Source organism: Ruminococcus sp. 1001136sp1 (assembly GCF_039841815.1).
GTDB classification, from domain to species: domain Bacteria; phylum Bacillota; class Clostridia; order Lachnospirales; family Lachnospiraceae; genus Blautia_A; species Blautia_A faecis.
The window spans coordinates 1-57,671 of the sequence record NZ_JBDPGY010000003.1 but is presented as its reverse complement, the minus strand read 5'-3'; the positions used below and the strand labels follow the sequence as shown (position 1 = coordinate 57,671).

51 protein-coding genes and 1 tRNA gene (1 of these 52 running past the window's edge) are annotated in these 57,671 nt (G+C 44.9%); 15 read left to right on the top strand and 37 right to left on the bottom strand.

The genetic code is table 11. The features are described from left to right. Both tyrS and ABHC48_RS03675 read right to left on the bottom strand, forming a co-directional pair. Window positions 1–895, bottom strand: the 5' portion of a protein-coding gene (gene tyrS, locus ABHC48_RS03680; protein WP_148461974.1) for a tyrosine--tRNA ligase. 335 nt of this gene lie to the left of the window's left edge; 895 of the gene's 1,230 nt are visible here — the first part of the coding sequence; it begins with the start codon at window positions 893–895; its stop codon lies off the left edge, out of view. A 597-nt stretch (window positions 896–1,492) separates the two neighbouring features. Further along, window positions 1,493–2,866 (bottom strand): cell wall hydrolase, encoded by a 1,374-nt coding sequence (locus ABHC48_RS03675; protein ID WP_195699227.1) that lies wholly within the window; start codon window positions 2,864–2,866, stop codon window positions 1,493–1,495. Window positions 2,867–3,240: 374 nt separating this feature from the next. On the opposite strand from ABHC48_RS03675, the gene ABHC48_RS03670 reads away from it, so the two are divergent. Further along, a complete protein-coding gene (locus tag ABHC48_RS03670) occupies window positions 3,241–3,531 on the top strand; it encodes a hypothetical protein (protein WP_118578021.1) in 291 nt (96 codons plus the stop codon). 174 nt (window positions 3,532–3,705) lie between these two features. Here the strand turns inward: ABHC48_RS03670 and ABHC48_RS03665 are convergent, their stop codons facing one another. Continuing rightward, window positions 3,706–3,864 (bottom strand): hypothetical protein, encoded by a 159-nt coding sequence (locus ABHC48_RS03665; RefSeq protein WP_173717738.1) that lies wholly within the window; start codon window positions 3,862–3,864, stop codon window positions 3,706–3,708. Between the two features lie 186 nt (window positions 3,865–4,050). Here ABHC48_RS03665 and ABHC48_RS03660 point away from each other — a divergent pair, with 186 nt between their 5' ends. Further along, window positions 4,051–4,416 (top strand): hypothetical protein, encoded by a 366-nt coding sequence (locus ABHC48_RS03660; protein ID WP_118578020.1) that lies wholly within the window; start codon window positions 4,051–4,053, stop codon window positions 4,414–4,416. 75 nt (window positions 4,417–4,491) lie between these two features. Next, on the top strand, window positions 4,492–4,764 hold the full coding sequence (locus ABHC48_RS03655) for a hypothetical protein (RefSeq protein ID WP_195699228.1): 273 nt from the start codon (window positions 4,492–4,494) through the stop codon (window positions 4,762–4,764). A gap of 24 nt (window positions 4,765–4,788) precedes the next feature. Here the strand turns inward: ABHC48_RS03655 and ABHC48_RS03650 are convergent, their stop codons facing one another. The 7 genes from ABHC48_RS03650 to ABHC48_RS03620 form a co-directional block, all read right to left on the bottom strand. Then, window positions 4,789–6,051 carry a competence/damage-inducible protein A gene (locus ABHC48_RS03650; RefSeq protein WP_195699229.1) on the bottom strand — a complete coding sequence of 421 codons (1,263 nt, stop codon included), beginning with the start codon at window positions 6,049–6,051 and terminating at the stop codon, window positions 4,789–4,791. 127 nt (window positions 6,052–6,178) lie between these two features. After that, window positions 6,179–6,718: a CDP-diacylglycerol--glycerol-3-phosphate 3-phosphatidyltransferase gene (pgsA, locus tag ABHC48_RS03645; RefSeq protein WP_195699230.1), complete on the bottom strand. Its 540-nt coding sequence runs from the start codon at window positions 6,716–6,718 to the stop codon at window positions 6,179–6,181. Beyond that, window positions 6,702–8,039 (bottom strand): 30S ribosomal protein S12 methylthiotransferase RimO, encoded by a 1,338-nt coding sequence (rimO, locus tag ABHC48_RS03640; protein WP_118578016.1) that lies wholly within the window; start codon window positions 8,037–8,039, stop codon window positions 6,702–6,704. Before rimO ends, pgsA begins: the two co-directional genes overlap by 17 nt. Before the next feature lies 1 nt (window position 8,040). Then, window positions 8,041–8,385 carry a DNA-directed RNA polymerase subunit omega gene (rpoZ, locus tag ABHC48_RS03635; RefSeq protein ID WP_118578015.1) on the bottom strand — a complete coding sequence of 115 codons (345 nt, stop codon included), beginning with the start codon at window positions 8,383–8,385 and terminating at the stop codon, window positions 8,041–8,043. Between the two features lie 135 nt (window positions 8,386–8,520). Further along, entirely contained in the window at window positions 8,521–9,147 is a 627-nt protein-coding gene (gene gmk, locus ABHC48_RS03630) for a guanylate kinase (protein ID WP_173772474.1), read from the bottom strand. Further along, window positions 9,140–9,406 carry an extracellular matrix/biofilm biosynthesis regulator RemA family protein gene (locus ABHC48_RS03625; protein ID WP_118578014.1) on the bottom strand — a complete coding sequence of 89 codons (267 nt, stop codon included), beginning with the start codon at window positions 9,404–9,406 and terminating at the stop codon, window positions 9,140–9,142. The genes gmk and ABHC48_RS03625 overlap by 8 nt, the downstream gene beginning before the upstream one ends. Window positions 9,407–9,617: 211 nt before the next feature. Next, entirely contained in the window at window positions 9,618–10,496 is an 879-nt protein-coding gene (locus ABHC48_RS03620) for a YicC/YloC family endoribonuclease (protein ID WP_148461967.1), read from the bottom strand. A 253-nt stretch (window positions 10,497–10,749) separates the two neighbouring features. Here ABHC48_RS03620 and ABHC48_RS03615 point away from each other — a divergent pair, with 253 nt between their 5' ends. Both ABHC48_RS03615 and ABHC48_RS03610 read left to right on the top strand, forming a co-directional pair. Next, window positions 10,750–12,498 carry an NFACT RNA binding domain-containing protein gene (locus tag ABHC48_RS03615; protein WP_195699231.1) on the top strand — a complete coding sequence of 583 codons (1,749 nt, stop codon included), beginning with the start codon at window positions 10,750–10,752 and terminating at the stop codon, window positions 12,496–12,498. Between the two features lie 138 nt (window positions 12,499–12,636). Continuing rightward, window positions 12,637–14,193, top strand: coding sequence for an ABC-F family ATP-binding cassette domain-containing protein (locus tag ABHC48_RS03610; RefSeq protein ID WP_195699232.1), 1,557 nt, complete (start codon window positions 12,637–12,639; stop codon window positions 14,191–14,193). Between the two features lie 169 nt (window positions 14,194–14,362). On the opposite strand, the gene ABHC48_RS03605 is transcribed toward ABHC48_RS03610, so the two are convergent. Next, the gene (locus ABHC48_RS03605; protein WP_195699233.1) at window positions 14,363–15,421 is read right to left on the bottom strand and encodes a fibronectin type III domain-containing protein; all 1,059 of its coding nucleotides are present in this window, start codon (window positions 15,419–15,421) and stop codon (window positions 14,363–14,365) included. 85 nt (window positions 15,422–15,506) lie between these two features. Next, a complete protein-coding gene (locus ABHC48_RS03600) occupies window positions 15,507–17,597 on the bottom strand; it encodes an elongation factor G (RefSeq protein ID WP_118578841.1) in 2,091 nt (696 codons plus the stop codon). Between the two features lie 210 nt (window positions 17,598–17,807). Here ABHC48_RS03600 and ABHC48_RS03595 point away from each other — a divergent pair, with 210 nt between their 5' ends. The 3 genes from ABHC48_RS03595 (at window position 17,808) to ABHC48_RS03585 (ending at window position 21,800) form a co-directional block, all read left to right on the top strand. After that, window positions 17,808–18,917: a prephenate dehydrogenase gene (locus ABHC48_RS03595; RefSeq protein ID WP_173717731.1), complete on the top strand. Its 1,110-nt coding sequence runs from the start codon at window positions 17,808–17,810 to the stop codon at window positions 18,915–18,917. A 174-nt stretch (window positions 18,918–19,091) separates the two neighbouring features. Beyond that, entirely contained in the window at window positions 19,092–20,366 is a 1,275-nt protein-coding gene (aroA, locus tag ABHC48_RS03590) for a 3-phosphoshikimate 1-carboxyvinyltransferase (RefSeq protein WP_187564788.1), read from the top strand. Between the two features lie 444 nt (window positions 20,367–20,810). Then, entirely contained in the window at window positions 20,811–21,800 is a 990-nt protein-coding gene (locus ABHC48_RS03585; protein WP_118578845.1) for a 2-hydroxyacid dehydrogenase, read from the top strand. Between the two features lie 847 nt (window positions 21,801–22,647). Here ABHC48_RS03585 and ABHC48_RS03580 read toward each other — a convergent pair. Then, window positions 22,648–23,481 (bottom strand): deoxyribonuclease IV, encoded by an 834-nt coding sequence (locus tag ABHC48_RS03580; RefSeq protein ID WP_195699234.1) that lies wholly within the window; start codon window positions 23,479–23,481, stop codon window positions 22,648–22,650. A gap of 369 nt (window positions 23,482–23,850) precedes the next feature. Between ABHC48_RS03580 and ABHC48_RS03575 the strand changes: the two genes are divergently transcribed. Further along, window positions 23,851–25,224, top strand: a complete 1,374-nt coding sequence (locus ABHC48_RS03575) for a sodium-dependent transporter (RefSeq protein ID WP_118578847.1) — start codon at window positions 23,851–23,853, stop codon at window positions 25,222–25,224. 147 nt (window positions 25,225–25,371) lie between these two features. Beyond that, complete coding sequence (locus tag ABHC48_RS03570; RefSeq protein ID WP_195699235.1) at window positions 25,372–26,625, top strand: CapA family protein; 1,254 nt, start codon at window positions 25,372–25,374, stop codon at window positions 26,623–26,625. A gap of 54 nt (window positions 26,626–26,679) precedes the next feature. Here the strand turns inward: ABHC48_RS03570 and queA are convergent, their stop codons facing one another. The 13 genes from queA to plsX form a co-directional block, all read right to left on the bottom strand. Continuing rightward, a complete protein-coding gene (gene queA, locus ABHC48_RS03565; RefSeq protein ID WP_118578849.1) occupies window positions 26,680–27,705 on the bottom strand; it encodes a tRNA preQ1(34) S-adenosylmethionine ribosyltransferase-isomerase QueA in 1,026 nt (341 codons plus the stop codon). Further along, entirely contained in the window at window positions 27,692–28,456 is a 765-nt protein-coding gene (trmD, locus tag ABHC48_RS03560; RefSeq protein WP_195699236.1) for a tRNA (guanosine(37)-N1)-methyltransferase TrmD, read from the bottom strand. The genes queA and trmD overlap by 14 nt, the downstream gene beginning before the upstream one ends. Then, window positions 28,457–28,960: a ribosome maturation factor RimM gene (gene rimM / locus ABHC48_RS03555; RefSeq protein WP_173771382.1), complete on the bottom strand. Its 504-nt coding sequence runs from the start codon at window positions 28,958–28,960 to the stop codon at window positions 28,457–28,459. Window positions 28,961–29,064: 104 nt separating this feature from the next. Continuing rightward, on the bottom strand, window positions 29,065–29,295 hold the full coding sequence (locus ABHC48_RS03550; protein WP_021926512.1) for a KH domain-containing protein: 231 nt from the start codon (window positions 29,293–29,295) through the stop codon (window positions 29,065–29,067). Between the two features lie 159 nt (window positions 29,296–29,454). Continuing rightward, window positions 29,455–29,700, bottom strand: a complete 246-nt coding sequence (gene rpsP / locus ABHC48_RS03545; protein WP_117852013.1) for a 30S ribosomal protein S16 — start codon at window positions 29,698–29,700, stop codon at window positions 29,455–29,457. Window positions 29,701–29,754: 54 nt separating this feature from the next. After that, window positions 29,755–31,107: a signal recognition particle protein gene (ffh, locus tag ABHC48_RS03540; RefSeq protein WP_187566484.1), complete on the bottom strand. Its 1,353-nt coding sequence runs from the start codon at window positions 31,105–31,107 to the stop codon at window positions 29,755–29,757. Between the two features lie 3 nt (window positions 31,108–31,110). Then, window positions 31,111–31,434, bottom strand: a complete 324-nt coding sequence (gene ylxM / locus ABHC48_RS03535; protein ID WP_118578857.1) for a YlxM family DNA-binding protein — start codon at window positions 31,432–31,434, stop codon at window positions 31,111–31,113. A gap of 434 nt (window positions 31,435–31,868) precedes the next feature. Further along, complete coding sequence (trpS, locus tag ABHC48_RS03530; protein ID WP_173771378.1) at window positions 31,869–32,930, bottom strand: tryptophan--tRNA ligase; 1,062 nt, start codon at window positions 32,928–32,930, stop codon at window positions 31,869–31,871. A gap of 203 nt (window positions 32,931–33,133) precedes the next feature. After that, the gene (ilvA, locus tag ABHC48_RS03525; protein ID WP_118578861.1) at window positions 33,134–34,345 is read right to left on the bottom strand and encodes a threonine ammonia-lyase; all 1,212 of its coding nucleotides are present in this window, start codon (window positions 34,343–34,345) and stop codon (window positions 33,134–33,136) included. A 29-nt stretch (window positions 34,346–34,374) separates the two neighbouring features. After that, window positions 34,375–35,316, bottom strand: coding sequence for a signal recognition particle-docking protein FtsY (ftsY, locus tag ABHC48_RS03520; protein ID WP_173717145.1), 942 nt, complete (start codon window positions 35,314–35,316; stop codon window positions 34,375–34,377). Between the two features lie 14 nt (window positions 35,317–35,330). Then, complete coding sequence (smc, locus tag ABHC48_RS03515; RefSeq protein WP_195699237.1) at window positions 35,331–38,891, bottom strand: chromosome segregation protein SMC; 3,561 nt, start codon at window positions 38,889–38,891, stop codon at window positions 35,331–35,333. An 18-nt stretch (window positions 38,892–38,909) separates the two neighbouring features. Beyond that, window positions 38,910–39,593, bottom strand: coding sequence for a ribonuclease III (gene rnc / locus ABHC48_RS03510; RefSeq protein ID WP_118578867.1), 684 nt, complete (start codon window positions 39,591–39,593; stop codon window positions 38,910–38,912). 79 nt (window positions 39,594–39,672) lie between these two features. Continuing rightward, the gene (gene plsX / locus ABHC48_RS03505; RefSeq protein WP_118578869.1) at window positions 39,673–40,698 is read right to left on the bottom strand and encodes a phosphate acyltransferase PlsX; all 1,026 of its coding nucleotides are present in this window, start codon (window positions 40,696–40,698) and stop codon (window positions 39,673–39,675) included. Between the two features lie 261 nt (window positions 40,699–40,959). On the opposite strand from plsX, the gene ABHC48_RS03500 reads away from it, so the two are divergent. Next, window positions 40,960–41,056: transfer RNA gene (locus tag ABHC48_RS03500), tRNA-Sec, on the top strand. Between the two features lie 33 nt (window positions 41,057–41,089). On the opposite strand, the gene selB is transcribed toward ABHC48_RS03500, so the two are convergent. From selB to ABHC48_RS03485, 3 genes are all read right to left on the bottom strand, one after another. Then, complete coding sequence (gene selB, locus ABHC48_RS03495) at window positions 41,090–42,730, bottom strand: selenocysteine-specific translation elongation factor (RefSeq protein WP_195699238.1); 1,641 nt, start codon at window positions 42,728–42,730, stop codon at window positions 41,090–41,092. A gap of 129 nt (window positions 42,731–42,859) precedes the next feature. Beyond that, the gene (gene glmS / locus ABHC48_RS03490; protein ID WP_195477889.1) at window positions 42,860–44,698 is read right to left on the bottom strand and encodes a glutamine--fructose-6-phosphate transaminase (isomerizing); all 1,839 of its coding nucleotides are present in this window, start codon (window positions 44,696–44,698) and stop codon (window positions 42,860–42,862) included. Window positions 44,699–44,722: 24 nt separating this feature from the next. Next, window positions 44,723–46,105, bottom strand: a complete 1,383-nt coding sequence (locus ABHC48_RS03485) for an exopolysaccharide biosynthesis polyprenyl glycosylphosphotransferase (RefSeq protein WP_173717140.1) — start codon at window positions 46,103–46,105, stop codon at window positions 44,723–44,725. Window positions 46,106–46,820: 715 nt separating this feature from the next. On the opposite strand from ABHC48_RS03485, the gene ABHC48_RS03480 reads away from it, so the two are divergent. The 4 genes from ABHC48_RS03480 (at window position 46,821) to ABHC48_RS03465 (ending at window position 50,140) form a co-directional block, all read left to right on the top strand. After that, window positions 46,821–47,831: an LCP family protein gene (locus ABHC48_RS03480; protein WP_195477890.1), complete on the top strand. Its 1,011-nt coding sequence runs from the start codon at window positions 46,821–46,823 to the stop codon at window positions 47,829–47,831. A 75-nt stretch (window positions 47,832–47,906) separates the two neighbouring features. Further along, the gene (locus ABHC48_RS03475; RefSeq protein ID WP_173717718.1) at window positions 47,907–48,656 is read left to right on the top strand and encodes a Wzz/FepE/Etk N-terminal domain-containing protein; all 750 of its coding nucleotides are present in this window, start codon (window positions 47,907–47,909) and stop codon (window positions 48,654–48,656) included. Next, complete coding sequence (locus tag ABHC48_RS03470; protein ID WP_173717717.1) at window positions 48,656–49,423, top strand: CpsD/CapB family tyrosine-protein kinase; 768 nt, start codon at window positions 48,656–48,658, stop codon at window positions 49,421–49,423. The genes ABHC48_RS03475 and ABHC48_RS03470 overlap by 1 nt, the downstream gene beginning before the upstream one ends. A gap of 123 nt (window positions 49,424–49,546) precedes the next feature. Then, window positions 49,547–50,140, top strand: a complete 594-nt coding sequence (locus tag ABHC48_RS03465) for a hypothetical protein (protein WP_173717137.1) — start codon at window positions 49,547–49,549, stop codon at window positions 50,138–50,140. Between the two features lie 85 nt (window positions 50,141–50,225). Here ABHC48_RS03465 and ABHC48_RS03460 read toward each other — a convergent pair whose 3' ends face one another. The 8 genes from ABHC48_RS03460 to glmS (ABHC48_RS03425) form a co-directional block, all read right to left on the bottom strand. Then, the gene (locus tag ABHC48_RS03460) at window positions 50,226–50,603 is read right to left on the bottom strand and encodes a hypothetical protein (RefSeq protein WP_195699239.1); all 378 of its coding nucleotides are present in this window, start codon (window positions 50,601–50,603) and stop codon (window positions 50,226–50,228) included. Between the two features lie 158 nt (window positions 50,604–50,761). Beyond that, entirely contained in the window at window positions 50,762–50,947 is a 186-nt protein-coding gene (locus ABHC48_RS03455) for a hypothetical protein (RefSeq protein ID WP_195699240.1), read from the bottom strand. A gap of 238 nt (window positions 50,948–51,185) precedes the next feature. Continuing rightward, the gene (locus tag ABHC48_RS03450; protein WP_334285535.1) at window positions 51,186–52,472 is read right to left on the bottom strand and encodes an AAA family ATPase; all 1,287 of its coding nucleotides are present in this window, start codon (window positions 52,470–52,472) and stop codon (window positions 51,186–51,188) included. A 137-nt stretch (window positions 52,473–52,609) separates the two neighbouring features. Further along, on the bottom strand, window positions 52,610–53,611 hold the full coding sequence (locus ABHC48_RS03445) for an Rpn family recombination-promoting nuclease/putative transposase (protein WP_148463702.1): 1,002 nt from the start codon (window positions 53,609–53,611) through the stop codon (window positions 52,610–52,612). A gap of 174 nt (window positions 53,612–53,785) precedes the next feature. Next, on the bottom strand, window positions 53,786–54,019 hold the full coding sequence (locus ABHC48_RS03440) for a hypothetical protein (protein ID WP_195699241.1): 234 nt from the start codon (window positions 54,017–54,019) through the stop codon (window positions 53,786–53,788). Between the two features lie 129 nt (window positions 54,020–54,148). Continuing rightward, on the bottom strand, window positions 54,149–54,841 hold the full coding sequence (locus ABHC48_RS03435; RefSeq protein WP_148463701.1) for a hypothetical protein: 693 nt from the start codon (window positions 54,839–54,841) through the stop codon (window positions 54,149–54,151). 214 nt (window positions 54,842–55,055) lie between these two features. Further along, window positions 55,056–56,444: a phosphoglucosamine mutase gene (gene glmM, locus ABHC48_RS03430; RefSeq protein WP_148463700.1), complete on the bottom strand. Its 1,389-nt coding sequence runs from the start codon at window positions 56,442–56,444 to the stop codon at window positions 55,056–55,058. Window positions 56,445–56,525: 81 nt separating this feature from the next. Then, window positions 56,526–57,671: glutamine--fructose-6-phosphate transaminase (isomerizing) (gene glmS / locus ABHC48_RS03425; protein ID WP_195699242.1), on the bottom strand; the 1,146-nt coding region annotated here is incomplete at its 5' end.

The following is a 57,671-nucleotide window of genomic DNA, read 5'->3' as shown; positions in this document are numbered from 1 at the left end:
CGGTAAGCTGGAATGCAAGGATCTCTTTTGCTTTGTTCAGCTGGCTGCCTTCCCATTTCTCCATCTCCTGGATTTCTTCCAGCGGAAGGAAGGTAAGAAGCTTCATGCATTTAATAACATCTGCGTCGTCCACATTTCTCCAGTACTGGTAGAAATCGAATGGAGATGTCTTATTTGGATCCAGCCAGACAGCACCAGACTGTGTTTTACCCATTTTCTTACCTTCTGAGTTAAGAAGAAGGGTGATTGTCATAGCATATGCGTCTTTTCCAAGCTTACGGCGAATCAGCTCAGTACCGCCAAGCATGTTGCTCCACTGGTCATCGCCACCGAACTGCATATTGCAGCCGTATTTCTGGTACAGCATATAGAAGTCATAGCTCTGCATGATCATGTAGTTAAATTCCAGGAAGCTTAAGCCTCTTTCCATACGCTGTTTGTAGCACTCTGCTGTAAGCATACGGTTAACAGAAAAGTGAGCTCCAACCTCACGTAAAAGCTCCACATAATTCAGGTTCATCAGCCATTCTGCATTGTTTACCATAAGTGCCTTTCCATCAGAAAAGTCGATGAAACGCTCCATCTGTTTCTTGAAACAGTCAATGTTATGCTGGATGGTCTCTTTTGTCAGCATCTGGCGCATGTCGGTTCTTCCGGATGGGTCACCGATCATACCGGTTCCGCCGCCAAGAAGGGCGATCGGTCTGTTTCCTGCCATCTGAAGACGTTTCATCAGGCAAAGTGCCATGAAATGTCCTACATGAAGGCTGTCTGCGGTTGGGTCAAATCCAATATAGAAAGTTGCCTTTCCGTTATTTACCATTTCTTTGATTTCATCTTCGTCTGTTACCTGGGCGATCAGGCCTCTGGCTTTCAGTTCTTCCCAAACTGTCATTTTATTTTCCTCCTGTAAAATAGAAATGTGAGCTGCTTATTCTCTCTTTACGAAAAAGCCGCTGCAGATATAAAAAGCCCGGTTCTCATGTCCCTTTAGGACGAGAACCGGGTCCCGCGTTACCACCTAAATTTACAGAAAGCTCGCACTTTCTGCCTCGATAAGTGACCATACTGAAAAATTCTTCCAGACGATTATCCCCACAGACAATACTGTCCAAAAATAAATATCTTCGAATACTCTTCAGAATTATCACCCCGGCATGATAACGTATGCCACTCCGTCACAGCCTACTGGATTTCTGCAATCAATCACAAGCGCCTGTCCGCTGCTGTCTCTGCCACTTCAAAACCGTTCGGTGCAAAGCTCCGGGATGTATTCACAATGGATCTCTGCACGCGCCTCTCACCATCCGGCAGCTCTCTGTGTGCTCTTTCCAAAGCTACTTGTTCCCTTCAAAGCCTTTCTCATTTAATACTTGCAAGTATACAAAGGCTGTCTGTTTTTGTCAAGGATTTTAGCTTTATATTTTAGCAACTCACCGCGGTAAAATTTACTATTATCATTTATACTGTTTCTACATCTGTATAGCTACCTTTATACCCAGTCCACAAAAAATGTATGATCCTTGTATGTCTCATATACAACCTTTTCAAAATTCAATGGCTGCTTCCAGAAAGCAGAAGTCATCATAAAATACTTATAATTAAAATCCTTGGCCTTGATTCCGCTTACTGTACGCGGTGTACCATTCAGCACATAAGCATTAAAACTGTCAAGTGCCTGCTGGGCAGCTTCATAAGCGCTTGCACGGTCAATAAACTGACCATTCAGACGTTTCAGCAGCTGGTTGTTTGTCACGACTGAATACTGGGGGAAGGTAGTTCCCTGGTAAAGCACATAACGGACACTGGACGGAAACTCCTTGTCCAGAGTTCTGTTCAAAAGGCAGAGAGCAACTGCCTTCATACCTGCAATTCCCTGGTCTCCTGCCTCAGCCTCGCAGACAGCTGCCAGAATATCAAGATCAGACTTGGTTCCATCTGCAACTCCCGGATGACTCTTAAGCTCCTTCATAATAGTAAAATTGCGGCCACGTTTCTCATCATACCAGGTAAAGGTAATACTGCTGTCATTGTCATCCTTTCCTGAATCCTGTTTCTCGGAAGCAACACCATTGGAATCAAACGCGTATGTCTTTCCTCCAATGGAAGCTGTAGTGTTTACGTACATCACGCCTGTTGTTCCAAAGTAGTAGCTGTTTCCATCCAGACTCAGCCAGCCGGTCTGCGCTTTGCCGTCTGTGGTACTAAAATAATACCGCTTGCTTCCAACCTTGCCAAAGCCTTTCTGATAACGGACTCCGCTGGTCTTGGAAAAATAATAGATATTTCCATCTACAGTCTTAAGTCCGGTATACATAATACCTGTGCTGGTATTAAAATAGCGGGTATATCCCTTAGAATCCGTGAACCAGCCGGTAAGCATCTGACCATTGCTCTTGAAATAACGTTTCTCTTTCTTAGCTGTGGTCTGCCAGCCCTTTACCATAGCGCCGGTTCCGCTGGTAAAATAATATTTCTTACCCTTTAAGGTCAGCCAGCCGCGGACAAGCTTACCATTGGAAGGTCTGAAATAACGGGTTACGGTTCCGCTCTTCAGAAAACCGGTGGCCATCACACCTTTTCCCTTGGTAAAATACCGGATGTTTCTGCCCTTACTGTCTTTTTGCCAGCCTTTTAACTGTACGCCTGTTTTTTTATTAAAATAGTATTTCTTGCCTTTCAGAGTCAGCCAGCCTTTCTGCTTGGCTCCGCTGGCTGTTATGTAGTAGGTCTTGCCGTTTATAGTCTTAAATCCGGCTTTCGCAGCCTGAACATCCCTTGTCATCAGAAAAACCGTACATAATGTGGCAATCACAAGCAGCACCAGAGCCAGACTTTGCTTTCTGTTTCTCTCTTCTTTTATCATAGCATTTTCCTCTCTTTGACCTGACTAATTCCGAAGCTTTCCCACCTCTGCTTTTCACAAACAGTTACTGTTTACTCCGTGACCAGTAACACGCTTCGCGATGCACAGAAATCATGCATTCGCATGATTTCGCGCTGAGATTCTCGGGTTTTCTGTGAACTTTGTTCACAAAAAACAGCGTTTGCTTCGCAGACTTAATTCTTAACAAATCAATCCTTGTTTTATATATTTTATGTCGAATTCTTTTCAAAGATTACAGAAATATTACGTTTCAGTTTATTATAGCCAAATTTCTCTTTTCTGTCAACTGCTTTGTCACACACCCCCTGTCCCCTCCATATGATGAACTGTAAACATTTTCTGGAGGTAACAGCATGAGTGATTTAGCTGCTACAAACTGTGGCTGCGGCGAGGAAAGATCCGGTTGCGGATGTGGTAACTGCGGTTGTAATAATGGCTGCGGATGTGACAATGGATGTGGGCTTTCCTTTGGGAACGGCTCCTGTGGATGCAATATTCTCTGGATCATCATTCTTCTTTGCGCATGCGGCGGCAACGGTATTGGCTGCAACAACAGCTGTGGCAACGGAAATGGTGACTGCTGCTGGATCATAATCATCCTTCTGCTTCTCTGCGGTGGATGGGGGAATGGCTGCGGCTGCTGATCTGAGTTTCCCACATATGAAAAAGGGCTGTCTTCTCAGTCCTTTTCAAAAAAATCGGGACAGCGGGAATTTTCCCCTGTCCCCTTTTTCAGGCATATTCTAAAAGCATTCTTACGTTTCCTTGTTTCTTTTTCAACCACGCTCTGGGTAGAAACTCTCTCCTGCAAATTGTCTTTAATCCCCGGTATGGTTTGCGGACTGCCTTCTTTCTTCTGACTGCTCCACACACCTGCCATTTCCTTCCTGTTTTCCTTGCTTCTTTCGCACACATTCCAGATCCAGCTCGTATATGGCATTTCCATCTATAATAAGCTTTTCATTTTCTCTTCTCATAACTTTCCCTCCTGACTTTGCGGGAAATTCATACATCCCCCTGCTATAGAATATGTTACAGATGTCAGAGCGTGTTTGAAAAATGCTTTCTGCAGAATGTGCGTCACAATTTGCAGAAGATTTCACCGTTTTCAAACCGTCGTCATATTTTAATAACAACAACATAGATATAGAAAAGGGATTTTTATGGATCAGGAATATATTGCCCAGACAGCTCTGGATCAGATGGTGGGAACTGACCAGGGACAGCTGTTAAAAGCTCTCATCCCCTATTTTCCACCCAGGCAGCAACAGTTTCTGTCCGTTTTTGCAAAAGCCAGGGAACTTTCCAATACAGTCGCTCTTTTTACAAAGCCGTCAGAAGCCATGCAGATACAGGCTGCAGCAGCCCCTGCCCAGCCTCTTGAAGTCATAAACGACCTGCGCCGCTACTGTTTTGGAGATATACGAAAGACTCTGGATCAGATCACCAATATGATGACCATGGCAGAAATGCTGAGGATGATGAATGAACCATCTCCAGAAGATAATTGCGAAGAAGAACGACAGTAAAAACAGAAAAATTTCATTCAAAACGGACATGTCGCCAATTGGCAGCATTACTATATAAGAAAGGAATGATTCCATATGGATGACAACTGGCAGGATAATCCAAAGCTTGCAGGTATCGACAAAAACAAGCTTGACATGCTCCAGCAGATGGCCCGGCAAGGAGCCGGAAAATCTCCCTCTGATCTGCTGCCATTTATTATGAATGCAGCTTTCCAGGGGAGAAATGCCGGTCTGAACTTTAACAGTAATGAGATCAATACCATCATTGAGGTTTTGAAAATGGGAAAAAGCCCCCGGGAACGTGCAAAGCTTGATAAAGTGGTAAACCTGATGAAGATGATGAAGTAAAACATTTTCTGCGATTAAGAAAGCTTACTTCTCAACTTCTCCCATCATGCACTCGCGAAGCAACACCAGTGCACTAGCAACAGCCTGCTGACGGATTTTGGTCCTGTTTCCGGTAAAATGATATTCCCGGGTAACCGTATGTCCATTGCAGCAGCAACCCATAAACACGGTTCCAACAGGAGTCTCACTGGTTCCGCCATCCGGACCTGCAAGGCCGGTAACAGAAAGACAGATATCAGCTCCTGAAGCTGTGCAGCCGCCCTTTGCCATCTGTCTGGCACATTTTGCAGAAACAGCTCCTACTGTTTTCAACGTGGATTTCTTCACCCCAAGGCATTCTCTCTTGGCACGGTTGCTGTAAGTAACAAATCCATGGGTAAACACCTGGGAAGCACCTGGAACATTTACAATGCGGGCAGCAATGGCACCACCTGTACAGGATTCTGCAAGAGACAGAGTTAATTTTTTCTCCTTCAGCAGATCCACAACAGATTCTTCCAGCGTTTTGTCCGCATCCAGGGCAAATACATTTTTGCCGAATCGCTTTTGAAGTTCCTTTACTACAGGTTTGATCAGCTTCTTGCAGGATTTCTCATCCTCACCCTTGGCTGTAATACGGAGATGAACCTCTCCTGTCTTTGCATATGGGGCAAGAGTTGGATTTGTCTGGGCCTCGATCATATCCTGGATATCGGCAGCCACCTGGCTCTCACCGATTCCACAGATCTTCACAACCTGGGAGCAGATGATCTCCGGCTGTTTCTTGCGAAGATATGAGAAAACAGACTCCTCAAACATAGGGATCAGCTCGTTAGGCGGTCCCGGAAGAAGAATGGCAGTCTTGCCATTTTTCTCAAGGATCAGACCAGGTGCTGTACCGTTGTGGTTATCAAGCACAATAGCGCCTTCCGGAACCTGCGCCTGCTTATAATTATTGGAGGTCACACGTCTGTCCGGATGATTCTTCTTATATTCCTTCATATAACGCTCAATACGCTTACGGGAATGAGGATCTTCAGAAAGAGGAAGTCCCATTACCTCAGCACATACTTCCTTAGTCAGATCATCCTCAGTTGGTCCGAGACCTCCTGAAAGAATTACCACGTCAGATCTGTCAAGGGCAGATGCAATCACAGCTTTCATTCGGTCGCGATTATCTCCCACAACAGACTCATAATAAACAGAAAGTCCCAGCTGGGCACATTTCTCAGAAAGATATGCGCTGTTGGTGTTTACAATATTTCCCAGCAAAATCTCAGTTCCTACAGCTACAAGTTCTGCAATCATATATATACCTCTTTTCCAGAGCATGTTTGAAATCAGCCAACATCTCTGCTCACAAAGATGCTGGCTGATTTACATTCAGATATTCTCACTCTCTGCACGCAAAAACGTTTCGCGGGCAGCAGCTATTTTATTCCTGCATGGAAATTACATTCTTATTCTGCACAATATAAGTGATCAGAGAGATCACCGTCAGAGCAAGTGATGCCCATACAAAAATCTGTGTCAGTATTTCAAAAACTCCCCCAAAGTTCAGGATCAGAAGAATGATCATGACCATCTGGGATGCAGTTTTAAATTTGCCCCAGTAGTTTGCAGCGATGACAACGCCGTTCTCGGCAGCGATCAGTCTGAAGCCACTGATAATAAATTCTCTTGCAATGATAATGATCACGAACCATGCCGGCAGGCGGTCAAGCTCGATCATGCAGATCAGTGCAGAACAAACAAGAAGCTTGTCAGCAAGAGGATCCATGAATTTACCAAAATTGGTAACCAGATTATTCTTGCGGGCAAGATGACCGTCAAACCAGTCCGTAATACTTGCCACTACAAAAATAGCAAGGCAGATATAGCGGTTGGCATCTCCGCCCCAGCCAGTCAGAATAAATAATACAAAAAACGGTACCAGGATCATTCTGGCAATAGTCAGTTTATTCGGTGTATTCATCTTCCAGCTCTCCTATCAAATCGTACTCCAGAGCTCCGGTAACCCGGACTCTCGCAAAATCTCCTGTCATGAGAAGTTCGCCGGTCTGTACAAAAATATATCCATCGACCTTCGGCGCATCTCCGTAAGTACGTCCAATGTACGCACTCTCTCCAGATACTTTGCCCTCGATCATAACAGTCAGCACCTGACCAACGCGGCTCTCACCCTTTTCAAGAGAAATTTCCTGCTGAAGTTCCATGATCTCATCGCGTCTGGCTTCCTTGACCTCCTCCGGAATCTGATCTTCCATAGTGGCTGCCGGGGTATCCTCCTCAGCAGAGTATGGGAAAACACCAAGGCGGTCAAACTCGATCTCATCCACAAACTCCATCAGTTCTTCGTGGTCTTCCTGTGTCTCTCCAGGAAAACCACTGATCAAGGTTGTACGAAGGAAAATATCCGGGATCTCCCGGCGCAGCCTGCCAATAATATCCACCAGCTCCTGCTTGGTGGTACGGCGGCCCATGCGTTTCAGCACACGGTCACTTGCATGCTGGATCGGAAGATCCAGATAATGACAGATCTTCTTCTCTTCCTTCATAGTCTGAATCAGCTCATCATAAATCTCTTCCGGGTAACAGTACAAAATACGGATCCAGCGGATTCCCTTTATTTTGCAAAGCTCCTTTAAAAGGACATGAAGAGATTTCTTTCCATAGATGTCCTTACCATATACAGTAGTCTCCTGGGCAACCAGAATCAGCTCTTTCACCCCTTTTTCAGCAAGAGACCGGGCTTCTTTTACGAGCTGCTCCATAGGCACGCTTCTGTAGCCGCCCCGGAGTCTTGGGATAATACAGTAGGTACAATGCTTGTCACAGCCTTCTGCAATTTTCAGATATGCAAAATGTCCACCTGTGGTCAACATACGCTTACCGGAAATATCCGGAAGAAAATCAATGCTCTTGTACTCTTCAAAGTGTCTGCCTGCCTGGGCTTCCTTTACAGCCTTGCTGATATCGCCGTAAGAGGTTGTACCAAGAATAGCATCCACTTCAGGTATTTCCTCTGAAATTTCTTTCTTGTAACGCTGTGCCATGCAGCCGGTAACGATCAGCACCTTGCAGGTACCTGCCTTTTTCTTCTCTGCCATTTCAAGAATGGTATTTACACTTTCTTCTTTGGCATCACCGATAAAACAGCAGGTATTGACAATAATGACCTCTGCTTCGTCCTCATCATCAACGATCTCATGTCCGTCTGCAGCAAGCATTCCAAGCATTTCCTCAGAATCTACCAGATTCTTATCACATCCAAGGGAAATGAACAGTAATTTCATATTATTCTGCACTCTCCTCAGACTCAGCAGGATCAACTGCAGCTGCAGGTTCTTCAGCAGCAATCTCCTCTGCAGAATGTCCTGCGATCTCTGCTAAATCCTCTTCCTCATGTTTACCTGGAAGGATCTTAACCTTTCCGTGATATAACTCGTCAATTGCGATAGAAAGAGGTTTCTTGCCTTTAACATTATCTGCCAACGGCTTTGCACCGCCGATCAGCTGACGCGCACGCTTGCTTGTAGCAAGAATCAGGGAATAACGGCTGTTGAGCACCATGCTCTCATCGTCGTCCTCATTGTTGGTATTGATTGCTTCGATTAACTCAGAATAAGATGGATGGATCATATATATACTCCTTTCAAAAATTGTGATTATTGTTATAATTTTTATAAAGATTCGCAGCTTCAAGCTGTATTTTCGTGAATAAAGTTGCAAATCGATATTTCATTTTATGGCAGTTTCATCTGCTCTTTATTTGGATTATTCTTCCACAAACTTTGCTGCCTGTGCCTGGATCTCATGGATAAAACCAAGGTTTCGCCTCATGGCGAAATGTTCGCTCTGAATAATATTATGAAGCCTGTCTACAGCATCCTCCAGCTGGTCATTCACCAGCAGATAGTCGTACTCGTCAACTCCTTCTGCCTCCTGTGCAGCTCTTGCAAGACGCTGGTGGATCACTTCCGCAGTCTCAGTGCCTCTTCCAACAAGACGCTCTTTCAGTTCCTCCATGGAGGGCGCTGTTACAAATACCAGCACAGCTTCCGGGAATTTCTTCTTGATCTTGCGGGCTCCCTGAATCTCGATCTCCAGGATCACATCCCGGCCTGCTGACAACTGCTCCTCCACATAAGCCTTAGGTGTGCCGTAGTAATTCTCCACGTACCGGGCATATTCGATCAGCTGATCCTGACGGATCATTTCCTCAAATTCTTCTTTTGTGCGGAAAAAGTATTCTCTTCCGTCTTCTTCCCCTGGTCTGGGGTTTCTTGTGGTGGCAGATACAGACAATGCGTAATTGTCGTACTTCGCCATCAGGCTTTTCATAATGGTGCCTTTTCCTGCTCCGGAAAATCCGGAAACAACTGCCAAAACTCCTCTACTCATGGCCCTCTCCCTTATTTTCTATAACTTCTGCAAATCTGCGGGCGATCGTGTCCGGCTGGATCGCAGATAATATCAGAATGTGGTCTGAAGTAACGATCACGGACTTGGTCTTTCTTCCCTGAGTGGCATCCACAAGGGAATTGGAACCTTTCACACTCTGAACCATTCGTTTCACCGGAGCGGCATCCGGGTTTACCACAGCTACGATTTTCTGGGAATTCACCACATTGCCGAATCCGATATTGATTAATTTTGCCATGTTTTCACCCTTCTGTCAATAAGGAAAGCTTACGTCTTTAATTCTCTAGTACATCGCTTCGTAAATAACTATACCAATCACGTAGGATGTGGATTCGAGTGTGCAGGTATAAAAACGCAGGCGTAGCGGGCTACGCCGAGGCTTTTATACCTGTGCAATCGGATTCACAGACAAGTGAGTGGTATAGTTATTTCGAAAACGATGTACTAGGTTACTCCACATTCTGAACCTGTTCTCTGATCTTCTCAATCTCTGTCTTCAGATCAATCGCTATATTGGAAATAATCAGATCACTTGATTTCGACAAAATGGTATTTGCCTCACGGTTCATCTCCTGTGCCATAAAATCGAGCTTGCGTCCGATGCCTTCCTTCTCCTCCAGCATCTTCTTCATTCCCTGGATATGGCTGTGGAGACGAACAGTCTCCTCATCGTTGCAGATCTTGTCGGAGAACAGGACAACTTCTGCTGCAATACGGGAATCTTCGATCTGAGAATCCTCCAGAAGCTCATGAACCTTGGCTTCCAGCTTCTCTCTGTAAGAATCCACAACCTCCGGAGAGCGGGCTTCTACCTGACTTACCTTCTCATCAAGAGCATCCAGCTTGGCGATCAGGTCGTTCTTCAGATTCTCTCCCTCTCTTGCACGGGACTGGGCAAATTTCTCGCAGGCCTCACGAAGCGGTGCTTCCAGAACTGCCCATAATGCGTCCTCATCTACAGACTGCTCCTCCATAGTCAGCACGTCCGGATAACGGGAAAGAGCTCCTGCCTTCACATCGTTCTCAAGGCCAAATTCCTCTGCCATCTGACGGATATATGCAAGATATTCTCCTGCAAGCTCCTTATTATACTTCAGTGCGCCACAGCTTAAGGTGTAGTCCTCATATGTGATAAACACATCCACTTTACCACGCTGCATATAGGTCTTCATAAGATTCCGGATCGCGCCCTCAAGGAAAACCAGCTTCCTTGGCATTTTGATACTCAGATCCAGATATCTGTGATTGACGGATTTTAACTCAACGGTGATTTTCCGCTCTTTTGTAATCACCTCGGCCCTTCCAAAGCCGGTCATACTTTTTATCATAGTAATCTCTTTCTTTATTTTTATTCCGAATACTGTCTGAAAAGAGTACCATTCCGCATAACAGAATCGTCTCTGATATTCAAGCAATAACTTTACGCATGCTACTGATCACAGCTGCCTACGCATACAGATTTATTATAGTTCATTCTAAAACCCTAGTCAAATCCTTTTTTTGCTGTTATAATAAAGTCTGCATGTTACAGATTACTGGTCACGGAACGATCGGTAACCTGTCAGCAGAAAGGAGTTTTTTATGGCTTTTGACGGAATTACCATTGCTGCAATGGTTTCTGAATTAAATAAAAATCTCTCCGGGGGACGCATTAACAAAATTGCCCAGCCGGAAAGTGACGAACTGCTGATCACCGGAAAAGGTGCAAATGGTCAGAAGCGTCTGCTTCTCTCCGCCAGCGCCTCCCTGCCTCTGATCTATTTTACAGGCAAAAACCGGATCAGCCCTTTGACTGCACCTAATTTTTGCATGCTTCTCCGCAAGCACATCGGAAGCGCCAGGATCACTGCGATACGCCAGCCTGGTCTGGAGCGTGTTGTAGAATTTGAGCTGGAGCACCTGAACGAACTTGGTGATGTATGCCATAAGGTTCTCATTATGGAACTGATGGGAAAGCACAGCAACATTATCTTCTGTGATGATAATAATATGATCCTGGATAGTATCAAACACGTATCCTGCAACGTAAGTTCTGTACGTGAAGTTCTGCCAGGACGTCCTTATTTCATCCCCCACACTCAGGACAAGCTGGATCCTCTTACCATTTCCAGAGAGGATTTCATGGAAAAAGTATGCGGCAGATCCAATGCTGTCTCCAAAGCTCTCTATCAGACGCTTACCGGTTTCAGCCCGGTAATGGCTCAGGAACTTTGCTATCGCGCTTCCATTGATGGAAATGACGATGTCCAGACATTAGATGGGAATACCAGAGAGCAGCTTTATACAGAATTCACCCGTTTAATGGGACAGATCCGTGAGGAAGAATTTACCCCGGTTATTGTTTTCAAAGGGGACGAGCCGGTTGAATACGGTGTTCTTCCTTTTTCCCAATATGGAGAAGGCTTCACCACCCGTACCTTTGAATCTGTGTCAGAGATGCTGGAAACCTATTATGCCTCCCGCGACGTGATCACCCGTATCCGTCAGAAATCTGCGGATCTCCGAAAGATCGTCCAGACTGCCCTTGACCGCAACCGCAAAAAATTAAGCCTTCAGCAGAAGCAGATGAAAGACACTGAGAAAAAGGACAAATACAAGGTTTACGGCGAATTGATCAACACCTACGGCTACGGTCTGGAAGAAGGCTGTAAATCCTTTAAGGCTGTGAACTATTATAATGGAGAAGAAATCACCATTCCTCTTGATCCTACCCTGACCCCCCAGGAGAATTCCAAGAAGTATTTCGATCGTTACGGCAAGCTGAAGCGTACCCAGGAAGCTCTGGAGGTTCAGATTGCAGATACCACCAGCGAGATCGAACATCTGGAATCCATCTCCAATGCCCTGGACATTGCCGCTGAGGAGAGCGACCTTTCCCAGATCAAGGAAGAGCTTATGGAATACGGCTATGTGAAGCGCCACTACGGAAATAAAAAAGGTGCCAAAATGCAGGTGAAATCCAAACCCTTCCATTATGTTTCCAGTGATGGCTACGATATTTATGTAGGAAAAAACAACTACCAGAATGATGAGCTGACCTTTAAATTTGCCACAGGAAATGACTGGTGGTTCCATGCCAAAAAGATGCCGGGCTCCCATGTTGTGGTAAAGACAAAAGACGGCACACTTCCGGACCGCACCTTTGAAGAAGCAGGAAATCTTGCAGCCTTTTATTCCAAGGGACGCACTGCACCAAAGGTAGAGATTGATTATCTCCAGAAAAAGAATGTGAAAAAGCCGGCTGGAGCCAAACCGGGATTTGTAGTTTATTATACAAACTATTCTCTGATGGCTTCACCAGATATTGCAGGAATCCAGCAGTTATCCTGATTGTAACAGTTTTTCCCTCTTTGCATTTTGCATACAGCTCTGAATTTGCAAAACGGCTGCTCTGCAAACCGCAAGCTGCTATCTATATACACCGGAGCCTGTTTCAAACACGCTCTGATTTAAGAACAGGAGTTATCTATGAGTATTTTAAATGTTGAACACCTTACCCACGGCTTTGGTGACAGAGCCATTTTCCATGATGTTTCCTTCCGCCTTTTAAAAGGAGAACATATTGGCCTGGTAGGCGCCAACGGAGAGGGAAAATCCACCTTCTTCAATATTGTAACTGATAAACTGATGCCAGATGAGGGCAGGATCCAGTGGGCAAAAAATGTCCGTGTAGGTTATCTGGACCAGCATTCTGTCCTCGCTCCTGGCATGACTATCCGCGACGTGCTGAAATCTGCTTTTTCCTGGCTTTTTGAACTGGAAGAACGAATGAATACTATCTGCGATTCCCTTGGCGAAGCCTCCCCGGAAGAAATGGAAGCTCTTATGGAGGAACTGGGAACTATCCAGGATACCCTGACCATGCACGACTTCTACGTAATTGATTCCAAGGTAGAAGAGGTTGCCCGGGCACTTGGTCTTCTGGATCTTGGACTTGACCGTGATGTCACAGATCTCAGCGGCGGGCAGCGTACTAAGGTGCTCCTTGCCAAGCTGCTTCTGGAGAAACCAGATATTCTTCTTCTGGATGAGCCCACCAACTATCTGGATGAAGAGCACATTGCATGGCTGAAACGCTATCTTCAGGAATATGAGAATGCTTTTATCCTTATTTCCCATGATATTCCGTTTCTCAATGATGTGATCAATATCGTTTATCATATGGAAAATCAGGAGCTGAACCGTTATGTAGGCGATTATAACCACTTCCTGGAAGTCTATGAAGTGAAAAAAGCTCAGTTAGAGGCGGCTTATCGCCGCCAGCAGCAGGAAATCAGCGAACTGAAGGATTTCGTTGCCAGAAACAAGGCCCGGGTTTCCACCAGAAATATGGCAATGTCCCGCCAGAAAAAGCTAGACAAAATGGACGTGATCGAACTGGCTGCCGAGAAACCAAAACCGGAGTTTCATTTCAAACAGGGACGCACCCCAGGCAAATACATCTTCGAGACAAAGGATCTTGTGATCGGATATAACGAACCCCTTTCCCGCCCTCTCACCCTTTCCATGGAAAGAGGCCAGAAAATCGCGCTTGTAGGTGCCAACGGAATTGGAAAAACCACACTTCTGAAAAGTATTCTTGGTCTGATCCCATCATTAAAGGGAACCAGGGAATTAGGGGACAATCTGCAGATCGGATATTTTGAGCAGGAAGTAAAAGGTGACAACAAAACCACCTGTATTGATGAGATCTGGGCAGAATTCCCGTCTTATACCCAGTATGAAGTACGCTCCGCACTTGCAAAATGTGGTCTCACCACCAAGCATATTGAGAGTCAGGTCCGTGTGCTTTCCGGCGGTGAGCAGGCCAAGGTCCGCCTTTGCAAGCTGGTAAACAAAGAGACAAATGTCCTTCTTCTTGACGAGCCTACCAACCACCTGGATGTGGATGCAAAAGAGGCTCTGAAGGAGGCACTAAAGGAATACCGCGGAAGTGTGCTTCTCATCTGCCATGAGCCGGAATTTTATCAGGATGTGGTTTCACAGGTGTGGGACTGCAGTAAATGGACAACTAAGATCCTGTAAATGCTATACTAAGATTATTATTTTATAAGCAAAACAGCATCCAGACAGAATATATTTTTTATACTTCTGTCTGAATGCTGTTTTTATTTCCTTTACTAAACAGACGTGTCACCTGTCGGCGGCATCACCATATATGAAGGATTTATGCATTCTGTTACATTTCAATCTATCAGTTCACAAACTGAATGATTCCGGATACCTGCTCGTATGCACTATCCCAGTCCTGACCACTTGCCAGTCCTTTTACTTTTCCCTTGATTGTTACTCGCTTGGAAGCCGCATATCCGGAAGCATCTGCCTTGATTCCCTTATTGGTTGTGAAGTCATGCGTACGCCAGATCTTATCTGCATAATATTTGCCGTCAGCCTTCAATTCAATATTGCTGAATGTGGCATTTACAGAATCTCCGTTTAATCTTGCAGAACCCTCTACGCGAAGATAGACAGTTGTGTTTGCAAGACTGCTGTTTTTAACTGTTTTGGCAAGTTTGCCGTTGATGTAGCAGCTGCAGGTTCCGTCTTTTTTCACAGTCAGCATTACATGGTAAGTCTTATCTCTGGCCGCTTCCTGAACCCAGATATAGTTCTGACCGCCTGCACCATTGTGGGCTACATTCTCGATCATGAACCATGCCTTACCTGTATAGGGAGCTCTTGCATGCTTGTCATACTGGATACCAAAGCTTACTGCAGAGGTCGCCGTGCAGGCAACCAGCTTCGCATGGTAACCGGAACCGGAACCAGAAAGTACCATATCCGTTTCAATGGTATATTCGGAAGCTGTATTTGCAACAGTGGAACCTGTTGCCGTGGTATTTCCGCCGGCAGTATCCGGTTTCGTTGTGGTTGGCACCTCATAAACAATTTTCAGTCCTTTTTTGTTATAGGAACTTACTTTCTTTCCTTTGTAGGCTTTTACTGTGTAGCAGTATGTAGTTCCACTCTTCACTTTTTTATCTGTGTAAGATGTTTTGGAACCGCCTTTCACAGTTTTGATTTTTTTCCAGGAACTATTTTCTGTCTTACGCATAACATAGTAGCCGGAAGCGCCTTTACTCTTTTTCCAGGTAATTTTAACACTTTTGTTTACACGTACCACCTTGGAAAGCTTCGGTGCTTTTAATGCTGCTGCCTGAACCGCCTCTGCTTTTCCAAATGAATAAACCGGAAATACAAGCATAAAAGCAAGTAAAAACAGCATAATCTTTTTGATTCCTTTTCTGTTCATAATATTCCTCCTTCTTTCCTCATATGAACTTCCATCATAAAAGACGGAGAACTTCTTCAAGAAATTCTCCGTCTCATTATACTACTTATTCATCAGCAGCGTCAACCTTACTTGCCCTTGCTTCGATCTCTTTCTGCTGGATATCACCAGGAGCCTGCTCATAGCGGGCAAACTCGTAGGAGAAGTCACCACTTCCACCAGTCATGGAACGAAGATCTGTGGAATATCCATAAATCTCAAGAAGAGGAACGTCAGCTTCAATAATGGTATTTCCGTTATGATCCGGATTCATTCCAAGAACACGGCCGCGGCGCTTATTCAGATCGCCCATAACGTCACCTGTATATTTATCCGGAACTGTAACCTTCATGGAAACGATTGGCTCTAACAGTACCGGAGAAGCATCCATGAAGCCTTTCTTGAATGCAAGGATGGTAGCCATCTTAAACGCCATCTCTGAGGAATCTACCGGATGATAAGATCCATCATAAAGAGTAGCCTTTACACCAACTACCGGATATGCTGCAAGAGGTCCTTTCTGAACACATTCCTGAAGGCCCTTCTCGACTGCCGGGAAGTAGTTCTTCGGAACTGCACCACCAACAACAACCTGCTCAAATACGTATGGAGTCTCCATATCGCCAGACGGCTCAAAACGCATCTTAACATGTCCATACTGTCCATGTCCGCCGGACTGTTTCTTATGTTTGCCTTCTACGTCAGAATTCTTGCGGATGGTCTCACGGAATGGAACCTTCGGTTTGGAAAGCTCTACATCAACTTTATAACGCTCTTTCAGCATGCTGACAATAACATCAAGATGCTGATCGCCCATACCATAGATCAGACTCTGACGGTTAGCACCATCGTTCTCAACACGAACAGTCCTGTCTTCGCTCATGATCTTGGCAAGAGCCTGGGAAATCTTATCCTCATCGCCCTTGTTCACAGCCTTAAATCTCTTATAGGTATAAGGTGTGGAAAGAATTGCTTTCGGATAAAGAACCGGATTCGCCTTGGTGGCAAGGCTGTCACCAGTCTGAACACTGACTAATTTGGCAATTGCACCGATATCACCTGCATGGAGCTCTGGAACTTCGATAGGCTTGGAACCCTGAAGAACATATAATTTGTTAAGACGCTCTTCTGTGCCTTTCTCAACATTGAGAAGGGTATCATCAGATTTGATAACACCGGAGCAAACCTTGATCAGGGAATACTTGCCAAGGAATGGATCCACGATGGATTTCCATACATATGCTGATTTTGCTTTGGCGAAATCGTAATTTGCTTCAAAAATCTCGTTGGTCTTCTGGGAAATACCGTTGCAGGAACGTTTGTCCGGGCTTGGGAAATATCCGCAGATGTCGTCCAGAAGGTTGGATACGCCGCGAAGATTGATCGGGGATCCCATGCATACCGGAACAATGCTTGCATCCTGTACATTGGCGGCAAGTGCTGCGGAAACTTCTGTAACGGAGAACTCGTCTCCCTCAAAATAACGATCCATGAATTCCTCGCTGGTCTCTGCTACAGATTCCATCAGGATATCATGATACTTCTCAAGGTACTCATCCAGATAAGAAGGAATCTCGCACTCTTCCTTCTGTCCCTTGTCGATATATTTTCTTCCGGCCTGCTTCACAACGTTAACATATCCCACGAACTTGCCATCCTCACGGATCGGGAAATGCAGCGGGGCAATCTTCTTGCCATAAAGCTCAGTAAGCTGATCTACTACCTTACGGTAACTTACATCGTCCACGTCCATATCGGTAACGAAAATCATTCGCGGAAGTTTATACTTCTCGCAGAGATTCCATGCCTTCTGGGTACCAACCTGTACCCCTGCCTTACCTGATACTACGATGATTGCTGCGTCTGCAGCACTGACAGCTTCCTCAACTTCTCCTACGAAGTCAAAATATCCGGGAGTGTCCAGAATGTTTACCTTGTTCTTCTGCCACGGGACCGGAATCAGAGATGTAGTGATAGAGAAATGTCGTTTGATTTCTTCTTTATCATAATCACTGACTGTATTGCCATCTTCTACACGGCCTAAACGGTTGGTCAAGCCGGCAAGATATGCCATTGCTTCTGCCAGAGTTGTCTTTCCAGCACCGCCGTGTCCTAACAGCACTACATTTCTGATTCGGTCAGTTCTAAAAACGTCCATATGTAATACCTCCCTGTTTGTCTAATATGTTCATATTTTACTAAATATTCAGAAGAATTTCAAGTATTTTCTGGGATTTTGACGGTCTTTTTTCAAAAAAGTTTAGATTATTTTGTCATTTCTGTAGGAATTGACAATTTGCGAGGAATCTCGTACAATATCATAAGATAATTTTTCACTTTAACGAAGGAAAGGAAACGACATTATATTATGAAGACAATCGGTTTTATCGGTCTCGGTCTGATTGGCGGCTCTATCGCCAAGGCCATCCGGAAGTACCATCCGGATTACCACATTCTGGCCTATAACCGCAGTAAGGAAGCACTTGCCTCCGCCATCAGCACCGGCATTATAGATGGTGTCTGTGAGGAAATGAAGGATCCACGCTTTGGATCCTGTGATTATGTATTTTTATGTGCTCCGGTAGAGATCAACCTGGAGTGCCTTGCATATCTGAAAGAGATCCGCCAGCCAGGCTGCATTATCACAGATGTGGGAAGTGTAAAGGGAATCATCCATCAGAAAGTGGATGAGCTGGGAATGACAGACTGCTTTATCGGCGGTCACCCTATGGCCGGTTCTGAGAAAACCGGTTTTGACCATTCCAACGAGCGCATTCTGGAAAATGCATACTATATTCTTACCCCTGGCGGGGAAGTGGGACTGGAATATATTTCAGATTTTACAGAGCTGATCAGTTCTCTTGGTGCTATCCCTATGGTGCTTACAGCTGAAGAACATGATTTTATTACAGCAGGTGTAAGCCATCTGCCCCATATTATTGCTTCCGCCCTTGTAAATCTGGTAAAAACTCTGGACAACGATGCCGAATACATGAAGACCATCGCAGCAGGCGGTTTCCGCGATATTACAAGGATTGCCTCTTCTTCTCCTGTTATGTGGCAGCAGATCTGCATGGAAAACCATGAGAACATTTCCAATGTTCTGGACGACTACATCCGCATGCTGATCCAGATCCGCTGTTCTGTAGACAACTGTGCTACAGATGGTAAGGAGGCAGATGCTATTTATCAGATGTTTGCAAGCTCCAGGGATTACCGTGATTCCATTGATGTTGTGGATAATGGTCCTATCCGCAAGGCTTATGTGCTTTATCTGGATATTGCAGATGAAGCCGGCGGAATCGCTACCATTGCCACCATCCTTGCCATGGATAAGATCAGCATTAAGAACATCGGAATTATCCACAACCGTGAATTTGAGCAGGGTGTTCTGAAAATCGAATTTTATGAAGAAGACGCTATGGAAAAGGCCATTGCACTTTTGAAAAAGCGCAATTATATTGTTTATGAGCGATAACCAGCGCACCGGCAGTTGTTTATTGGATACATCACAATTAATTTTTCATACAAACTCTGTATCAATACAGCAAATACGAAGTAACCGCCATATTGACTCGTCTAATTCTTTATAAGTAATATAGCCGATACCCGTTTTTACTGTATGAAACTTTATATTTAAGGAACGATTATTATGGAAATAAAAAAACTTACAAATCTCCACGGAGAACTTACAGTCCCAGGCGACAAATCCATCTCCCACCGTGCCGTCATGTTCGGTTCCCTTGCCAAAGGAACCACAAAGATCACCCATTTTCTGGAAGGAGCTGACTGCCTTTCCACCATCTCCTGTTTCCGCAAAATGGGCATTGATATTGAGAATAACAGCGGAGAAATCCTGGTTCATGGAAAAGGACTCCACGGATTATCTGCCCCTGTTGATATTCTGGATGTCGGAAACAGTGGCACAACTACCCGCCTGATTTCCGGTATTCTTGCAGGACAAAATTTTGTATCGGAGCTTACCGGCGATGACTCTATCCAGAGCCGTCCCATGAAACGGATCATGACGCCTCTCCTTTCCATGGGCGCTGATATTGCAAGCATAAAGGGAAATAACTGTGTTCCTCTTCGGATCACAGGTCATCCTCTGAAGGCCATTCACTATGATTCCCCAGTTGCTTCTGCTCAGGTAAAATCCTGTGTACTTCTGGCAGGAATGTATTCTGACGGAATTACCAGCGTCACCGAACCGGTTCTTTCCAGGAACCATACAGAAATCATGTTAAACTATTTTGGAGCTCGGGTAACTTCTGAGGGAACTACCGCTTCCATTGCTCCGGAACCATCTCTTTTTGCCAGAGAAATTACAGTACCTGGGGATATTTCTTCTGCTGCTTATTTCATCGCTGCCGGACTTCTGGTGCCAGGCAGTGAGATTCTTCTGAAGAATGTGGGAATCAATCCCACAAGAGACGGACTGCTCCGTGTGTGTAAGGACATGGGCGCAGACATTACCCTGCTAAATGTTAATATGGATGGAGAACCTACTGCTGACCTTCTTGTCCGCGCCAGTTCTCTTCATGGTACAACTGTTGGCGGAGAAATTATCCCGACGCTTATTGATGAGATTCCGATGATTGCAGTTATGGCGGCTTTCGCAGAGGGAACTACTGTGATCAAGGATGCAAAAGAACTTAAAGTAAAAGAATCAGACCGTATTCTGGTTATGGCAGAGAATCTTTCCCGCATGGGTGCGGACATTACACCTACAGAGGACGGAATGATCATACATGGAGGCAAGCCGCTTCACGGCGCAGAGATTGACTCTTACCTGGACCACAGAGTGGCTATGTCTTTCGCTGTTGCAGGACTGCTCTGTGATGGACCGCTCTCTATTAAGGGTGGAGATTGTGTGAAGATTTCTTATCCGGAATTTTATGAGGATCTGTATCGGTTAGGAGAATAATCTGAACCGCAGGAACTTAAATGAGAACATTTTTCGTTACTGTGAACGGAGTGAGCAATAACCATTTTTCCATTTAGGTTCCTGTTTTTTGCCTTTTTAGATGTGCATTCCTATTATTTTATGTTAAATAATAGTCAATGTTAGTTTAGTGTAACTGTCATACTTTGCCAGATTATATGCTTGTATTTTCTTTTTAAATATACATATTGCACATTTTACCATGTATTAATTTCTGTGCAATTTTAAAATTCGTTTTAATCTCATTTCTATATTGATATTCTTTTAACGATTTCGACGAAGTTAAAAAACTTTCCGTTTTCCTCTTTTTTTCTTCAAAAAAATAACGTATAATCCCACTGTAAGTTGAGGAACACTAAAACAAACAAAGCGAAGGTGAACAGCCCAGACAAAAGAGCGGCTGCCACAAGAAAGGAGCCAGAAATAATGAAAATTTTATTTTACGGAACCAAAAATTATGACGAGCAGTTTTTTGAAAAACTTTTACCTGAATTTCCAGATATTAAGATTAAATTTATTGAAGCAAATATCCATGAGGAGACCGCTTCTCTTGCAAAAGGTTATGAAGCCATCTGTGCTTTTGTAAATGCAGACCTTGGCGCTCCTGTTATTGAAGAATTACATCAGCAGGGTGTAAAACTGATCCTTATGCGCTGCGCTGGTTACAATAACGTGGATCTTAAGACAGCCCACAAATATGGCATGAAAGTTCTGCGTGTACCAGGTTACTCTCCCGAGGCTGTTGCTGAGCACGCAATGGCGCTGGCGCTTACAGCTAACCGTCACACTCACAAGGCTTACATCAAATGCCGTGAGAACAACTTTACTTTAAGCGGTCTTATGGGCGTGAACCTTTACAAGAAAACAGCCGGTATTATCGGTACTGGTAAGATTGGTCAGGCTATGGCAAGAATCTGCAAGGGATTTGGAATGCGGGTCATTGCATATGATCTTTTCCCAAACAAGAATCTTGACTTCCTGGAATACGTTTCTCTTGATGAGTTGCTGGCTACCAGTGATCTGATCAGCCTGCACTGCCCGCTTACTGACGAAACCAAACATATTATCAACGAAAAGACAATTGCCCAGATGAAGGACGGAGTTATCCTTGTAAACACTTCCCGTGGCGGTCTTATCAAGACGGAGGATCTGATTTCCGGTATCCGTGACCACAAGTTCTTCGCAGTTGGTCTGGATGTTTATGAGGAGGAATCTGATTACGTATTCGAAGATCTGTCTGAGAGCATCATGCAGACTTCCTTGATCCAGAGGCTTCTCTCCTTCCCGAACGTAACCATGACCTCCCATCAGGGATTCTTTACAGAAGAAGCGCTCACCAATATTGCAGAGACAACTATGGAGAATGCGCAGGCTTATATCAATGGAGATGAGCTGAAGAACGAGGTTCTCTCATAATTCATAAATCACTATAGAAAATACGGTGTTTCAATGCATAGGTATTGAAACACCGTTTTGCTATTTAGTGTGTTGGGAGGGTGAAAAGTTTTCAGGAGGGACGCATTTGGACAATGTGTATTACTCACTCGCCGGCGCAACGCTCCGATGAACTAATCGCTAACTGCGACTAATGCGTTCGGGAGAGCCCTCACGCATAAGTCTCCGTAAGCGCTGGATTTCATCTGCGCTAAGAACGCGCCTGAAATGGCTCGCTGGAGTAATACACATTGCCCAAATGCTGTGTGTCGGCTGGGACTGATTCTATTTAGGAACTTTTAACGAGGAAGAGGGGGAGTGATTGGTTTTCCGATACTTTCTTGGCAATGATGGATTAGATAAAAACAATAAAGCTGCGAAGTACCAACCATCTAAATGAGGTATCGAAGACACATATAATAATATGTCAAGTTCTTTGTTTGCAAAACAGCCCTAAAAATGTGCAAATACTTCATAGAAATTGTAAAAGCCGCTAATTTCCGGCAAGATTTCCATAAACTTTCGTTTCCGATATAGTATATGGAAGCCAGTCACTCACCCTCCCCACCTGTTGAAAGTTCCTATGTACAAATAAGTCCTAGCCAGTACACAGCATTCGGGCAATGGTGATTGCTCCAGCGAGCCATTTCAGGCGCGGTTTTAGCGTAGGCGAAATCCACTGCTTACGGAGACTTAATCGTGAAGGCTTTCCTGAACGATTTAGTCGCAGTTAGCAGTTAGTTCGCTGGAGCGTTGCGCCGGCGAGTGAGCAATCACCATTGTCCGAGTGCGTCCGCCTTGAACAACTTTCAACACACTAAATAGCAATTTATTCTGAATATCTTTCCCTAAGAAGTGCAATTTCTCTTGTCCAACCCTCATCATCATTAGGCGTTTCCAGAATAAAAGGCTTTCCCTCCAATGCCGGGTGCCGGATGACACGGACAAGGGCATCAAGACCAATCTGGCCTTCCCCGATTCTGGCGTGGCGGTCTTTGTGACTGCCAAGAGGATTGAGGCTGTCGTTTAGGTGGATGGCTTTTAAGTGGTCGAGACCGATGATGCGGTCGAATTCAGTTATGACACCGTCCAGGTCGTTTACAATATCGTAGCCACCATCCCACACATGGCAGGTATCCAGGCAGATTCCAAGTTTATCGCGTTTTTCTACAAGGTCCATGATGGCACGAAGCTCCTGGAAATGGCTTCCCACCTCAGAGCCTTTTCCAGCCATGGTTTCAAGAAGAACTGTAGTGGTCTGTTCTTCAGTAAGAACTGCATTCAGCACTTCTGCAATCTTCTGAATTCCAACCTCTATTCCCTGTCCCACATGGCTGCCTGGATGGAAATTATAATAATTTCCTGGTGTGGCTTCCATGCGTTTCAGATCATCCGAAAAAGTATTTCTGGCAAAATCCCGCAGATTTTCTTTGGCCGCGCAGGCATTTAAGGTATAAGGCGCATGCGCCACGATTTTGCCGAATTCATGCTCCCTGGCAATCTCCTGAAACTTCGCCACATCTGCAGGGTCAATAGCTTTGGCATTCCCTCCTCTTGGATTTCTGGTAAAAAATGCAAACGTGTTGCCGCCATTTTTTACAATCTGGCGTCCCATGGCTGCGTAGCCTTTAGATGATGAAGTATGATTTCCTATATATAACATGTCGTTTTCCCTTCTTATTTACTATTTTATTATGAAAATCCCGTACGGTAGCCAAAAATGAGCCATGCTTGCACGAGCGAACTCTTGGATATCGAACGGGCTAGACCGTATGAGTAAGTAGGGCGATGGCCCGGATTACGAATGCGGTCGGCAGCTGCGGGAGCGCCATAGGCGCGAAACAGCTGACTCTCAGGCACTCCTTAAGTACATCCTATATATTTTAGCATTTCCCCCTTCTTTTTCAAGATATTTATTGACGAAAACCCATTTTATTCTTATACTGTTAAAAGGTGTGCTCTTCTGTAAAAAAGACTTTTGTCCCATACTTTTTCACAGAATTCATACATAGAAAAAAGGAAGGAAATCAACATGAAAGAACGTGAAAAGTTTTCATCCCGGCTTGGATTTATTCTCATTTCAGCCGGCTGCGCCATTGGAATCGGCAATGTATGGCGCTTCCCTTATATAACAGGACAGTACGGCGGCGCAGCATTTGTACTGATCTATCTTCTGTTCCTTGTAATTCTTGGACTGCCTATTATGGTTATGGAATTTGCTGTCGGACGCGCAAGCCGCAAGTCCGCTGCCAGAAGCTTCCATCTCCTTGAGCCAAAGGGCACCAAATGGCACCTTTACAGCTATGGAGCCATGCTTGGCAACTATATGCTGATGATGTTTTACACCACTGTAGGCGGCTGGATGCTGGCTTACTTCTTTAAAATAGCAAGCGGCACCTTCACAGGTCTTGATACAGAAGCGGTAGGAAACGTATTTAACACCATGCTCTCCAATCCTGGAGAAATGACCTTCTGGATGGTAATCGTAACTGCATTCGGTTTTGGTACCTGCTGCATGGGACTGCAGAAAGGTGTTGAACGTATCACAAAGGTTATGATGGTATGTCTTCTTACTATTATGGTAGTTCTTTGCGTTAAGAGCTGTACGCTTCCAGGCGCCATCGAGGGTATTAAGTTCTATCTTCTCCCGGATTTTGGCCGTCTGAAAGAGAACGGACTGCTTTCCGGTATTTATGCCGCTATGGGACAGGCATTCTTCACCTTGAGCCTTGGGATCGGCGCAATGGCAATCTTTGGAAGTTATATCGACAAAGACCGCAGCCTTATGGGCGAATCCATCCAGATTGGTATTCTGGATACTTTCGTGGCACTAATGGCCGGACTTATTATTTTCCCGGCATGCTTTGCTTACAATGTAAGCCCTACACAGGGTGTTGGACTTGTATTCGTAACACTGCCGAACATGTTTAACCAGATGATGGGCGGTCGTTTCTGGGGTGCACTGTTCTTCATCTTTATGACATTCGCAGCTCTCTCCACCGTCATTGCAGTATTTGAGAATATCTTAAGCTTTGCCATGGATCTGTGGGGCTGGAGCCGTAAGAAGGCAGTTCTGGTAAACGGAATTGCAATCTTTGTTTTATCCATGCCATGCGTACTTGGTTTCAACGTATGGAGCGGATTTCAGCCACTGGGCGCAGGAAGCACCATCCAGGATCTGGAGGACTTCATCATCTCCAATAACCTGCTTCCGCTTGGAAGCCTAGTTTACCTGCTGTTCTGCGTAACCCGCTACGGATGGGGATGGGACAATTTCATCAAAGAAGCGGATACAGGAAACGGCATTAAATTCCCGAAGTGGGCACGTCCATATCTTACCTATGTACTGCCGCTTATTGTACTGTTGATTTTCGTGATGGGTTATTACGATAAATTCTTCAGATAAATATTATTGTAATGTAAATCAAAGGCAAAAGTTCACAGGGCTATTCACTCAAAACATGACCTATGGATTTTTGCCTCAATGTTTATACGGAACAAACACGTCGCCTGTCGGCGACATCATATACAAAAGCCATATGAGGACAGACGTATGCAAAAGAAAAAGAATTTATACAAAAAATCCAAATATTACCGCCGGCGCCAGAAAAAAATCCGGCAGATCTGTATGACCGCAGGTGGTGTCCTGCTGCTGGTGGTACTGCTCCTGATCGTCCGGGGATGTGCAGGAAAGACAAAGAGTGTAAACTCTTCGAATATAAACAACGCAACCGACGAAAATACAACTGGTTCTGCTCTTTCTTCTGACAGCGAAAAGAACGATTCTTCATTTGCCGATGGAGCTAAGCAGACTACAGAATCTTCCAGTGACAGCTCAGATTCATCTTCTGATTCCGAAAGCAGCGATACTGTTTCAACAAAATCGAAGCACGACACCCCAGTCACCCTTACTATAAGCGTTGTGGGAGACTGTACCCTTGGTACAGATGAAGCCTTCGATTACAGTACCAGCCTGAATGCATATTTTGAAAATTATGGAAAAGAATACTTTTTACAGAATGTAAAGAGCATTTTTGAAGCAGATGACCTGACTATCGCCAACAATGAAGGAACCTTCACAGACAGCAGCAGCCGCGAGGATAAAACCTTCGCATTCAAAGCACCCGCATCTTTTGCAGGAATTTACTCCAGCAGTTCTGTGGAAGCAGTGAACACAGCTAACAACCACAGCCATGATTACGGCGAGCAGAGCTTTCAGGATACCATGGACGCCCTGGATGCCCAGGGAATTGTTCATTTCGGCTATGATGAGACGGCCGTAATGGATATAAAAGGGGTAAAAGTAGGTCTTGTGGGAATCTATGAGTTATACGATCATCTGGAGCGTGAACAGCAGCTGAAAGACAACATTGCAAAGGTAAAAGAGGATGGTGCAGAACTGATCATCGTTATCTTCCACTGGGGAAATGAAAAAGAAACCGTTCCAGACTCCAATCAGACCACACTTGGACATCTTGCCATTGACCTTGGCGCTGATCTTGTGTGTGGACATCATCCTCATGTACTTCAGGGAATTGAAGAATATAAAGGAAAGAATATTGTATACAGCCTTGGAAACTTCTGCTTCGGCGGAAACAGCGCCCCAAGTGACATGGACAGTATGATTTTCCAGCAGACCTTTACCATCTCAAACGACGGCGTAAAAACAGATAATGTAACAAATATCATCCCATGTTCCATCTCCTCCGCTTACGGCTATAACAATTACCAGCCAACACCTGCTGAAGGGGATGAAAAGACCAGAATTATGGAAAAAATCCAGGAAAGAAGTTCCTGGATCGAATAGAAAAAATATGTTATTCAGCACCCCCAGAGCGAAAGCTCCGGGGGTATTTTTTGATTATAATATCAGCATCGCATCCCCAAATGAAAAGAACCGATACTTCTCCTGCACTGCAACCTCATAGGCATGCAGAATATTCTCTTTTCCAGCCAGTGCAGACACCAGCATAACCAGTGTGGATTCCGGCAGATGGAAGTTGGTGATCAGACCGTCGATCATCTTAAATTTATAGCCTGGATAAATAAAAATCTCTGTCCAGCCGCTTCCAGACTTCAGAACACCATCCTCACCAGTTGCAGACTCCAGTGTACGGCAGCTGGTAGTTCCAACTGCGATCACACGGCCGCCATTTTTCTTGGTATCGTTGATCAGCTTCGCCTGGTCTTCTTCCACAATGTAAAATTCAGAATGCATGTGATGCTGTTCTACATCATCTACTTTAACCGGGCGGAAAGTTCCAAGACCTACGTGAAGCGTTACATGGGCAATATTTACGCCCTTGGCTTTCACCTGTTCCAGAAGTTCTTTGGTGAAATGCAGACCTGCTGTAGGAGCTGCTGCGGAACCCTCATTCTTTGCATAAACAGTCTGGTAGCGATTCTTATCCTTTAATTTATGAGTGATATATGGCGGCAGCGGCATCTCTCCCAGCTGATCCAAAATCTCCTCAAAAATGCCTTCATAATGGAACTGGATCAGACGGTTGCCTTCGTCCACCACGTCGATGATCTCGCCCTCTAAAATGCCATCACCAAATGTGATTTTGGCACCTGGACGAGCCTTTTTGCCAGGCTTTACCAGGCATTCCCAGATATCGTTCTCTCTTCTTTTCAGAAGAAGGATTTCGATCACTGCGCCAGTCTCTTCCTTGTGACCGTAAAGCCTTGCCGGAATAACCTTGGTATCATTGATAACCAAAGTATCACCTTCATTCAGATAGTCCAGTATATCCCTGAAATGGCGATGCTCAATACTGCCATCTGCCATAGAAAGATGCATAAGTCTGGAAGAACTTCTGTCCTCCAGCGGATCCTGGGCGATCAGCTCCTGAGGGAGCTCATAGTAAAAATCAGATGTTCTCATCTTTGGATTCCTCCTCTTTCCACTGCTTTTTCAGCTGCCGCACAAAATTCCATTCTTTGTTGGTGAGATCTGCCTTTTTCAGCAGATCCGGGCGCCTTCTGGCTGTACGAATGATAGACTGCTCTCTGCGCCACTTCTCTATATTTGCATGATGACCGGACATAAGAACCTCCGGAACCTTTTTACCATGCCACTCTTCCGGGCGGCTGTACTGGGGATATTCCAGAAGATTTCCTGCAAAGGACTCGGTCTCGCCAGACTCCTGATTGCTGAGCACACCTGGAACCATGCGGGAAATAGAGTCCATCATAACCATGGCCGGAAGCTCGCCGCCTGTAAGCACATAATCTCCGATAGACACATAATCCGTCACAATTTCTTCCAGAACACGCTCATCAATTCCCTCATAGTGACCGCAAAGGAAAACCAGGTCTTTCTCTTTCGCCATGTCTCTTGCCATCTGCTGATTAAACACCTGTCCCTGCGGAGTAAGATAAACTACACGAGGACGCTTCCCTGCTTTCTCGGCAATCGCTTCATAAGCCAGGTAAACCGGTTCTGCCTGCATCAGCATTCCAGCACCGCCGCCGTAAGTATAATCATCTACTTTCTGGTGCTTGTTAAAAGCATAGTCGCGGATATTTATGGCCTCCACAGAAAGGATTCCTGCATTAATGGCACGTCCTGTAATGCTGGTGTTCATTCCATTCCGGATCATTTCCGGAAAAAGGGTCAAAACATGGAATTTCATTTACAAAAGTCCTTTCATCAAATGTACCGTCATCACATTCTCCTCCAGGTCAACATCAAGGATGCATTCCCTGATTGCCGGGAGAAGTACTTCCTGATGATCAGGAAGCTCTACTACGTAAACATCATTGGCTCCTGTCTCCATAACATCTTTCAGGGTTCCGAAATGGGTGTTGTCCTCCAGAACCACTTCCATGCCAATCAGGTCGCCGATGTAATATTCATCTTCATCCAGTTCCTGGGCTTCTTCTCTGGGAACCCACAGGTCTCTGCCTTTGTACATTTCAATATCATTTATATTATCAATCCCGTCAAATTTCAGGATCACAAGATTCTTAAAAAATTTCACGTTACGGATTTCCAGCTTTTTCATCTCTCTGCCAGCATCCAGAATCACGTATTCAAGATCCAGGAAACGCTCCGGATCTGTGGTAGGGAATACTTTTACTTCTCCCCGCACGCCATGAGTGGTGGTAATTACTCCAACCTTTAATAAATCTTCCATTCAAAACTCCTCTACAAAAAACGAATATGTCTGCCGTCCAGGACTTTCATAAGTAAAAACAGGAGCCATGTCTCCACAGCTCCTGCATCCATATATCTTGCTTATCATTGCAGAATATCTACAATCACTTTTTTGCTGCTTTTGGAAGAAGCCGCTTTTACTACGGTACGGATGGCCTTGGCGATTCTGCCCTGACGTCCGATCACCTTACCCATATCAGATGGTCCTACCTTCAGTTCGATAACAACAGCGTCATCCTTTTCTGTTTCGGTAACGACTACTTCGTCCGGATTTTCAACAAGAGATTTTGCAATTACTTCTACTAATTCTTTCATTACACACCTCCCTGATCCCGCCCCGGAGCATATTCAAAAATGCCCTCATCTGGACGTCACAGAAATACCCCCTGAAAATTGCCGGTTACAGTTCACGACTTTCACAGAAAATACTGTGCAGTCTGAACCATTCTGGCAACCTCTAAGATACTCCTTAAATTATTTCTCGATTCCGGCCTGTTTGAGGATCTTAGCAACAACCTCTGTAGGCTGAGCACCGTTTGCAAGCCATTTCTTAGCTGCTTCTTCGTCAACCTTGCATACACTTGGCTCCTGGTTCGGATCATATGTTCCGATCTCTTCGATACATCTTCCATCACGTTTGCTGCGGGAATCTGCAACAACGATTCTATAGTAAGGTGCTTTCTTCTGTCCCATTCTTCTTAATCTGATCTTAACTGCCATTTTAATTTTCCTCCAATTTACTTTCTCTTTATTAGTTAATTTAATTATTTTATGTTAAAAAGGGAGCTTAAAGCCGCCTCTTTTACCACCCATTTTGCCGCCGCCCATGAGACCCGGCATCTGCTTCATCATCTTCTTGCTCTGCTCAAACTGCTTCACAAGGCGATTGACTTCTGCAACCTCCACACCTGCGCCTCTGGCAATTCTGTTCTTACGGGAAAGGTTCAGGATTCCCGGATTGGAACGCTCCTGTGGGGTCATGGAAAGAATAATGGACTTGGTTCTGTCCATTGCTTTCTCATCGATCATGCTCTCCACATCTTTCATCTTGCTTCCCACACCTGGGAGCATGTTCAGGATACTGGAGATTCCGCCCATCTTATTCATCTGTTCAAGGCTGGTAAGATAGTCATTGAAATCAAAATCCATCTTCTTCAGCTTCTTGGACATCTCCTGGGCTGCTTCTTGATCTACAGCTGCTTCTGCCTTCTCGATCAGGCTCATTACATCTCCCATACCAAGGATACGGGATGCCATTCTCTCCGGATAAAACTGTTCCAGATCGGATAACTTCTCTCCCATACCTACATACAGGATTGGCTTGCCAGTTACGGACTTGATGGAAAGAGCTGCACCACCACGGGTATCACCATCCATCTTGGTCAGGATCACTCCATCAATTCCAACCTTCTCTGCAAAAGTCTGGGCTACATTGACTGCATCCTGTCCGGTCATGGCATCTACTACAAGGACTGTAGCATCTACCTCAATATTAGACTTAATATCAGCAAGCTCCTGCATCATATCCTCATCGACATGAAGACGACCTGCTGTATCAATGATCACTACATTCTGCTGATTCGCCTTGGCATGTGCAACAGCTGCCTTGGCTATGTCTACCGGGCTCTGTTTATCACCCATGGTAAAGACTTCCACGCCTTGTTTCTCACCGTTTACCTGCAGCTGAGTGATCGCTGCGGGTCTGTAAACGTCACAGGCTACCAGAAGAGGTTTCTTACCTTTAGACTTGATCTTACCTGCAAGCTTGGCTGCTGTAGTGGTCTTACCAGCTCCCTGAAGACCTGCCATCATAATGACAGTCAGATCATTGCCAGGCTTGATCGGAAGCTCCGTAGTCTCGCTTCCCATAAGATTAACCAGCTCTTCATTTACAATCTTGATGACCATCTGGCCTGGGTTCAGTCCGTTCATAACGTCCTGTCCAACTGCACGTTCCTGTACAGATTTCGTGAACTGTTTCACGACTCTGAAGTTAACGTCTGCTTCAAGGAGTGCCATCTTAACTTCTTTAAGAGCAATCTTAACATCCTCTTCGGTCAGACGGCCTTTGCTTCTCAGCTTCTTGAATACATTCTGAAGTTTATCTGTTAAGCTTTCAAATGCCATGAATTATAACTCCTCTAAAATCACATTGGATATTGCCTCAATATCATCAGCGTGATATCCGGATGCAAGCTCATGTATCTTCTGTACCTGTCCCCGGATATTCACAAACTTCTCCACCAGATGCAGCTTCTCTTCATATCCTTCCAGTGCCTTGTCACAGCGTCTGATCATATCATGTACGCCCTGACGGCTGATATTCAGTTCCTCTGCAACCTCACTTAAAGAATAATCCTCCAGAACTACACTCTCGTAGATCTGCTGCTGTCTCTTCGTAAGAAGCTCTCCGTAAAAATCATAGAGCAAAGTACGTTCCACAAACTTTTCCATTCGTTATCACCTTGGGTATCATACCGTATTTTGTGGTGTGTGTCAAGTGTTTTTTCTTTACATGCAATATTTTTTATATGTCCAAATTTATTATACGCTATTTCTAATTATCTGCCCTTATGTTATACTACAAAAGCTGCCGAGCCTCCAGCAGAAAGGAGGTGAATTCGATGGATAATATTATTGCTCTAATCCTTGTCCCTGTCGCAGTAAATGTAATTAGCTACTGCATTTACAAATGGCTGGACAGAAAAGACAAATAGGCAGCATAACAGCCTAAGGCATAAGCCACCTACATAAACGGAATAGAAAACCCCGGAAGTCTCGCACACCTCCGGGGTTTTCGTTTGCTTTCGATGGACTATTGCTCTAATCCTTAGCTACTATTAGGATATGCCATAACCAACGAAATGTCAACTTAAAATTCACATATTTTACTGAATCAAACTATCATCATCAAAATAATTAATTTTCATAGAAGCCTTTACATCCCTCAGAGTCTCAGCAGCCTTTGCCTCAGCCACCTTACTGCCCTCTCTTAAAATGTCATAGACATCCGGAATGCGCTGCTCCCACATTTTACGGCGCTCGCGGATCGGGCCAAGCTCAGCCTGGAGAACGTTGTTCAGGAACTTCTTAACCTTAACATCTCCAAGTCCGCCTCTCTTATAATGGTCTTTCAGCTCGTCCAGGTTCTGATAATCCGGAAGAAATTCCGGGAAGTATTCTGGTTTGCAGAAAGCATCCAGATAAATAAATACCGGGTTGCCATCAACATTTCCCGGATCCTGAACACGAAGATGATTCGGATCCGTGAACATGGACATAACCTTCTTCTTAACCTCATCTGCCTCATCGGAAAGATAAATGCAGTTTCCAAGAGATTTACTCATTTTTGCCTTACCGTCAATACCTGGCAGACGCAGGCACGCCTTGTTGGAAGGAAGTACGATCTCTGGCTCTGTAAGCGTCTCACCATATACTGTGTTAAACTTGTGTACGATCTCTTTGCACTGCTCCAGCATAGGAAGCTGATCCTCGCCAACCGGAACTGCTGTTGCGCGGAAAGCCGTGATATCTGCTGCCTGGCTGATCGGATAGCAGAAGAATCCAACCGGAATGCTGGCTTCGAAATTACGCATCTGGATCTCAGATTTCACAGTAGGGTTACGCTGAACACGGGCCACTGTAACCAGATTCATATAATAGAAGGTAAGCTCTGTAAGCTCCGGAACCATAGACTGGATGAAAATTGTGGATTTCTCCGGATCAATCCCGCAAGCCAGATAATCAAGTGCTACCTGGATAATATTCTGACGAACCTTCTCCGGGTGCTCTGCGTTATCAGTAAGCGCCTGGGCATCCGCGATCATAATATAAATCTCGTCATAATTTCCGGAATTCTGAAGCTTTACACGCTCAGATAAAGAGCCCACATAATGTCCCACATGAAGACGTCCTGTAGGGCGGTCTCCTGTTAAAATTACTTTTTTCATAGTTTGCTACTCCTTATATTCACCGCCATGCCGATCCTTTTTTAACCAACACAGTTGTACTTATTTATAATCATTTCAGCAAACACTCCCCATTTTTTTACATGAATATGCAACACACATCATATAGACTAACTTTATTCATACCATTTGTGATGTCGCTTCAGTTATTAACTGCAGGGTAGGGAAATGCTTCTATTTTTCAATTACAGACTTGCGCGAATTACTTTCGGTCTGCATCCGGCAGTCTCCAGCGCTTTCACGATCTGATTCTTATGGTCTGTACCAAACGCCTCCAGAGTGATCTTCAATTCTACAGCGGCATTACGGTTTGTGCTTACAAACTGGTTATGATCCAGCTTGATAACATTTCCCTGATTCTCTGCAATAATAGAAGCCACACGTACCAGTTCACCAGGCTTATCCGGGATAAGAACAGATACGGTAAAGATTCTGTCACGCTGGATCAAGCCATGCTGTACTACAGAAGACATGGTAATCACATCCATATTTCCACCACTTAAAATGGACACAACCTTTTTATTCTTGAAATCAAGATGACGAAGCGCAGCCACTGTCAGAAGTCCTGAATTCTCAACGATCATCTTATGATTTTCTACCATATCCAGGAATGCAACGATCAGCTCATCATCCTCAACCGTGATGATTTCATCCAGATTCTCCTGGATATATGGGAAAATATGAGAACCCGGAGTCTGAACTGCAGTACCATCTGCAATGGTGTTTACATGGGGCAGTGTAACAACCTCCCCTTTCTCAAGAGAAGCCTTCATGCAGGCTGCACCTGCCGGCTCTACACCGATTACTTTAATATGAGGATTAAGAAGCTTGGCAAGTGTGGATACACCTGTTGCAAGTCCGCCTCCACCGATTGGCACCAGAATATAATCTACAAGAGGAAGCTCCTGAATGATCTCCATGGCAATGGTTCCCTGTCCGGTAGCAACTGCAGGATCGTCAAAAGGATGAATAAAGGTATAGCCCTTTTCTTCAGCAAGCTCCAGCGCATAAGCACAGGCCTCATCATAAACATCACCATGAAGAATAACCTCTGCGCCATAACCTTTTGTACGCTCTACTTTAATAAGCGGTGTAGTGGTCGGCATTACGATCACGGCCTTCACACCGTACTTGTGTGCTGCATATGCCACACCCTGTGCATGGTTTCCAGCGGAAGCTGTGATCAGGCCTTTGCCCCTCTCCTCGTCGGAAAGAGTACTGATCTTATAATAAGCTCCACGCACCTTATATGCACCTGTTCTCTGCATGTTCTCTGGTTTGAAGAAGACCTTGTTTCCAGTGAGTTCAGAGAAATAACTGCTCTTCACCAGCTTGGTCTCCTGGGTTACCTGCTTAACTATTTCTGCCGCTTCTTCAAAACTCTCTAATGTAAGCATTTTTATTTTTCCTCCTGTAGTCTGTGGGGTTAGTTTTCATCCGGACGAATATCAAACAACGCATCCACAAAAGAATTTGCATCGAATTTCTGTAAATCGTCAATGCTCTCACCAACGCCGATATATTTCACCGGAATATCAAGCTCAGACTGGATTGCCACCGCAATACCACCCTTGGCTGTACCATCAAGCTTGGTAAGAATGATACCGGTTACATTCGCCACCTCTGCAAACTGTCTTGCCTGCACAAGTGCGTTCTGTCCTGTCGTTCCATCCAGAACCACCAGAGTTTCCAGATACGCTTCCGGATATTCCTTCTCCAGAATGCGGTAAATCTTGCGAAGCTCTTCCATAAGATTCTTCTTATTATGAAGTCTTCCTGCGGTATCACAGATCAGAACGTCTGCATTGCGGGCCTTGGCTGCTGCCACTGCATCATAGACAACTGATGCCGGGTCTGCTCCATCCTGACCGCCAATGATCTCCACTCCTGCCCGGTTCGCCCACTGGGTCAGCTGTTCCCCTGCCGCTGCACGGAAAGTATCCGCAGCACCAAGAATAACCTTTTTGCCCTGGTCCTTCAGCTTGCCAGCAAGTTTTCCAACGGAAGTTGTTTTTCCAACACCATTGACACCAATCACAAGAATAACGGATTTACGGTTTTCAAACTCGTACTCTGTGCTGTCTACCGTCATCTGCTCCTTGATGGTATCAATAAGAAGCTGCTTGCACTCCTTGGGATCCCTGATATTCCGGATCTCCACCTGGTCTTTTAATTTGTCCAGAATGGCTGTGGTGGCATTGATTCCAATGTCACCCATGATCAGGATTTCTTCCAGTTCCTCATAAAAATCATCATCTATTGTTGAATAGCCGGTGAAAAGAGAATCAAATCCTGCCACGATGTTGTCTCTTGTTTTTGTCAGGCCACTGACAAGTCTTTTAAAAAAGCCTTTCTTTTCCTCTGCCATTTCCTCTCCTCCTTTTACTGCGTAAGCTGGTTTTCCACAAGATCAACGGAAACCAGCGTGGAGACGCCTTTCTCCTGCATGGTAATACCATAAAGTCTGTCTGCGGCATTCATAGTACCACGCCTGTGTGTTATTATAATGAATTGAGTGTTCTTCGTCAACTTCTGAAGATAGCCTGCGAAACGACCTACATTCGAATCGTCAAGTGCCGCCTCGATCTCATCAAGAAGACAGAATGGCGACGGCTTCAGATTCTGGATTGCAAACAAAAGTGCGATTGCAGTAAGTGCCTTCTCACCACCGGAAAGCTGCATCATATTCTGAAGCTTTTTGCCCGGCGGCTGGGAAATAATGCGAATTCCTGCTTCCAGAATGTCCACGTCTTCCTCAAGCTCCAGAGTGCCCTTACCGCCTCCAAACAATTCCTTGAAAGCCTTGTCAAACTCTCTCTGGATATCCTGGAATTTCTCCGTAAACTGTTTACGCATTCCCTCATCCAGTTCCTGGATAATGTTCTCCAGCTGTGCCTCTGCGGTTTTCAGATCCTCATACTGTCCGGAAAGGAAAGCATGACGTTCTGAAATCTCCTTATATTCCTCAATTGCATTTACATTAACGTTACCAAGCTTACGGATTTCATCCTTCACCTGGGCAATTTCTTTCTTCATGGCTTTCAGATCGTTCAGCTCTTCTTTTTTGTACTGAAGGGCATTGTTCGGGGTGATCTCATACTCATTCCACATATAGGAAATCTGAGATTCCCTGTGCTCTTCCAGCTTCTCGATCTGACTTTTCAGACGGTAACACTCTTTGTCCAGAAGTGAAATCCTACCGGACAGCTGATCCCGCTTCTCAAAAAATGCCTTATGGCTGGCATTTTTTTCATCCTTCACACTCTGCCAGCTCTCCATCTGAGCCTTCGCCTTGGTTTCATCCTCTTCCAAAGTCCGGATTACTGCCTCCAGGTTCTCTACAGACTGGCGCTTTCTCTCATTCTCTTCGCCGCCAAGCTCCAGCGTTTCATGAATATCTGCTTCCTCCTGGCGAAGAGCTTCCATCTCATGGGTCAGACGGCCCAGAGTCTCTGCTGCGAAGCTTTCTTTCTGCTGGGCTGTACTTGCTTCCAGACGAAGAGCCTCCAGTTTCCTGGAAACCTCCTGCTCCTCAGCCCTCCAGGTCTCTAATTCTTCCTGTTTATTCTGGATAAAAGTCTCCAGTTCTTTCTCATCCTGCTCAGAAGCCTTCAATTCTTCGGCAATCTTGCTGTGATCAGCCTCTGCCTCCTCGATCTGACGGCGGATTTCCATCTGCTCTCTCTGAATCTCTCCGTAGCCAGCCTGGATTTCCTTTGTCTTGGCTTCTACCTGGTTAATGTTCATCTTCGCCGTGTTCTGGGCAACATACTGCTGACGCAGTTTTTCCTGCAGATCTGCAATGGTGTCACGCATAACATTGCGCTTGCTTCGATTATCATTAATAGCAGTCTGCATGTCATCCATGTCTTTTCGAAGAGCCTTCACACTGGATTCCAGTTCTTCGATCTCACGGCGGCGGCCAAGAAGGTTGCTGTTATTCTTAAAAGAACCGCCTGACATAGAACCGCCCGGACTGAAGGATTCACCCTCCACAGTTACCATGCGAAGACTGTGCCGGTACTTTCGCGCAATGGCAATGGCATTGTCAATGTGATCCACCACAAGCACACGACCCAGAAGATAAGTAGCAAGTCCAACATACTCCGGACCTGTAGTTACCAGTTCACTGGCAAGCCCGATCACTCCCGGCTCCTGCAGCGCATCCCTCTGGGTAAAACCACTTCTGGTATTGATACTGTTAAGCGGAAGGAACGTAGCACGGCCGAAACGGTTTTTCTTCAGAAATTCAATCATGTGCTTGGCAGTCTGTTCATTGTCTGTGACAATGTTCTGAATACTTCCGCCAAGAGCCGTCTCAATGGCGATCTCATACTCCTTATTTACCTGGATCAGATCTGCTACAACACCCTTAATTCCCGGTACTCGGTCCTTCTGTTCCATTACACGGCGGATACTGTTTCCGTATCCGTCATAGCGCTCTGTAATATTTTTCAAAGATTCCAGCCTGGAAGCCTCACGGTGATATGCGCTCTGGCCGATTTCCATCTGGCCGTTCTGTTTCTTTAATTCATCTGTAATTTTATGTACTTCATTATCCAGGCGCTGACACTCTGCATTCATGTCCTGGATAAGTGTGGTAATTCCCTGAAACTTCTCCTTTGCCCTCTCCAGCTCACTCTGCTGCTGGGCTTCCTCTGTTTTCAAATGAAGCTGTCTCTGACTGATTCCCGCTTTACGGATATCGATCTGCTCCATCATGGTATCGAAACGCTGGGCTTTTCCTTTGGTAGTGGCACGGGTATTGAGAAGCTCGATAATCTCGTTCTTGCCATTCTCCACTGCCTGGGAGCACTCTTCGATCTGTGCCTGAATATTGGAAATCCGGTCCTCTTCTGCCTCCTGGCGCTTCCTTGCTTCCAGAAGAGCTGCATGGAGCTGGGATTTCTCCGCCTCCTGCCTCTCCAGAGACTCCTGGCGTTCCTTCAGATCCGCCTCAATGGACTGCAGACGGCTCTTGTAATGTTCTTCACTCTGCACTCCGGACAAAATCTGTTCCCGAAGTACCTTGGTCTCGCCATCCAGCTGCTGCCTGCGGATTGCCTTATTCTGCGTCTCTTCACGCAGCTGATCCATCTGGGAATTCAACTGTTCCAGTTCCTCTTCCAGACGATCATATTCCACTTTCGTCTGCTCGTAGGCCTTCTGATTCTCCTCCAGCTCCTCAGCAGCCCGGGTATTCTTGGTATCCAGCTCTTTTAATTCACGGCTGGTCTCCTCGTTTTCCAGAAGAAAACTGTTCACATCCAGTTCCCGCAAAGTGTCTCTTTTGGCAAGATAAATTCTGGCTGTCTCGGACTGGCGCTCCAAAGGGCCCAATTGTCTGGTAAGCTCACTTAAAATATCGGTAACACGCACCAGGTTCGCCTGCTCGTCCTGCAGCTTCTTAATGGTAGTTGCCTTTCTTCGCTTAAACTTTACGATTCCGGCAGCTTCGTCAAAAAGCTCACGGCGCTCTTCCGGCTTACCACTTAAGATCTTATCGATCTGTCCCTGCCCGATGATGGAATAGCCCTCTTTCCCAATACCGGTATCGTAAAACATCTCATTAATATCCTTCAGACGACAGGCACTTCCATTAATAAGATATTCACTTTCACCGGAGCGGTAAAGTCTTCGGGTAACCGTAACCTCATTAAAATCAACCGGAAGCTTGTGATCGCTGTTATCCAGAGTAATGGCAACAGAAGCAAAGCTAAGGGGCTTTCTGGTCTCCGTGCCGGAAAAAATAACGTCCTGCATGTTTCCGCCTCGAAGCTGCTTGGCACTCTGTTCTCCAAGAACCCAGCGGACCGCATCACCTACGTTGCTTTTCCCACTGCCGTTGGGACCAACGATTCCCGTAATTCCATTATGAAATTCGAAATTGATTTTCTGTGCAAAGGACTTAAACCCGTGCACTTCAATATTTTTTAAATACATGTATTCGAATCCTTGTTATTATTTTCTCATCTTCCGGATTGCCTGGTAAGCAGCTTCCTGTTCGGCAGCTTTCTTGGTATGTCCTACTCCGGTACCCATCACATGACCGCTGACAAGCACATCCACGGTAAAGCTTTTATTGTGATCCGGGCCTTCTTCTTTTATCAGATGGTACTCCACAAGATGGGTTCCCTTCTCCTGTACGATTTCCTGCAGGATGGTCTTGCTATCATAAAAGAGCTGTTTATTCTCAAGATCGTTCAGAATGAATTTCAGAACAAACTCCTTTGCGCTAGCAAAACCACCGTCCAGATAGATAGCTCCAAGCAGAGCCTCTGTTGCATCGGAAACAATAGAGTCACGGTTTCTTCCACCGGTCATATCCTCACCTTTTCCAAGGAGCAGATACTGCGGCAGTCCGAAATCTCTTGCACAATAAGCAAGACTGGGTTCGCAAACCAGGCTGGCTCTCTTCTTGGTCAATTCGCCCTCTGGAATCTGGGTGAATTTCTTATAAAGAAAATCACTGCTGATCAGCTCCAGAACTGCATCTCCAAGAAACTCCAGACGCTCGTTGCAGCCTGCCTTACCAAGCTTCTTCTCGTTGGCATAAGAACTATGTGTCAGTGCAAGGATCAGAAGGTTTCTGTTCCTGAACTCATAACCGATCCGGTTCTCCAATGCTTTTAACTTTTTTTCCATGATAAACTTCCTTCCCTCTGACTAGCTGGCAGACCCCCGGCAGGTCTTTGCCGAAGAGTCTGCTGCAATGCATGGATGATCATGCTTTTTCTGGTGTCTCTTCCACCATATGGGCAGCGATTTTCTCATTGATCTTCTGCTGTCTGAACTGAACACACTGAAAAATAGCGTGACGAATCTCAACCGCCCTGGCACTGCCGTGTGTCTTCACAACCAGTCCCTTAAGACCCAGAAGAGGGGCTCCGCCGTACTCACTTGCATCAAATGCCTTCATAGTTTCTTTGACGGCCGGTTTCACCAGAAGAGCTCCAACCTTGCTGCGGGTGTCTTTCATAAGGCCGGTTTTAAGCATCTTCATAAAGGTACTTCCAAGTCCTTCATAAAGCTTCAGGATCACGTTCCCGACAAAAGCCTCGCAGACAATCACATCTGCATAACCAGCTGGAATATCCCTTGCTTCAATACTTCCAATAAAATTGATCCCCGGGCATTCCTTCAAAAGAGGGAACGTCTCTTTCACAAGGGCATTTCCCTTCTCCTCCTCTGCACCAATGTTTACAATGGCTACACGAGGGTTCTTGATTCCAACCACGTCTTCCATATAGATGGAACCCATCTTCGCAAACTGTACCAGATGCTCTGGTCTGGCATCTACGTTCGCACCGCAGTCAATAAGAAGTGACACACCATTCTGGGTAGGAATCAAGGGTGCCAGCGGCGGACGCTGTACTCCTTTGCTTCTTCCTACGATCACCTGACCACCTACTAAAATAGCGCCTGAGCTTCCAGAGGAAACAAATGCTTCTGCTTCCTGCTTCTTCACAAGATTCAGTCCTACCACAATGGAAGAATCTTTCTTCTTACGGATTGCCAGAACCGGAGGCTCTGCTGTCTCGATCACCTCTGTGGTATTCACGATCTGGATTCTTTCCTTGGGGTAATTCTGAAATTTACTCAGCTCTTTCTCAATTACATCCTGCCTGCCGGTAAGGATCACATCAATGTCTTCCCTCTCGGCAACAGCCTCTACAGCTGCTTTCACTGGTTCTGCCGGAGCGTTGTCTCCGCCCATGGCATCTACTACAACTCTAACTGTCTCTGCCATATTTTTCTCCTCTTCGGATATTCTTCAATACTGTAATCTGGTAATGTGAAAACATCCATTATAAACGGGATACGCAAAACACAGCCCTGTTCAACAGCTCCGCCATACCAGAGCATGTTTGAAAAAGGCTACAAGGTACACTATCCCGAATAATACTATTCTACTTTATCTGCCCCCTCTTAGTCAATAGGGAATCAAAGAAAGGTTTCGGACCCAAAGACTGTGGTTGACGAAGCTTCCAATCTCCGCTATACTCTCACTGGGAGCAGATAGGTGCCGGTGTGCCTCCTGGTCTTCAAAACCAGTGTGGGGCGCTAATCCCGTCCCGGATGGGTTCGATTCCCATATGTTCCCGCCAAAAAACGTACCCAGCTTTCCACTCTTACTCTTCTCATTGAGACCGGTCTGCCTGCTGTAAGTTTCGTTTTAATACTCTTCCTCCATTTTCCATAACTGTAATCCGCTCTCTGTCAAACCCCTCCAGCAGTATGATCGCACATTTACGAGATATTCCCAGACGGTCACGAAATTCTCCAGTCTGGATCATACCCTTTTCTTTAAATAACTGATATACCATATCCAGGGCTTTCTGCCGTATTTCCCGGTGCATATAATGCTTCTCGTCAAACCGTACAAGAACACCGTCCCGCACCATGGCAAAAAACACTTCTGAAAAATCCCGCTCGCCGGAAAATCCTTTCTTCACTTCATCTGTCAGCGGAGGCATAAAGCCCGATTTCAGATATAATTCCTGCAGCTGCAGAAAGACAGAATTCCCACACATTTCTTCTGTTATTTTTCCTGCAGCATGTGCTTTTTTTCTTTCCTTTCCGGTACATGCGTAACGAACGGCAGCATCTGCATTCTGTCCTTTTTTCCTTTTTACCCCATTGGGATTCAGCACAACACCACCACCGATGGTTTCTACCGGCGAATAAAATCTTATAACAAAATGATCCCCTGCTTTCATTGCCGTCACCTGCTCCATCCGAAGCTGGACTATGGCCTCTTCACCGGGCTTCAGCACTGCTCTGTCAAACAGGATTATTTTACACACCAGTTCTGCTGCCCCATGATAAAGATGAACACGGGTACCGCTTTTTAAAGTACGCTGTCCTGACTTCAACAGCTGCAGCCGTACATCTGCAATCATGGTACCTTCCATACTTCCTGCTGCTGCCAGAATTTCTCCCCGGGAGATATGCTCTTTTCCAATTCCCGGAAGGTTCACTGCCACCCGCTGTCCCGGAGCAGCTTCGGATACTTCCTGACCATGCACCTGAATCCCTCGGATTTTTACCCTTTCAGCTCTGGGATAAAGCATAGCGTCATAATTCAAGCCTAAACTGCCATCAAGCAGCGTCCCGGTCACTACAGTTCCAAAACCCTTTAAAGAAAATACACGATCTATGGGCAGGCGAAACGCAGATGCTTTCGTACCCATTCTGCCTGTGCAGCTGTCACTTTCATTTCGGGAAAGATTCTGATTTCCCGTGGTTTTTCCGGCTGTGCACAGTTTCCACAACACCCTGCGCAGTTCCTCAATCCCACGCCCATCCACAGCACTGGTCACTACCACATCCGCATTTTCCAGAAACGTTCCCTCTGCAAATTCCCTGATTTCCTGGTCAAGTCCCTTTTTCCATTCCAGGTCACCTTTGGTGAGTACAATCACACCCTGTTGAATACCAAGCAGGGAAAGTATTGCCAGATGTTCCCTGGTCTGAGGCATTACTCCCTCATCCGCTGCGATCACTACCATGGCAATGTCAATTCCGCCAGCTCCGGCTAGCATATTCTTTATAAATTTTTCATGACCTGGCACGTCAATAATCCCTGCTTCCCTACCATCCGGAAATTTCAGAAACGCAAAACCATTTTCAATTGTAATCCCCCGCCTTTTTTCCTCTGCCAGGCGATCCGTATCCGTGCCTGTCAGCGCCTTGACCAGCCAGGTCTTACCATGATCAATATGTCCGGCAGTACCTATGATTCTGTGCCTTTTTTCTTCCATATCTTTTTCATGCCCCATTTTGTTCGAACAATCCCACTATTTCGCTTTCAAATAAACAGCGCGAAGAAACCACTTCTCCGCGCCATGTTTATAACAATATTGTCTTTTTTCTGTTGTTCAAAAATATAATTCAGCAATTTAATAACATTATTCTACAGTAACAGATTTCGCCAGGTTTCTCGGCTTGTCCACATCCAGGCCCTTCGCTACGCTGACATAATATCCCATCAACTGCAGCGGAACAATTGCAAGGCTGGTTGTGAAATACTTCTCCGTCTTGGGAACATATACGGAGAAATCAGCGGTATCCTCAATACTGTAATTGCCATAGCTGGTCAGTCCCATCAGATAAGCACCACGGCTCTTTACCTCAACCATATTGCTCAGTGTCTTCTCAAAAAGATCCTTCTGGGTCATCACACCGATCACCAGAGTACCATCCTCTACAAGGCTGATCGTTCCGTGCTTCAGCTCCCCTGCTGCGTAAGCCTCAGAATGAATGTAACTGATTTCCTTCATCTTCAGGCTTCCTTCCATGCTGATGGCATAGTCAATTCCTCGTCCGATGAAGAAAATATCATGGGCATTTGCATACTTGCTTGCAAACCACTGGATACGCTCCTTATCATCCAGAACACGGCTGATCTTGTCCGGCAGGGTCTCCATCTCGGCAAGCAGACGGGTCACTTTCCCCTCCTCAAGCTTTCCCTGGACAAAAGCGCTCTGGATAGCCAGCAGATACATGGCGATCAGCTGGGTGCTGTAAGCCTTGGTGGTGGCAACCGAAATCTCAGGTCCCGCATAAGTATATAACGTATAATCACTCTCTCTTGCAATACTGGAGCCTACAACATTGACTACGCTAAGTACCGGAACATTTCTATCTCTGGCAAGACGAAGAGCAGCCAGGCTGTCTGCGGTCTCTCCAGACTGGGAAATAATAACCACCATGGAATCCTCCACAAGGATCGGATCACGGTAACGGAACTCAGAAGCCACATCCACCTCAACCGGGATCTTCGCCATGGATTCGATCACATATTTGCCAACCATGCCAACATGGTAAGCAGAACCACAGGCAATGATATAGATTCGCTTAAGAGAAGCCAGCTTCTCATCTGTAAGCCCTGTCTCAGAAAAATCAATGTGTCCATCTTTTACATAAGCGCCAATGGTGTCCTGAACAGCCTTCGGCTGCTCATGGATCTCTTTCAGCATAAAGTGCTCATAGCCGCCCTTCTCAGCAGCAGCTGCATCCCACTGGATCTCCACAACGTCTTTCTCAATCTCTTCACGGTCGATATTATAGAAATGGATCTCATCACGGGAAAGCTCCGCAATTTCAAGATTGCCGATATAATAAACCCTTCTGGTCTGATCCAGGATCGCAGGAACATCAGAAGCAATAAGACTTCCGTTCTCGCTCTTTCCAATGATCAGCGGACTGTCCTTGCGGGCTGCAAACAGTTTACCCGGATAGTCCTTGAAAATAGCACCAAAAGCATAAGAACCGCGGATACGGAGCATTGCTCTGGAGATTGCTTCCAACGGGGTTCCGGTTTTCTTATAGTAGTAATCTACCAGCTTCACAGCCACTTCTGTATCTGTCTGAGAATAGAACGTATAACCGGAACGAAGAAGCTTCGCCTTCAGTTCCTGATAATTCTCGATAATTCCATTATGAACAAGTACTACGGACTTATCATCTGTACAATGAGGATGGGCATTTATCTCAGAAGGCTCTCCATGAGTCGCCCAGCGGGTATGACCGATGCCGCAGGTACCCGGTACGGCTGAGCCGCCGTCTGTCTTCTCGATCAGAGTTTTCAGACGCCCTTTCGCCTTTACGATTGCGATCTTATCAGCTGCCTCGTTTCGAACTGCGATACCGGCTGAATCATAGCCTCTGTACTCCAGCTTGGAAAGGCCTGTCAGCAAAATCGGTGCCGCCTGTTCATCTCCTACATAACCAACAATTCCACACATAAAATTTCCTCCTCAGTCTCAGTCTTAATCATTCTCCTCGTTTTTCTCCTGGCCGGCTGTCTTCTGCCATGCCTCAACCCCTTCTGTATTTTCCTTCTGGAAAAGGATTTTGAAGGTAAGCATCAGAAGCTTCAGATCCAGCTTCAGAGAATAGGTCTCAATATAGGTGAGATCCAGTTTCAGCTTATCATAAGGTGTCGTGTTGTATTTACCATAAACCTGGGCATAACCGGTAAGTCCGGCCTTCACTTTCAGGCGGTAATCAAATTCAGGAATCCTCTCACTATACAGTGCAGCAATCTCCGGCCGCTCCGGTCTTGGGCCTACCAGAGACATATCACCTTTCAGGATATTAAAAATCTGTGGCAGCTCATCGAAATGGATCCGGCGGATAAGCTTCCCGACCGGTGTGATCCTGTCATCCTCTTTCTTCGCCAGCTGGGCACCCTTCACTTCAGAGTCCATTTTCATGCTTCTGAATTTCAAGATCATAAAGATCTGCTTATCCTTCGTAAGACGCGGCTGCTTATAAAAAACAGGACCGCCATCATAAAGCTTAATAGCAAGTGCGATCAGAATCATAAACGGAGATGCGATCACCAGCCCTGCCAGGGAAAATATAATATCCACAATTCTTTTGAAAAACAGCTGCTCTGCTGTCAGACGCAGGTTTCTGGAAAGAAGAAGCGTGGTATCAAATAAATGAATATCGTCTGCATTCCGGAGCATAATATCAGAAAGCTTCGGAATAGAATAACAGCGGATATCCTTCTCAAAGCAGTATTTCAGAAGAAGATTTCGTTCGTGGGACGGAATATCCCCGATCACAACTGCTTTATATCCGTTGATCTTCTCCTTGATCACGTCAAGGCCAAGGGAAAGGGATGCCATCTCTTTAATGGCATATTTATCCTCTCTGGTCTCAAACTTATTCCTTAAATCTCCCGGATTACGTCCGCCATAAATCATCAGCATCTGTCTGGGCGGATACAGTCTGGTGTACACATAACGCATACCAACCACCCATATGACAACGATCACCAGGTCAATCCCCGTCATAGCCAGCATAGGTGTCAGATGCTCTCCCAGACGCCAGCGGCCGATCAGGCACAGTTGTAAATAGGTAATAAAATTCACGCAGCACACAGACAGGATCTGGGAATAGATTACTTCAAATACCCGCAGATAACCCACCTTAAAACCACCGTAAATTTTGTAAAAGAAGTATATCATCAGCACATACAAACCAATGACAACCTGATTACCTCTGTCAAAGCGTCTGCCGATGACCTCCTTGTGGGCATAAAATTTATACCAGATATAGGCGAAAAGCAATGTTTCAATAGCGATGATCACCGCAGACGCCAAAAACATGATCAGTCTCTTATATCGTTCGCGATTTTCCATTTTTTCCTCCAGTAAATTTCCTCTGAAATCTATACGTTGTATAAGTATAGCACAAAAAATCCCAGAGGAAAACGATTTTTTTCGTCACCTTATTTTGCCCAAAAATGACAGAGCAGGTTGATATCCAGACCAAACCGTGATAAAATCAGTACATATTGTGGTAAAGCAATATAATGAAATGAGTGTCAAAAGGTCTTTTGACACTCATTTGATACCCGGATTGCTACGCAGCTACGCTGCTCCCGCAATCCTCCAAATATTCGAAATCCGCTGATTTACTGCGTAAATCGCTACTTTCTCATATTTGGCGTGTCCCAAGCTCAAAAGCCTTATCGTGCAAGCACGAACAGCTTTTTGACCTTTTGACACTGGTATCATATAATATTTATACAATATGATATTTTATAATGTGAAGTAAATAACAGATTCTAAGTTTTGTCAATATGTAATTTTCAGAGTGATGGTTTACAGGTACTGTTCCGTTACTGTTCACAGGGAATGTTCCGCGAGGTGTTTTTTGTGAGCAAGGCTCACAGAAAACCCGAGAATTGCGGCGCGAAATCATGCAAAAGCATGATTTCTGTGCATCGCGGAGCGTGTTGCTGTGAACGGAGTGAACAGTAACACTGTTCACTGGTAATGTTCTGCAAGATATTTTGGGGAGCATTACCAATGAACAGCTGCGAAGTATACCTCGGTCTGCAGAAAGGAATCAATGCGTCATAATCAAATTTCCAGACAGAATAAAAATAAAAAAATAAAATATCTCGCCATAGGACTTGCCGCCGGCGTTCTTGGCATAGGCTCAGCTGCAGGTGTTCTCACTTCTGCCAACAGCCATGCTGTGACCCGGAGCGCATCCTCTTCCACACAGGATACTGACCAGATTACTTATAAAGGTGTTACCTATGTTCCGAAAGGGAATCTTGAGACTTACCTTTTCGCCGGAATTGATTCTCCGGATAAGGTAACCAAGATCAAGGAATACGACGGCACCGGTCAGTGTGATGTGCTGCTTGTGCTTGTCCGCGACAGAAGCACAGACACCTGCAAGTTTCTCACCATCGACCGGAACACCATGACTCCGGTGAAGAGCCTTGCAGATGACGGCTCTTACATAGATACCACAGAATGCCAGATTTCCCTGGCACACGCCATGAGCCTGGATCATGAGACCCGTGCAGAGAATACTGTGGATGCAGTTTCCACGCTCCTTGGCGGTCACAAGATCGACGGCTTTGCAATGGTAAACATGAGCGCCATTGAAGTGGTAAATGATATGGTTGGCGGTGTCACCGTCACCATCGAGGATGATTTCCCGGACAGTGACACACTGATCAAGGGACAGACCGTAACTCTGCACGGTAAGGACGCTGAGCGCTTCATCCGTGAGCGCAAGACCGTTGCCGACGGACTGAACGAGAACCGGATGAGCCGTCAGGCCCAGTACGAGGAAGCTTTCAAGCCTGTTTTCCAGGCGAAATGCAGTGAAGATAAGACGTTCCCGCTGGATCTTTATCATGCACTTGAGGACTACATGACTACCAACATCAGTGCCAAGAAGTTTTCCCGTCTTGCCCTTCTTCTTTCCGATGAGAAAGAGGAGGAGAAAGTATCCATAGAAGGAACTGCCGACTTCGACGAGGATGGCTGGCAGACTTTCACTCCTGATCCGAACAGCCTTCAGGAAGCGATCCTTTCGCTTTTTTATAAGGAAAAGAAATAATTTTCCTGTTAGAAAATAAATCGTAGAAGAGAAGATTCTAAACAGCTACAATAAACAAAATTAAGGAGACCCGACATGAACGAAGAACTCACAAACGACGAGGTGGAAATCGACCTTGTGGATCTAGGCAACGTCTTGTTAGACAAATGGCGTTATCTGCTGATCAGTCTTATTGCAGGCGCTGTACTTCTGGGTGCGTATTCCCTTTTCTTTATCGCACCTACCTATGAATCCACAGCCAAGCTTTACGTAGTATCTGCCTCAGACGATTCTGTAGTCAATTTAAGTGACCTGAATCTTGGTACTTCCCTGACTGCAGACTATGAACAGCTGATGCTCAGCTATCCGGTACTAAACCGTGTTATTGACCGTCTGAATCTGGATTCTACATCCGATGAACTGGCTAAAGCTTTTTCACTGAACAACCCAAGCGATACCCGTATTCTGGAGATCACCGCTACTTCTACCGATCCGCAGATGGCTATGGATCTGGCTGAAACTATGGCTGAGGAAGCCATTGATTATCTCCCAGATACCATGAGCACACTTGCTCCGAATCTGGCACAGCCTGCCAAACTTCCTGAGAGTAAAGTGGCTCCAAGCTATACCAAGTTCACCATAATCGGTGCCCTGCTTGGACTTCTCATCTGTGCAGCATTCTTTATTGTAAAATATCTGATGGATGACACCATTCATACTGCAGATGATATGGAAAAATATTTTGGGCTGGTACCTCTTACCACTATCCCTGACAGCGATCAGGTAATCGATCTGGATGAGGAGCAGCACCGCAGACGCGGCAGAAAGAGAGGTCGTACGAAATAATGAACCAGCTTAATGTAAACCTTCCGGAGCTGCCCTATGCAGTTTCCGAAGCGATGAACCGACTTCGTATTAATATTAAATTCTGCGGTAAAAATACCCGCAAGATCCTTTTGACCAGCTGCCAGCCTAATGAAGGTAAGAGTACCATTTCCTCCTACCTGTGGAAAATGCTTGCAGAAGCAGGATTTCCTACTGTTCTGGTAGACGTTGACCTTCGTAAATCCGTTATGAAAACACGTTTTCAGATGGACTACGACGATGACACTACTATGGGACTGAACCACTATCTTTCCGGTATGGCAGAATATGAGGACGTTATATACAGTACCAATATTCCAAACGGCTATATGGTTCCGTGTACACAGCTCCTTGAGAATCCTTCCGCTCTTCTGGAAGATGTTCGTTTCAAAGAGCTTCTGAATACCCTTTCAGAGAATTATCGTTTTGTTATTATAGATTCCCCGCCGCTTGGCAGTGTATCAGATGGAGCGCTTATCGCTTCTCTGTGCGACGGCGCAGTTCTGGTTGTACGTGCTGGTACCACACCGCGTACTCTGATCAAGCAGTCTCTTTATGAGATCCAGCAGTCTGGCTGCAAGCTCCTCGGTACAGTTCTGAACCGTGCCGATGTAAAGGGACGTGCTTATGGCAAGTATGGCTATGGAAAATACGGTTATGGTTATGGATACGGCTATGGTTATGAGCCTAAGGATAAAAAAAACAGCTCTGACTCCGCTGCTGCAGATAAGAATTCTACCGGAAAATAACCGTTTGTACTATTTTTACCGGCTGTGAACTTTATTCACAGTAATCCAACTTCCGGATAAACGGGTCTGCGTGGGGAGACCGTTTATTAAATACATTAAATTAAGAAATAGAGGGTGTTACCAATGAAATCATTCAAAAAAGTAGCTGTGACTATCCTGGCTGCAGTAATGATGCTTCTCATCAGCACTACTGTTTTTGCAGCAGATTCACCTGTAAAAACATCTTTCAATGCTTCTCTTACCAAGAAAACTGTAACTTACACTGGTAAGAAACAGCAGCCAAAGGTTGTAGTTAAGAATGAAGCTGGAAAAACAATCAAAGCTAAATACTACACAGTAAAAGTTAAAACATGTAAGAATGCCGGAACATACAAAGTTACCATCATCGGTAAAGGAAAATATGCCGGATATACACAGACTCTTACTTACAAGATCAAAGCTAAAACTCAGAAGGTTACCTTAAAGTCTACTGACAAGTATACTGTAAAGGCTTCTGCAGTTAAGAAGAGCAGCAAGACTCTTAAGAAAGCTATCAAAGTAACTAAGAAAACTGGTAAAATTTCTTACACAACAAACAACTCCAAGATCAAAGTTAACAAAAACGGTAAGATCGTAGTTGCTAAGGGAACCAAGAAAGGTACCTATCAGGTAAAAGTTACTGTTAAAGCTAAAAACTACAAGACAGTAAACAAATATATCACCGTTACAGTTAAATAATCCTGGTGTATAATAAAAAACAGCTCTCTGACCACGCAGGGAGCTGTTTTTTCATTGTTACTGATTTTCGCCTCACATATTATCCTCAGCTCAGGCGGCTGACCTTCTGACGATACTCTTCCAGGTCGCCTTCATCAATATAACCGATACTTAACAAATATAAATTAAGCGCTTTTGTAAAATCCACCGTAGCTTCGGCGCCGTTTAAAGCAAAATCCAGATCTATAATCTTCTTCTCATCTTCCTCCGTGCAGTCTACAATCTGAAATTGAACAGAGCATTGCTCTATGTCATAATTCATCGCAAGCAATATTTCCTTATCACCTTTGCAAACAGACAATTCAATTTCACGTTCCACCACCTGTTTCAAATCCAGTCCATAATTCAATATACCGCTATTTTTTACATATTTGATATCATCGGCCTGTAAAATCAGCTGAAGTACGTCCTGTATTGTTTTCATCGTTTTCTCTCACATCTTTCCTTTATTTTCGCAGCTGTTTGCTGCTTCAAATTTCTATGCTCATAATAGCACGGAAACAGGAGCTTCACAAGTTTTATCTGTCTGTTTTTATCTAAAAATTTCGAGATTTTTTGCTCTGTATTTGTCACATTCCAGATTTACTGTGCAGGTACTGCATCCGTTACAACAACCATAGCTGGCGGCCACCCTATGTCTACAGTAACATCAATAACTATACCGTCAGAAATATCCTTATATTCCGCCAGTATAAAATCAATTGCATTTTGTTCATCGTTTTCTTTGGGTCTATTTTTCAGCATAGCATTAAATGTATTTTTCATCATAGTTTCTCCTCGCTATGTTTACTTGAAATCCTCTAACTCCGATAATGATAAAATACTGTAAATCCAGGAATTTTAATATTTCTGAAATTTCTCAATCACACACTCATGCAGTTTCGTCTTCTTATCGTAATTAATACCTGCCAGCAGCAAATCCCCATGATAATCTTTTAGCACCTCACTATACTGCTGTCTCTTAATCTGGGCAATTGCTCCGGAAGCATTTTTATTCCATTTAAGTTCAATTATGGCTGCAGGTTTGTCCAGATGAAGCTTTCTGATGCACTTTATCGATTCCCTTTGCCACTGTATCACTGTCCATTCTCCACAAAGCTTCCAGCAGCTTTCTAGAATTTTCTACAGAGTCAATAACCTCAGGCCACTCCATAGTGCTGATTGCATTTATATATTCCTGAGATACTTCTTTATTGGGAATATAGACAGTTTTATCCGGCCAATGATAGCTCAAATAGCCAAGGTGGACCAGAAGGGTCAATACATCATCTTTTCCCTGAAAAGTCGCCATATCATTCGAAAAAGTTCCCGTGTTAATCTGTACCTTATCGCCTCCAAGCATTTTTATGACAGAATCTTTTAGGCCATCATAATTCAATCTAATATAAGTTTTAAGTGCTTCATAGGTTTCTGTCTGATTCCAGTAATTATCAAACACCCCACTGAGCATTGCATCCACTACAGATTTCGGGCTATACATGGAATAAATCTTTTTCTGATTCTCTTCTACTGTTATCAGTTCGTAGCCATCATACCAGGCCTTTGTTTCCTCAAAGCTTCTCTTGTACCGGGCACACAACATTTTTACTTCATCTTCTGTAAAACCAAAGAATTCAGCCATCTCACGGGGATTTGTCATAGAATACTCTGTGAACATATTCAAAGCGGAATGAGAACCATATTTTTTTATGGGCAAAATTCCTGTCATATATGCCAGCGCAACATAATCCTGATCCTTCAGCCACACTCTCAAAAAATCAAGATACTTCTTCTGTGCCTCTCTATCCTTCTTGTATTCCCGGAAAAGACAATCCCACTCATCGATCAAAATCACAAAAGGGCATTTTGTTTTTGCAAAAATATCCTTCATCACCTGTATCAAATCTTCAGAATCCCGAAAGTGCAGATTTCCATAAGCATCTAACAAATCAAACAGTAAATACCGCTTCAATCGTCCCAGCATCTCATCTACACTGTTGGTAACGCTCAGGAATTCCTGCATATTGATTTTGATAACATCATATTGGTTTAAATGGTCTCTATATGTGATTGCTCTGCTGATCCGCAAACCGCCAAACAAATCATCGCTATTTTCTTCTTTCTCATAATATGAAGCAAGCATATTAGCCGCCATAGACTTTCCAAATCGTCTCGGGCGGCTGACACATACATATCTCTGCTCTGTACAGATCAATTCATTTGTTCTGGCTATCAATTCACTCTTATCCACATAAATCTTGGACCTCAGACTATTGCGAAAAGAAGCACTTCCAGGATTCAGATAACTTCCCATATTACACACACTCCTGATAAAAAGTTCCACAGTATCAATTGCTTTTGCTTGAAATAATGATACCATGGAACTGCAAAAAAATCTATAAAATATGTGCTTTTAAACCATTAGCGTATACGTCTCGTTTTTATATCTTTTTAATCAATTCCATACTCTTCCAAAAGTTTCTGGCGAAAAGCAGAATCGTCAAGGGCACGCTTTAGGTCGTCGATGCGGTTATCGCACAACAGGAATTTGGTAAGTTTCTGTTCACGCTCCAAAGCCTCTTTTCCTTCCGCCAGCCCAGCAGCACGTCCCTCTGCCAATCCAGCGATTCGCCCCTTTTCCTCAATCCCTTGAATCGCTTTACAAACATTCACCTTTTCTTCCTCAACTTCTTTTTCAATCTTCATTCCAGTCATCTCCTCCATTACACGAACAGCCTTCCTGTCCATAGTTTCAAATGCAGTATTCTCCTCCACAAGCTGGCTCAGCTTCTCCGTATCTTTTGAATACTTAATAAACTGCATTACCTCACGAAAATTAGAAGTAAAAAGCTCCAACTCCTCTTCACTCATCTCCCCTGGTGCAATCAGATTAATCCGATAGTCAGGAACCAATGACAATATGCTTTCGTCCTGTACAATTAACATCTCATGCAGCGACCTGGGTGCATCCCAACTATCAGCCCCGAAATACACTACTACTGTTATAATTGGAAGCAGCCTGTCTTCTCTGTAAAAGCCTGAAAGAAACTCTGCGGAATCTGGTTTCTTCTCTTTAGGATCTTTCTCCTTCCGCGCTTTTTTATGAGAAGCCTCTACTTTCTGCACCTGCGCTGCATATTCCAGCGAATCGTAAACCATATTTTTCACTGGCATTGCATAATGAACATTGGACTGGTTCTCCACTCCCAGAAGCAGATACACCGCATTTTCATCTTCCATAGCACACAGGATTTTAAACACATCTCTGTATTTCTGATATGGCACCTCCGCCCCGTCAGCTCCATATGGAATAATTACATTCGCCGTATCCAGTTCCTTCAAATTCTTAGGGTCAATGACCTTTTCTCCTTTGTAAATCATATGGTTGAACACGTCCGCAAAAACTTCTGTGTCCTCCATGTACTCTTTTGTGATGATATCCTTTCTTCCCATGGATTTCACCACCTTCTATGATTTGTTTTTCAGAAGAGCTTATGTAGGTTTGAAACTCTTATGATGTATATAGGATAGCATACTGTTTCCTTTTCTGGAAGGAAAATATATTGGAAAAGTATGAAATTTATTTAATAAGTTTTTTAGAAAACTTTTAGGAATTTCACTCTGCATTTATGGGGACAGACCCCTTTTGTTCTGATCACGCTTTCCTTTTTGCGTATCTGGGGGAACTGCAAGCAGGGCTTTCATATCTTTATCCTGAATGATCTGTTTTTCTTTTTTTGCTTCCTTTATAAAGGGTACATGAGATGCAGATAACGCTATCGACTGAAGAAAAATATCCATATTAGCCGCATACCACAAATAAGCCCGCAGTGTTGCAAGAGAAATGGTCTCCTCATCCATTTTCTTCCCGTTTCCGTTGATCAGCTTGATCGCATACTCACAATGTAATAATCTCTTCTAACGGCGTCTTCTGGAATGCCAATATATCCAGCTGTTATACTACAAAGATCTCGAAAATCCTCTTCATTCTCATGCAGTCTCATATATTTCCTCCATGGTTGGAATTGCATAAACAGACATTGATGATAAAAATTGTTTTAATGAGTTATTAACATTTAGATACTCCAAAAAGGATTCCAAAAAAGCAATTGTTGCCTTTTTATATTTCATATGCTCCAGGACATAGACCGCAGCTTTATCAGAATAAGACTGTGCAAACTTCTCCATATAAGTAATCAGCGCTTTTTTGTTTACATCTTCTATCTTAGAATAATTTTGAAGAATCTCCAGAGTTTCAATTACTGCTACGCGCTCTTCATTCAGATCACAAGAGATATTTTTTACAACCACATTCTGAATTGTTTTCCTTTTCCCTGGCACATGATTTGAAAAAACTTCCGTCTGCTTACTTATTTGTGTAGTAAGTCCTTTCTCGTTATACAGTTTATAGCCTACAACCAATCCCTTCTGATTCCCAATGTAATGAGTAACAATATCCTGCTCTCTGATCGGAACAATTCCAAATCTGGATTTCTTCGGCTTATAATATAACCCTTTAGTCAAATGGACAAGTGAACCACTTTGGCAGAAGCGTTCAAGTGTTTTATAAAATGCTGCTTCTGTCATGTCATCTGCCAAGAAAGTATATATACGGCTTGCTTCAATTACAGTATTCTCTTTAATATTGCAAAGAAACAATTCTATCCGCTCTCTACTATTCATCACTCCTGCTCCTTCTAATTATTTTATTTAAATAATAAACAGACATAGATCGAATGTCAAGTAGATTTTGTTTTTACTCGACATTCAGATGCTGCAAACTTATAACAATTTAATCGCTAAATATTCTATACGAAATTATTATATTATAACTTATCTTATACACACCACCACCGCCCGGCACACGCCAGGCGGCAACATCCACGGCATCCAGCCCTTATCCGGCCACATACCCATTTTCTTTAATTACATTCACAACCATATCCACATACTTCTGGCAGATTTCTTCACTCTCCGCTTCCACCATAACACGTACAACCGGCTCTGTTCCGGACTCACGGACGAGAATTCTTCCGGTATCGCCCAGTTCCTCAGTAACCTTCTTCACAGCTGCCTGCACATCTGCGTCATCTTGCGCTGCCTTCTTGTCGGTCACTCTCACATTGGTGAGCACCTGGGGATAAACGGTGAAGCCTTCTGAAAGTTCGCTGAGCTTTTTCTTTCTAGCCATCATAACTTCCATAATCTTCAGACTGGTAAGGATTCCGTCCCCAGTGCTGGCGTATTTGCTGAAAATAATATGTCCGCTCTGCTCACCGCCGATACGGCAGCCGTTTTTCATCATGTACTCATATACATATTTGTCTCCCACGGCTGTTTTCGCGTAGTCGATTCCAAGCTCATCAAAGGCCTTGTACAGACCGAAGTTGGACATGACGGTGGTGACAACGGTGTTAGTCAGCAGCTTGCCGCGCTCTTTCATGTACTTTCCGTAGATGTAGAGAATGTGGTCGCCAGTAATCACATTGCCCTTCTCGTCCACGCAGAGACAGCGGTCTGCATCGCCGTCATAGGCAAAACCAACGTCCATTCCGTTCTCCACCACGTATTTCTGCAGTCCCCCGATATGGGTAGAACCGGCATTGTTGTTGATGTTGGTGCCATCCGGCTGGGCATTGATCACGTAGGTTTTGGCACCGAGAGCGTCAAAAACAGCCTTGGCAATGTTCCAGGAGCTTCCGTTGGCACAGTCCAGCGCCACCTTCACGCCGCGGAAGGAATAGACACCCAGAGAGATCAGATAACCTATGTAACGGTTTCTTCCGGAAACATAGTCTACTGTACAGCCGATTTTTTCCTTCTTTGCAAAAGGAATCTCCTCCCATTTCTGCCCGAAGACTTCCAGATTTCCATCCAGATAGGCTTCCACAAGGGAAATGGTCTCCTCGTCCATCTTCTCCCCGTTTCCGTTGATCAACTTGATTCCATTGTCAAAATATGGATTGTGGCTTGCGGAGATCATAATACCGCAGTCAAATTCATCCACTCTTGCCACATAAGCCACAGAAGGTGTGGTCGTGACATGGAGAAGATATGCATCCGCACCGGAAGCCACCAGTCCGCCAACCAGTGTATACTCGAACATATAGCTGGAACGGCGGGTATCCTTTCCTATTATGATACGCGCCGGCGTGTCGTCACCGTTCCGGCGTTTCAGTTCTCCGTAATACCAGCCGAGAAAACGGCCTACTTTATATGCATGATCTGCTGTCAGGTTTTCGTTTGCCTCTCCACGGAAGCCATCTGTACCAAAATATTTTCCCATTTTTATAACCTCATCCTGTTGTTTTTCCCCCGAAAAACATCTGCCGTTTCTGCTCACCGCACTCATAAGACTGCTGCAAATTTACTCTACTGTAACGCTCTTTGCTAGATTTCTCGGCTTATCCACGTCAAGTCCCTTTGCCACGCTGACGTAATATCCCATAAGCTGTAACGGAATCACCGCAAGGCTTGTGGCAAAGCACTCCTCTATCTTTGGAACATAAACGGTAAAGGAAGCAGTATCTTCAATATTATAATTTCCATAGGTAGTCAGCCCCATGAGATAAGCTCCGCGGCTTTTGCACTCTACCATATTGGAAATAGTTTTCTCATAAAGCTCAGACTGGGTGAGCACTCCGATCACAAGAGTGCCATCCTCAATGAGACTGATAGTGCCATGCTTCAGCTCTCCTGCAGCATAAGCCTCAGAATGGATGTAACTGATCTCTTTCATTTTCAGGCTGCCTTCCAGGCTGATGGCATAATCAAGTCCACGTCCGATGAAAAACACATCCCTGGCATTGGCCTGTTTGGCAGCAAACCACTGGATCCGCTCCTTGTCGTCCAGGATCTTCTGGATTTGCTCAGGAAGACACTGAAGCTGGGAGATAAGATCCTGATAGCGTCCCTGGGAAATACATCCCCGCACCAGTGCAAACTGAACGGCAAAGCAATAGCCGGCGATCAGCTGGGTGCTGTAGGCTTTCGTTGTGGCAACTGCAATCTCCGGACCGGCAAGGGTATAAAATACATTATCTGCTTCCCGGGCAATGGAGCTTCCCACCACATTGACAATTCCAAGGGTTTTCAGCCCCTTCTTTTTCGCAAGACGGAGGGCTGCAAGGCTGTCTGCCGTCTCGCCGGACTGGCTGATCACGATCACCAGACCGTTGGGATCCAGAGGCATGCTGCGGTAACGGAACTCAGATGCCAGATCCACACGTACCGGCAGCTGCGCCAGATCCTCCAGCACATACTGGCATGCCACACCTACATGATAGGCAGAACCACATGCCACAATATATATCTGGGAAAAAGACTGAAGCTCTTCCTCAGTAAGTCCCACAGAAGACAAGTCGATAGCCCCATCCTTTAATACGGAATTCAACGTATCCTGAACGGCTTTTGGCTGCTCATGGATTTCCTTCAGCATGAAATGCTCGTAGCCTGCTTTTTCAGCTGCTTCTGCATCCCATTTGATCTGCGTTGGCTTTTTCTCAATCTCATC

Excerpts from the sequence above, each read along its gene's own strand:
- rimM (WP_173771382.1), bottom strand. The coding sequence starts at position 28,960 with ATGGAAGATTTATTAAAGGTTGGAGTAATTACCACCACTCATGGCGTG.
- ABHC48_RS03470 (WP_173717717.1), top strand. The coding sequence starts at position 48,656 with ATGAACCAGCTTAATGTAAACCTTCCGGAGCTGCCCTATGCAGTTTCC.
- ABHC48_RS03455 (WP_195699240.1), bottom strand. The coding sequence starts at position 50,947 with ATGATGAAAAATACATTTAATGCTATGCTGAAAAATAGACCCAAAGAA.
- gmk (WP_173772474.1), bottom strand. The coding sequence starts at position 9,147 with ATGAGTAGAGGAGTTTTGGCAGTTGTTTCCGGATTTTCCGGAGCAGGA.
- glmM (WP_148463700.1), bottom strand. The coding sequence starts at position 56,444 with ATGGGAAAATATTTTGGTACAGATGGCTTCCGTGGAGAGGCAAACGAA.
- ABHC48_RS03600 (WP_118578841.1), bottom strand. The coding sequence starts at position 17,597 with ATGGACGTTTTTAGAACTGACCGAATCAGAAATGTAGTGCTGTTAGGA.
- ABHC48_RS03655 (WP_195699228.1), top strand. The coding sequence starts at position 4,492 with ATGGATGACAACTGGCAGGATAATCCAAAGCTTGCAGGTATCGACAAA.
- ABHC48_RS03460 (WP_195699239.1), bottom strand. The coding sequence starts at position 50,603 with ATGAAAACAATACAGGACGTACTTCAGCTGATTTTACAGGCCGATGAT.
- selB (WP_195699238.1), bottom strand. The coding sequence starts at position 42,730 with ATGGGGCATGAAAAAGATATGGAAGAAAAAAGGCACAGAATCATAGGT.
- queA (WP_118578849.1), bottom strand. The coding sequence starts at position 27,705 with ATGAGAACATCTGATTTTTACTATGAGCTCCCTCAGGAGCTGATCGCC.
- ABHC48_RS03670 (WP_118578021.1), top strand. The coding sequence starts at position 3,241 with ATGAGTGATTTAGCTGCTACAAACTGTGGCTGCGGCGAGGAAAGATCC.
- ABHC48_RS03575 (WP_118578847.1), top strand. The coding sequence starts at position 23,851 with ATGAAAGAACGTGAAAAGTTTTCATCCCGGCTTGGATTTATTCTCATT.
- ABHC48_RS03610 (WP_195699232.1), top strand. The coding sequence starts at position 12,637 with ATGAGTATTTTAAATGTTGAACACCTTACCCACGGCTTTGGTGACAGA.
- plsX (WP_118578869.1), bottom strand. The coding sequence starts at position 40,698 with ATGGCAGAGACAGTTAGAGTTGTAGTAGATGCCATGGGCGGAGACAAC.
- ABHC48_RS03580 (WP_195699234.1), bottom strand. The coding sequence starts at position 23,481 with ATGTTATATATAGGAAATCATACTTCATCATCTAAAGGCTACGCAGCC.
- smc (WP_195699237.1), bottom strand. The coding sequence starts at position 38,891 with ATGTATTTAAAAAATATTGAAGTGCACGGGTTTAAGTCCTTTGCACAG.
- pgsA (WP_195699230.1), bottom strand. The coding sequence starts at position 6,718 with ATGAATACACCGAATAAACTGACTATTGCCAGAATGATCCTGGTACCG.
- trpS (WP_173771378.1), bottom strand. The coding sequence starts at position 32,930 with ATGAAAAAAGTAATTTTAACAGGAGACCGCCCTACAGGACGTCTTCAT.
- ABHC48_RS03585 (WP_118578845.1), top strand. The coding sequence starts at position 20,811 with ATGAAAATTTTATTTTACGGAACCAAAAATTATGACGAGCAGTTTTTT.
- glmS (WP_195477889.1), bottom strand. The coding sequence starts at position 44,698 with ATGTGTGGAATTGTTGGTTATGTAGGAGATGAACAGGCGGCACCGATT.
- ylxM (WP_118578857.1), bottom strand. The coding sequence starts at position 31,434 with ATGGAAAAGTTTGTGGAACGTACTTTGCTCTATGATTTTTACGGAGAG.
- ABHC48_RS03615 (WP_195699231.1), top strand. The coding sequence starts at position 10,750 with ATGGCTTTTGACGGAATTACCATTGCTGCAATGGTTTCTGAATTAAAT.
- ABHC48_RS03475 (WP_173717718.1), top strand. The coding sequence starts at position 47,907 with ATGAACGAAGAACTCACAAACGACGAGGTGGAAATCGACCTTGTGGAT.
- aroA (WP_187564788.1), top strand. The coding sequence starts at position 19,092 with ATGGAAATAAAAAAACTTACAAATCTCCACGGAGAACTTACAGTCCCA.
- rpoZ (WP_118578015.1), bottom strand. The coding sequence starts at position 8,385 with ATGATCCATCCATCTTATTCTGAGTTAATCGAAGCAATCAATACCAAC.
- ABHC48_RS03465 (WP_173717137.1), top strand. The coding sequence starts at position 49,547 with ATGAAATCATTCAAAAAAGTAGCTGTGACTATCCTGGCTGCAGTAATG.
- ftsY (WP_173717145.1), bottom strand. The coding sequence starts at position 35,316 with ATGGCAGAGGAAAAGAAAGGCTTTTTTAAAAGACTTGTCAGTGGCCTG.
- ABHC48_RS03450 (WP_334285535.1), bottom strand. The coding sequence starts at position 52,472 with ATGGGAAGTTATCTGAATCCTGGAAGTGCTTCTTTTCGCAATAGTCTG.
- ABHC48_RS03625 (WP_118578014.1), bottom strand. The coding sequence starts at position 9,406 with ATGGCAAAATTAATCAATATCGGATTCGGCAATGTGGTGAATTCCCAG.
- ilvA (WP_118578861.1), bottom strand. The coding sequence starts at position 34,345 with ATGCTTACATTAGAGAGTTTTGAAGAAGCGGCAGAAATAGTTAAGCAG.
- ABHC48_RS03650 (WP_195699229.1), bottom strand. The coding sequence starts at position 6,051 with ATGATTGCAGAACTTGTAGCTGTAGGAACTGAGATTTTGCTGGGAAAT.
- ABHC48_RS03480 (WP_195477890.1), top strand. The coding sequence starts at position 46,821 with ATGCGTCATAATCAAATTTCCAGACAGAATAAAAATAAAAAAATAAAA.
- ABHC48_RS03605 (WP_195699233.1), bottom strand. The coding sequence starts at position 15,421 with ATGAACAGAAAAGGAATCAAAAAGATTATGCTGTTTTTACTTGCTTTT.
- ABHC48_RS03440 (WP_195699241.1), bottom strand. The coding sequence starts at position 54,019 with ATGGATGAGGAGACCATTTCTCTTGCAACACTGCGGGCTTATTTGTGG.
- ABHC48_RS03485 (WP_173717140.1), bottom strand. The coding sequence starts at position 46,105 with ATGGAAAATCGCGAACGATATAAGAGACTGATCATGTTTTTGGCGTCT.
- ABHC48_RS03570 (WP_195699235.1), top strand. The coding sequence starts at position 25,372 with ATGCAAAAGAAAAAGAATTTATACAAAAAATCCAAATATTACCGCCGG.
- ABHC48_RS03675 (WP_195699227.1), bottom strand. The coding sequence starts at position 2,866 with ATGATAAAAGAAGAGAGAAACAGAAAGCAAAGTCTGGCTCTGGTGCTG.
- rpsP (WP_117852013.1), bottom strand. The coding sequence starts at position 29,700 with ATGGCAGTTAAGATCAGATTAAGAAGAATGGGACAGAAGAAAGCACCT.
- ABHC48_RS03435 (WP_148463701.1), bottom strand. The coding sequence starts at position 54,841 with ATGAATAGTAGAGAGCGGATAGAATTGTTTCTTTGCAATATTAAAGAG.
- ABHC48_RS03620 (WP_148461967.1), bottom strand. The coding sequence starts at position 10,496 with ATGATAAAAAGTATGACCGGCTTTGGAAGGGCCGAGGTGATTACAAAA.
- ABHC48_RS03660 (WP_118578020.1), top strand. The coding sequence starts at position 4,051 with ATGGATCAGGAATATATTGCCCAGACAGCTCTGGATCAGATGGTGGGA.
- rnc (WP_118578867.1), bottom strand. The coding sequence starts at position 39,593 with ATGGAAAAAAAGTTAAAAGCATTGGAGAACCGGATCGGTTATGAGTTC.
- ABHC48_RS03595 (WP_173717731.1), top strand. The coding sequence starts at position 17,808 with ATGAAGACAATCGGTTTTATCGGTCTCGGTCTGATTGGCGGCTCTATC.
- rimO (WP_118578016.1), bottom strand. The coding sequence starts at position 8,039 with ATGAAATTACTGTTCATTTCCCTTGGATGTGATAAGAATCTGGTAGAT.
- ABHC48_RS03550 (WP_021926512.1), bottom strand. The coding sequence starts at position 29,295 with ATGAAAGAATTAGTAGAAGTAATTGCAAAATCTCTTGTTGAAAATCCG.
- ABHC48_RS03665 (WP_173717738.1), bottom strand. The coding sequence starts at position 3,864 with ATGAGAAGAGAAAATGAAAAGCTTATTATAGATGGAAATGCCATATAC.
- trmD (WP_195699236.1), bottom strand. The coding sequence starts at position 28,456 with ATGAAATTCCATGTTTTGACCCTTTTTCCGGAAATGATCCGGAATGGA.
- ffh (WP_187566484.1), bottom strand. The coding sequence starts at position 31,107 with ATGGCATTTGAAAGCTTAACAGATAAACTTCAGAATGTATTCAAGAAG.
- ABHC48_RS03445 (WP_148463702.1), bottom strand. The coding sequence starts at position 53,611 with ATGGGAAGAAAGGATATCATCACAAAAGAGTACATGGAGGACACAGAA.